Here is a 57671-nt window from a genome sequence, read left to right as displayed (position 1 = left end):
CCGCCCGACGGTGAACAGTTCGGCCCGGTCGCGTTCCTGATCGACTGCGCCGACGTCACGTCCGCGGTGCAGCACGCGACGGCGAGCATCCGCAGCCACGGCGCCATCAGTTCGTACTTCTACTGCACCGACGACGCCGTCGTCGACACGGTCGCCGACGCCTACGCCGACGCCGGGGCCTCCCTGTCCGCGAACCTCGTGTCCTCGATGCCGATGCAGTTCGCCGCCGCCTACAGCGACTACCACGTCACCGGCCTCAACCCGGCAGGCAACGCAACCCTGACGGACGAATCCTTCGTCGCCGGACGCTTCCGGATCGTGCAGGACCGCCGCCAGATCGAAGGGAAGTGACCATGTCCCAGTTCTCGTCCCGCGTCTACGTCTACGACGCCGTCCGCACTCCGAAGGCCCGCGTCCGGCGTCAGGGCGGCACGCTCGCCGACGTTCCCTCGCACGAACTGCTCGCTCAACTGCTCACCGCACTACAGGAGCGCGGGCTCCCCACCGATGCGGTCGACGACGTCATCGTCGGGACCAGTACTGCCTTCGGAGAACAGGGCGGAAACGTCGCCCGTGCCGGTGTGCTGTGGGCGGGCTGGCCGGACCACGTCGGCGCCGGGGTGGTCTCGCGACTGTGCTGTTCCGGGCTGGAGGCGATCGAGTCCGCCACGGCGAAGGTGGCCTCCGGCATCGCCGACATCGTCGCGGCGGGCGGTGTCGAGTCGATGTCACGGGTCCCGATGCTCGCGGACCGGCCGGCGTTCACCGCCGACGAGGAACTCGGCGACCGCACCGGCTACGTCACCATCGGCGTCTCCGCCGACCTCCTGGCAGCGCAATACGGCTTGACCCGAACCGATCTCGACGCGTACGCGGTCACCTCACACCAGCGCGCCGCCGCCGCGCAGCCGTCCGCGTCGATGATCCCGGTCCACGTCGACGGCACCACCGTCCTCGCGTCGGACGAGGGAGCCCGCCCGGGTACCACCCTCGAATCGCTCGCCGAGCTCGCCCCGCTCTTCGGCGAGGATCCGTCGTGGGACAGGGTGGCGACGCGTCTGCCCACCATCGAGCGTCCGGACGGCGGACTGCACACCGCGGCCACCGCCCCGCAGATGGCGGACGGCGCTTCGATGGCGGTCTTCGGTTCGTCCGCCGCGCGCAACGTGATCGGCCGTGAGCCGATCGCCGAGGTCGTGGGCGTTGCGCAGACGGCCGTGCGTTCGCCCCTGCTCACCGCGGGAGTCGACGCGTCCAGGCGCGCACTCGCGAACGCGGGAATCACCACCGGGCAGCTCGACGTGATCGAGGCGAACGAATCGTTCGCGGCCTCCGCCCTGGTGATGACCCGCGAGTTGGAGCTCGACCCGAGCAAGGTCAACCCGCTCGGCGGTTCGCTCGCCACCGGCCACCCGCTCGGTGCGAGCGGCGGCGCGCTCCTCGTCAACGCCCTCGATCGACTCTCCCAGGTGGACGGCGAATACGCCCTCGTGACCATCCCGGCGGCGCTCGGGCTCGGCGCCGCCGTGGTCGTCCGCCGACTCCGCTGACCGCACGACCCCACTCCCAGACCGCTGAACGTAAGGACGCCATGACCACCCTCCCGGACGGCCACGCCGCCAACCGTTTACGCCCGTGCCATCCCGACGACCGCGTCGCCGAGTTCCTCGAACACCAGTGGTGGTCGCCGCTGACCGTGCTGGACCTCCTCGACAACCAGGTCCGGACCAGGGGCGACGCCCCGGCGATCACCGATCCGCCGAACCTGCCCGCACTGTGCGGGCGCGAGCCGGAGGCGTTCACGTGGCGGGAACTCGACGCCCGCGTGGACGAGCTCGCCGCCACTCTCCACGCATCGGGAATCGGCCCGGGCGACGTCGTGGCGGTGCTCCTGCCGAACTCGGCCGCACTGAGCGCAACCTACTTCGCGTTGTGGCGTCTGGGTGCGATCGCGTCCCCGATGCCGGCCTCGTACCGACGGCACGAACTGACTCGCATCGTCGAATCCTCCTCGGCCGTCGCGGTTGTCACCGTCAACTCCCTCGGCGACCGCACACCGTCCGAGGAGGCGCTCGGCCTGATCGGCGAGGTGCCCTCGCTGCGGACCGTGTTCACCTTCGGTGGACCCGCGACGAACGGCGGGGTGCCGCTGGACTCGACGCCCGCCACCGCCGACGAACTCGACACCGTGCGTCGCGCCTACTCCGCCCTGCCCCGCTCGGTGAACGACTGCATCACCGTCTGCTGGACCAGCGGCACCGAGGCCGCACCGAAGGGTGTTCCGCGCTGCCACGGTGACTGGATGGCGGTCGGGCAGGCCGTGCAGGACGGCCTGGAGACCGACGAGACGTCCGTCATGCTCAACCCGTTCCCGATGGTCAACATGGCCGGGTTCGCGACATCGCTGCTGCCGTGGCTGCTCGGCGGCGGGCACCTGATCCACCACCATCCGCTGGACATGGCTGTCTACCTCGATCAGCTCCAGCGCCATCGGGTCACCCACACGAGCATGCCGCCCGCGATTCTCACGATGCTGTTGCAACGCGAGGACATTCGGAACGCGCACGACCTGTCCGCGCTGCGCCGGGTGGGTTCGGGCGGTGCGCCGTTGCCTCCCGGCGTGGTGCGCGACTGGCAGTACTCGCTCGGCGTCGAGGTGCTCAACTTCTTCGGCTCCAACGAGGGAGTGTGTCTGCTCGGCGCGCCGTCGGACACTCCCGACCCGTTGGTGCGCGCCGAGTACCTGCCGAACTACGGCGCACGCACCCGGTCGTGGGCGACCTCCGTTGCCGAACGTACCTCTGTTCGTCTGGTGGACCTGGCCACCGGCCTGGAGGTCACCGAGGTCGGCGGACGCGGCGAACTCCGCCTCAAGGGGCCGACGATCTTCGCCGGCTACCTGGAGGGGACGGCGGAGTCCAGCTCGTTCGACGAGGACGGATACCTGTGCAGCGGAGACATCTTCGAGCTGTGCGGCGATGACGGCGAATACCTCAAGTTCGTCGACCGGAGCAAGGAGATCATCATCCGCGGCGGGATGAACATCGCGCCGGCCGAGATCGAGGGCATCCTCATCGATCACCCGGCCGTCGCCGATGTGGCGGTCGTCGGCTACGACGACGAGATTCTCGGCGAGAAGTGCTGTGCGGTAGTGGTTCCCGCGGAGGGAGGCGACGTCGCACTCGACGACCTCGTCGAGTACCTGCGCGCCAAGGAGGTCGCGTCGTTCAAGCTGCCCGAACGACTCGTCACGGTCGAGAACCTTCCCCGAAACCCGGTCGGCAAGCTGCAGCGTCGCGAGATCCGCGGCGAGGTCGCGAAGGTCGGCTGACCATGGGAACAGTCGATGGCGCCGGACCTCCGGTCGGCAAGCCCCGAGAGACACCCACCGGGTCCGGCGGTCGGCTCGCCGACGAGTTGACCGCGATGTTCGAGGGCCGCTTCCCCGGCCTGATCGGGATGCGCGTCCTGGAGGCGTCGGGGACCGCGGTCACCGGTGAGCTGACGGTTCGCGAGGAGTTGCAGGCTCCGAACGGGTACCTGCACGCGGCCACCGTCGTGGCGCTGGCCGACACGATGTGCGGTGTCGGCGCCCGACTGTCCCTGCCTTCCGGGGCGTCCGGGTTCACGACACTCGAACTCAAGACCAACTATCTCGGCACCGCGCGGTCCGGAACGGTCACCGCGCAGGCCACGCTCGTCCACGGCGGACGCCGCACCCAGGTGTGGGACGCCACCGTGCGCGACGGCGCAGGGACGGCGATCGCACTCTTCCGGTGCACCCAGATGATCCTCTACCCCTCCGCACCGCAACAGAATTCGTCCACTCCACCCAACCTCACCACTTTCGAAGCGGAGTAGTCATGACATCCACTCAGCCCGGTGCGAACAGCGACCTCGTCGCCGTCGCGCGCCCGGTCGACGCCACCGACGAGAATCCCTACACCCTCGGGGTGTTCGCGCCGATCGCCGACGAATTGACCCTGGACGATCTCACCGTCATCGGCGAGATCCCCAAGGACCTCAACGGCGTGTACCTCCGCAACGGCCCGAACCGTCAGTTCGAGGCCCCTGGCCGCTACCACATGTTCGACGGCGACGGCATGATCCACGCGGCCCACTTCGAGAACGGGAAGGTGCGCTACACCAACCGGTACGTGCGAACCAAGGCCTTCCACGAGGAGTCCGAGGCCGGCCGCGCCCTGTGGACGGGACTCATGGAGAACCCCGCGGGCAATCCGTGGGGCAACGGCCACGGCCTCGGGATCAAGGATTCCGCGAACACCGATGTCATCTACCACCGCGGCGAGATCCTGGCGACGTGGTACCTGTGCGGTACTCCGTACAGCGTGGATCCGCTGTCTCTGGAAACGCTGGGCGCACAGGACTTCCTGGGTACCTTCGCCGGCGACATGATGGCCCATCCGAAGGTCGACGAGGCCACCGGTGAACTGATCTGGTTCGACTACGGGCCCGACCAGGATTTCCTGCGCTACGGCATCATCGGCGCCGACGGCACGCAGACACACCTCACACAGATCGACCTGCCGGGTCCTCGACTCCCGCACGACATCGGGATCACCGAGAACTACTCGATCCTCATGGACCTGCCGCTGGTGCAGGACCACGACGCGCGCCGGGCAGGCAAGTACCGGATCTTCTACGACCAGGAACTCCCCGCTCGTTTCGCCGTCGTCCCCCGCCACGGCAACGGCAGCGACGTCCGGTGGTTCGACGTGAAACCCTGCTACATCTACCACGTCGTCAATTCGTGGGAAGAGGGCGACGAGATCGTCATGGACGTGTGCCGGGTCAAGAACCCCCAGCACCAGACGACGTTCGCCTCGCCGCTGTCGAACATGCTCGCGTACATGCGACTCGACGCACAGCTCTACCGGTACCGCCTCAACCTGCGCACCGGCGCGACCATCGAGTCCGCGCTCGACGACGCCAACATCGAGTTCCCGAGCGTGGATTCGCGGATCATGGGTCGCTCGCACCGGTACTCGTACAACATGAGCCTCGCCAACGAGCCGACACTGCTCTTCGACGGCATCGTCCGGTTCGACTCGCAGTCCGGCACGAAGGAAGAGCACAAGTTCGGTTCCGGGCGTTGGGGTTCGGAGGCGCCGTTCGCGCCCCGCGACGGATCCACGGGTGAGACCGACGGCTACCTGGTGTGCTTCGTCAACGACGAGGCCGAGGATCGCGGCGAGATCAACATCTTCGATGCCGCGGATGTCGCCGCCGGACCCGTCGCCCGGGTGCTGCTGCCGCGTCGTGTGCCGTCCGGCTTCCACGCCACGTGGGTGCGCGCAGAGCAGCTGGCCGAAGCCCGCGGCTAGGAACCGAGAGGCTCCCGGGCAATGCGGTCCGAGAACCGTGTCGCCCGGGCGCCTTTCGCGGCGTCTGCCCACCTCCCGAATCCGTCACATCAAGGAGAATCAGATGACGAACCCCGTCTACGTGCTCGGAGGAGCGCAGACAGACTTCGCCAGGAACTGGTCGAAGGAGGGGCTGGGGCTGGTCGACATGATCGCCGAGACCGTGCCTGCCGCCCTCTCGAACGCGCAGGTCGACGATCACGAGGTCGGTGTCGTTCACGTCAGCAACCTCGCCGGCGAACTCTTCGCGGGACAGGCCCAGCTCGGCGGCATGGTCGTTGCGGCCGTGCCCGGACTCGACGGCCTGCCCAGCACGCGACACGAGGCTGCCTGCGCCTCCGGCAGCACGGCGATCCTCGCCGCCTGCGCCGACATCGAGTCCGGCCGCTACGACGTCGCACTGGTGGTCGGCGTCGAGTTGATGCGCAACGTGTCCGCGCAGACGGCCGCGGAGTACCTGGGCACCGCGGCGTGGGCCGGACGGGAGGCGCTCGACGTCACCTACCCGTGGCCCGCGCTCTTCGCCGACATCGCGCAGGAGTACGAGCGGCGTTACGGTCTCGACCACGCACACCTCGGACGTTTCGCGGAGATCGCGTTCGACAACGGATCCCGCAACAGCTGTGCGCAGACCCGGGACTGGGAGTTCCCGGCGGGTTCCTTCGACGAGGACGACGACGTGAACCCCGTCGTGGAGGGGATGCTCCGCAAGACCGACTGCGGTCGGATCACCGACGGTGCCGCGGTCGTGGTCCTGGCCGGTCCGAAGTTCGCGCGGGAATGGGCACAGCGGACCGGCGCCGACCTCGATCAGGAGGCGACCATCGCCGGGTTCGGTCACCGCACCGCGACCCTGCTGCTGGCGGACAAGATCGCACAGAGCGCAGACAGCGACTTCCTGTTCCCGCATCTCCGCGGCGCCGTCGAGGACGCCTATCTGCGCGCAGGGGTCGCCGGGGTGGACGACCTCGACGTTGCCGAGATCCACGACTGCTTCACCATCAACGGTCTGGTGACGCTCGAGCACATCGGGTTGGCAGACCCGGGGAAGGGCGGCGAGGTCGTCATGGACGGCTCCATCGAGCGCGGTGGACGTCTGCCGGTGAACCCCAGCGGCGGACTGATGTCGCACGGACATCCGGTGGGCGCCACCGGCATCCGGATGGTGCTGGATGCCGCACGGCAGGTCACCGGGCGAGCCGGAGACCAGCAGGTCGAGGGCGCCCGGCGCGCCCTCACCGTGAACATCGGTGGTTCGTTCACGACCGCGGTCGCCACGGTGGTCGTCCGAGGTACCCGGTAGCCGCAGATACGGGGTACCCGACCGACCAAGATCGAGGCCTGTGGCCCGGACCCCTCGACCGTGGCCGTCGCCACGGTCGAGGGGTCCGGGCCACGTCGGCGCCGGGGTTCGACCCGACGTCGCCGCCCGCGACGCGCCGCCGGACTACTCGGATGCCACCGACGTCGCCCACCGATAGTCGGCCTTGCCTGCCGGGGTCCGCTTGACCTCGTCCACGACCACGACCGAACGCGGGATCTTGTATCCGGCGAGGGACTTTCGGCAGTGCTCCTGAACCTCGTCGAGGGTGAGCTCGTCGGTCCCGGGGTAGGTCGCGACGACCGCCGCGACCTGCTGGCCCATGCGGGGGTCGGGAATCGGCACGACGAGCGCGTCGGAGATCGACGGGTGCGCGTGCAGTGCGGCCTCGACCTCCTCGGCGAAGACCTTCTCGCCACCGGTGTTGATGCACTGCGAGCCGCGTCCGAGGAACACGATGGTGCCGTCCGCTTCGACTCGGCCCATGTCGCCGAGCACCGAGATCCGGACTCCGTCGGCGCGCGTCGGGAAGGTGCGCGCCGTCTTCTCCTCGTCCTTGTAGTAGCCGAGCGGGATGTTGCCGATCCGGGCGATGTAGCCGATGTCGTCGGAGCCTGCGGGAAGCTGCTCGAACTGCTCGTCGACGACGATCATGTTCGCCGAGGGCGGCATTCGCAGGTTGCCTGCCTCGTCGACGGTGAATGCGCCGTCGTTGCCCGATTCGGACGCACCGAAGTTGTCGCGCAGCAACAGGTCCGGCTTCACCGCGAGCATTCGGTCCCGGACGCTGGTCGACCAGATCGCGCCGCCGGACGTGATCGAGAACAGCGAGCTCATGTCGACGTCGCCCTGGCGGCGTTCCATCTCGTCGACCAGGGGCAGGCCCATGCCGTCACCGACGATGAGGATCACCTGCACCCGGTCCTGCTCGATCGACTCGACGACCTTGGCCGGGTTGAAGTCCCGGCGCAGCACGACCCGCGCGCCGAGCGTGAAGAAGGTGAACAGCGAGTAGAGCGCGGCGCCGTGCATGATCGGTGCCGCGATGAGGAAGGCGAAGTCGGGGAACTCCTTCGCGGCGGCGGCGACCTCGGCGAGGTCCTGTCGCGGCTCGTCGCCGTAGGGGTTGCCGCCGGAGAGCGGCTTGCGGAAGAAGTCGTCCTGGCGCCACATGACGCCCTTCGGGTACCCGGTCGTGCCGCCGGTGTACAGGACGTACAGGTCGTCGCCGGAGCGTGCCTCGAACTCGCGGGTGGCAGGCCGGTTGCGGGTGTCGGCGAAGTCGACGAGGGCGACGCCCCGGCCGGCGGCGGCGCTGCGCAGTTCGTCGGCGACCTCGCCGACCACGAAGACGGTCCGGATCAGCGGGCAGGCCTCGAGCAGCCCCGCGAGGGTCACCTGGTGCTCGGTCAGTTCGACGACGACGGCGACGGAGTCGGAGTTGGTGAAGATGTACTCCAGTTCCGCCTGCGTGTACCGGTAGTTGACGTTGATCGGCACGGCACGGATCTTGATCAAGCCGAGGATGCTCGTGACGTGCTCGAGGCTGTTCTTCAGGAACAGGGCGACGTGGTCGCCGGTGGTGACGCCCGACTCCGCCAGCAGCGACGCCGTCCGGTTCGCCTCGGCGTCCAGCGCGGCGTACGAGAAGTTCTCCCCCTCGTAGCTCAACGCGATGCGATCGGGCACCGCGGAGGCGACCGTTTCGAAGACGTCCGCAAGGTTGAACTGCATCGGATTCCTTTCGTCGGCCCACTCGTACGAGGAGGTCCGTACAACCTAGAACAGGTTCCATCAGCGGACAAGCAAAACGAACCAACTAGTTTGGTTCGTGCGCTGTCGCGCCACCTCACCGACGGCACGAGTCAGTGCCGCGCGCCCGTCAACGGGGGTTGCCCGTGATCAGTGCTCCGACGACGAATGTTCCTGCCCGACACCGGCATCGCCGCCCCGGTCCAGGCCGAGGGCTCCGATGCACATCTGGTCCAGCGTGTCGAGCAGACCTTCCTCGTCCGCTTCGTCGCCTTGAACCAGCCACAGATAGAGGGTGTGGTCGGTCATCGCCGCCAAGGCCCGCGCGGCCATCACCGGGTCGAGGGACGCCTTCGCCTGGCCCTGTTCCTGCCAGCGCGCGATGGCCTTGGACGTCCGCTCGATCAGTTGCCGACGGTGCTCGTGGCGCAGTTCGCGGAACTCGGCGTTGAAGGTCGCGACCTGCTCGACGATGGCCATCAGCTTCGCGTTGCGCCGATACGCCTGGTAGTACAGCCGGTTCGTCGCGACCAGCCTGGCAGCGGGCGACAGGCCGGGGTCGAGGGGTTCACGGCGATGCACGTCGTCGAACAGTCGCGTGCTCAACTCCTTGAACACGTCTTCCTTCGACTCGAAGTAGCGGTAGAAGGTTCCGTACGAGACGGACGCTTCCTGCGCGATCTGCTCCACCCGAGTGTCGAGGAATCCGACCTCCTCGAAGACCGTGCGTGCCGCGTCCAGCAAGCTGTCCCGAGTCTTTCGACCCCGTGCGGTCAGGGCGTCGACGGGCGGCGTCGCGGAGGGCGTACTGGCCGGTGGCTTGCTCACCATGAAAGTGTGAGCCAACTTGACATGACTGTCAAGTCAGGTTGATGCTTCCCGTGAAACACTCGTCCCCTCCAGCCTAGACAACGCTGGAGGGGACGAGGCCGAACGGAAAACTCAGTCGCGCGATGCCGGGAGCAGATGCCGGGGGTTCGCCACGCCCAGTCGCGCGAGCACCGCGGTCGAGATCGGCCGACTCACGGCGGGGTCGGTGTACGCGAGGGAGCCGGCGCGGATCTTCCCCGCCAGCTCGGCTTCGGACCCGCACCCGACGGCCGCGAGCAGATCCCGCAGGTCGCCCGTGCGGTCCTCGGCGCCGAGTTCCCGGCCCGCCATGCCCAGCAGGTTGACGCAGATCCGGAGCAGGTACCGCTCCCGGTCGTGCGCGCCGTCGAGTACGGGCGCGACGTCGTCGCGCAGCGTGCCGGCGACGAGGTCGAGGATCTCCGACAGACTCGGGCGATCGTGCAGCGACGGACCGGGCGTCGTCTCCCCCGGCGGCACTTCGGTGCCGTCGAGCAGTCCCAGGATCAGCAGGAGGTCGTACTCGGACTCGCACACCCGACGCCCGATCGCGGCCAACTCGATCGAGTCCTCGGAACCGCCCAGGTGCCGCTGCGCCTGGAACCGGCTCAGCACCAGCCACCGCAGCGTTCCGTAGGTCTCCCACCAGTGCAGTTCGGCGTCGGACGGCCGGGTTCCCGTGGCACGTTCGTAGCCGTCGAGCAACTGTTCCCTGGTACCGATGCCCGCGACCGGCGGCTGCGCACCGAACCTCCAGGCACGGACGCAGAGCCAGCCGAGGTCCTCGATCGGATCACCCAGGTGCGCGAGTTCCCAGTCCAGGACTCCGCGAATCCCGGCTCCGTCGACGAGGACGTTGCCGAGCCGGAAGTCTCCGTGCACCAACGAGTCCGGGCGCTTGGCGGGCCGGTTCTCCCTGAGCCATCGAAGCCCGACCTCGACCGCGGGACGGGGATCGTCGAGGTCCCGATACACGGACTCGAGCGCGTCGAGCGGGTCGCCTGCGTCGAGAATTCCGAGGGTGTCGACGTCGGCGCGGTGGATCGACCCCAGTACGAAGCCCATGTCCTCGGCGAGATGCGTTCGTACCTCGGCGAGTTCGGGGTCCCGCTGCAGTTTGCGTGGGATCGACTCGCCCTCGACCATGTCCATCACCAGGTAGGGGGCGTCGATGCCCGGCGCGGTGTCCCCGGACGCGAGCAGCGCGGGCACCGGAACCCCGGCTGCGGCGGCCGCGCGCAGACAGGCCGCCTCGGCCCGCATCCGCTCGGCGTCGCCGTGCCCGGGCGGATCCCGACGCAGCACGACCGCGAGTGACTGCCCGTCCGCGTCGCGGGCCTCCGCTGCCCACACCTGACGACTCGCCCCACCGGTCAGCTGCCGGGGCTCGGAGACGGTCATCGCGGTGCCGCGAGACTCGCTGAGCACCAATCCGATTCCGTCACCGAGGCTGACGGCACCCTCGTTCACAGCCACGGCGCGGCACCCGGGTCACGCAGCAGCCGGCGCGCGGTCGACATGCGGTGCACCTCGTCCGGACCGTCGTAGATGCGCGCGTACCGAGCCTGCCGGTACATCCGCTCGAGCGGGGTGTCGGAGGTCAGGCCCAGCGCGCCGTGCACCTGGATGGCGCGGTCGACGACGTCGTGCAGCATCCGCGCGCCCCAGAACTTCACCAGCCCGATCTGGATGCGGGCGTCCGCGCCGGAATCCATCGTGCGAGCGGCATCGAGGGTCATCAGCCGGGCCGCATGGATCTGCGCCGCGGATTCCGCGATGTACCGGTGGATCTCGCCCTTCTCGGCGAGCAGGGACCCGTGGACGTACCGGGTGTTCGCGCGCTCGCACATCAGCTCGTACGCGCGCTGAGCCTGACCGAGCCAGCGCATGCCGTGGAAGATGCGGCCCGGCCCGAGCCGGTCCTGCGCGACGACGAAGCCCTTGCCACGCTCGCCGAGAAGGTTCGCGGCAGGCACCCGGACATCGGTGAGGAGGACCTCGTAGTGGTCGCTGGGGTCGTGACCCATGGTCGGAATCGACCGGACGATCTCGAAACCGGGCGTGTCGGTCGGCACGATGATCGCGCTGATCCGGGAGTGCCGCGGCGTCGACTCGGGCTCGGTGCGGGCGAACACCGTGCAGTAGCCTGCGTCGGCGACACCCGTGGTGAACCACTTGTGCCCGTTGATGACCCAGGTGTCACCGTCGAGTTCCGCGCGGGTCTCGATGAGCGTGGGATCGGAGCCCGCCGCGTCCGGCTCGGTCAGACCGACGGAGGGCAGGAACTCGCCCGAGAGGATCGGCGGGATCCAACGCCGCTTCTGCTCATCGGTGCCGTGCTTGTGCAGCATGATGGTGTCCTGCATGGACACCGAACCGACTGCCAGCTGGCCGAATTCGGATCGGCCGATGACCTCGTTGAGGTAGACGAAGTCCAGGAACGGCACTCCGCCGCCACCCACGTCGGCGGGGTGCCCGAGCGCCCACAGTCCGAGTTCCTTCGCCCGCGAGCGCAGCTGTCCGAGCAGTTCGTGGGCGGCCGCGTCCTCCTTCGCGAGGACGGGCTCCGCCGGAATCACCTCGTCGTCGATGAACGCGCGCATCCGGGCGCACAGGTCGGCGATGGCGCCTTCGGGGTGGTTCACGGTCATGGGTGCCTCCTTGTGGCAGCAAGTTGCAGGGGCCGGGTGGCGGCCGAGTCGACGTACTCGTCGATGCGGGCGATCACCCCGTTCTCGACGCGCACGAACAGGCTCGCAGGCACCTCGATCGGGCCGTGGCCCGGAAGGCTCGCGCGCAGGACGTGCTGTTGCGCGAATCCGTCGGGGAGCAGGTGACGCCGGATGTCCTCGTATCGGAAGTCCTCGAGGGTTCGACCGAGCCAGCGGAGGGTGCGGAGGTTCTCCGCGACCGTCTGCTCCCGCCCGTCGTCGTTGTGCCAGATGCGCGCGTCCGGCGAGTACAGCTCGGTGAGGGCCGCCTCGTCACCGCTGCACACGGCAGCGAAGAAGCGATCTGCGAGGTCGCCGAAGCCGGTATTGACAGATGACGTGGTCACAGTGAGACTATCCAAGAACATGACATGACTGTCAAGTCACGTAATGGCCCCTCACTCGGGCAGTCGTTCCACGAAAGGTTCGCCATGAACACCACCAACCCGAAGTTCGAGTTCCGCGGCATCAACCACCTCGCGCTCGTGTGCTCGGACATGCAGCGCACCATCGACTTCTACTCGGGCACCCTCGGAATGCCGCTGGTCAAGACCCTCGACCTGCCCGACAACCTCGGCCAGCACTTCTTCTTCGACTGCGGCGGCGGAAACACGTTGGCGTTCTTCTGGCTGGCCGACGCACCGGACGGGGTTCCCGGAATCTCCGCGCCCGCGGGACTGCCCGGCCGCGAGGAGCTCACCAGCGCGGTCGGCTCGATGAATCACGTCGCGCTTGCCGTCCCGCCGGAGAAGTTCGACGAGTACCGCAAGGCGCTCAAGGCCGAGGGCGTACCGCTGAGCATCGTCCTCAACCACGACGACAGCCCGGAGGGTGCGTCACGGGAGGTTCACGCAGGCACCTTCGTCCGGTCGTTCTACTTCCAGGACCCCGACGGCGTCCTTCTGGAATTCGCCTGCTGGACACGCGAGTTCACCGACGCCGATGTGTCGCACCAGCCGAAGACCGCCGCCGACCGCAACGTTCCCAGCGCTTCCTGACAGCCCGAAAGGACCAGCAATGCCCCGACTTCGTGAGGTCCCCCGTGCCGAGGTGACCGACGAGAAGATCCTCTTCTTCTACGACCGGCTCTTCGGCCCCGACAAGGACCCCGCCGTCGATCACGGCACCATCCACGCCACCCCCGGCGACTGGTGGACGGTGTTCGCCCAGTCCTCCGACGTGTTCCGCCACGCCGTACGAGGATTCGCCCTCTACCGCAACGCCGACCTCGACCCGCTTCTGCGCGAACTCGGCCAGGGCCGCGCGGGGTACGCGCGCGGTAGCCAGTTCGTCTTCTCCCAGCACTGCAAGCAGATGCGTTCGCTCGGCATGAGCGAGGAGAAGATCGCCGCCGTCCCGCACTGGCAGGTCAGCGACCAGTTCTCGGAACTCGAACGCGCCGTCCTCGCCTACACGGACGGACTCGTCTACGACGGCGGCCGCGTTCCCGACGCGGTGTTCTCCGTCCTGCAGGCGAACCTGTCGGACAAGCAGATCATGGAACTGACGTACATCACGTGCATGTACGACATGCACGCCACCATCTGCCGCGCACTGAAGCTCGAGTTCGACGATCGCCCCGAACTCATCGAAGAGGTCCAGGTCCCCGAGGGCGTCGTCGTCGCCGACCTGTCCGCGGACCTGTCCGGCGAGTAGCGGTCGTGTTTCCTGGCACCCACAGCGTCGTCACCCCGGACAAGGCCGCTGTCGTCATGGCATCGACCGGGGCGACCATCACCTACGCCGAGTTGGAGGAACGATCCGCGCGTTTCGCGCGCTGGCTGTTCGAGGCCGGACTGCGGCGCGGTGACCACATTGCCGTGCTGTGCGACAACGATCCGACGCTCTTCGAATTGTACTGGGGCGCCATGCGTTGCGGCCTCTACGTCACGACCGCCAACCATCACGGCACCGTCGACGACATCGCCTACGTGGTTGCAGACTCCGACGCGAAGGTGCTCGTGGTGTCGGCGGCGTTGACCGAGCTCGCCGCCGACCTGGCCGGGCACCTCCCCGCGGACTGCCTGCGGCTGGCCTTCGGTGGCCCGGTCAGCGGATACGACTCCTACGCGGACGCGGTGGGCTCGGTGTCGGCGGAGCCGCTGCCGGATCAGCCTGCCGGGGCGGACATGGTGTACTCGTCCGGGACCACTGGCCGACCGAAGGGCATCAAGTCACCGCTCCCCGACCGGCAGATTCACGAGGCGCCCGGACTCCCGGCCACCCCCATCGTCGAGAAGTACTACGGATTCGACGTCGACACCGTCTACCTCTCACCGGCACCGATCTACCACGCCGCGCCGCTGCGTTACAGCACGGCGACCCAGTCGCTCGGCGGCACCGTGGTGCTGATGGACCGGTTCGACGCGGGCGACGCCCTCGCGGCGATCGAGCGGTACTCGGTAACGCACTCGCAGTGGGTGCCCACCCACTTCATCCGGATGCTCAAGCTGCCGGAGGAGGAGCGTGGCCGGTACGACCTGAGTTCACTGCGGGTCGCCGTCCACGCCGCTGCTCCCTGCCCGGTCGAGGTCAAGGAAGCGATGCTCGACTGGTGGGGTGACGTGCTCTACGAGTACTACAGCTGCTCGGAGACCAATGGCTCCACACTGATCGACAGCGCAGAGTGGCGTCGCAAGCCGGGTAGCGTCGGCCGCAGCGCACAGGGCATCGCCCACATCTGCGGGGACGACGGCAGCGAGCTGGGGCCGGGTGAGGTCGGGCTGCTCTACTTCGAACGCGACGACTGGAGCTTCGAGTACCACAATGATCCCGTCAAGACCGCCGACACCCGGCATCCCGACCGTCCGACATGGACGACGGTCGGCGACGTCGGCTACCTCGATGAGGACGGCTACCTGTTCCTCACCGACCGGGCGACGTTCATGATCATCTCGGGTGGCGTCAACATCTACCCGCAACAGATCGAGAACTGTCTCAGCGTGCACCCCGCGATCCTGGACGTCGCGGTGATCGGCGTCCCTGATCCGGAGATGGGGCAGTCCGTGCACGCGGTCGTGCAACTGGTCCCGGGCACCGATCCGTCGGACGACCTCGCACAGGACATCATCGACTTCGCGCGTAGTCGACTCGCCCGCTACACGTGCCCGCGGTCGGTGCAGTTCGTCGACGCACTCCCCCGCACCGAGACCGGCAAGCTGGCCAAGCACCGGCTGTAACGCCGGCCGCACGCGAGAACGAACCCCGGTCGCGCCGATCCCCCAGTCCTCTGGAGGATCGGCGCGGCCGCTGTCTAATAGGGGGCCCAACAAGAACGACCAAGGTCTCCCGTCGTGACATCACGACGGGAGACCTTGGTGGCGGGTCGATCAGGACGCGGCGACCATCTCCCGAGGGTCCCCTTCCGCTGCGGAAGAGATCCGGGAATCCTTGCGCCGACCGGGGATTCGGGCAATGACTGGACCGAGACCCCACCGGACGAGGCTGATCAGCCCGTACGGAAGCACGAAGATGAACAGGATCAGCGCGGCGCCGTAGGTGATCCCTGCCGCCGACTGGTTGATGTCGGCCGTGAACTGCGGCACGTACACCACGAAGAAGGCACCGAACACGACACCGGGCACGGTGCCGAGGCCGCCGACGACGATCAGGGTGATGAACGCGATCGCCAGCGGAAGGCCGAACGCCTCCGGACCCACGTACTGGACCACGAGGCTGTAGAGCACACCGCCGACACCCGCGAGCGCCGCACTGAGAGCGAACACCGTCGTCTTCGTGCGGGTGGCGGGGACACCGAGCGTGGTCGCGACCGCCTCGTAGTCGCGAATCGCGATGAGCGAACGCCCGATTCGCCCGGTCGAGAGCCGGCGCACCACCACGTACCCCACGACGGCGGTCGCCAGGCACAGGTAGTACACCCACTGGTCACGCTCGAGCCCGGTGAACTCCGGTGCCTGCGCACCGGTGACGTTGATACCGGCCTGCCCGTCGGTGACGTGCTCGAACCGTTTGATCACCGCGGGCGTCACGAGCGCGAGACCCAGTGTGGCGAGCGCCAACTGGAGTCCGTGGAGTCGCAGCGCGGGCAGTCCGAACAGGTAGCCGACGCCGTAACAGACGACGAAGGCGATCGGGAACAGCAGCAGGTAGGGCACGCCGTGGTTCTCGATCAGCACGGCACTCAGGTAGGCCCCGACCGCGAAGAAGAAGCCGTGCCCGAGCGAGATCTGCCCGGTGTTGCCGGTCAGCAGGTTCAACCCGAGCCCGACGACGACGTACACGAGCACCATGGACCGGTCGAAGTTGACGTACGGCGCGGACACCAGTGGCGCCGCCGCCGCGACGAGCAGCACGACGGCCACCGCGGTCCGGGACAGCCAGCGCGGCGCGTCGAGCTCCGCGCGGGGTTGGCGCAGCAGTTCCAGGATTCTCATACCCTCACGACCTTTCGTGCACCGAAGAGGCCCTCGGGCTTGAAGAGCAGGACGCCGAGGATCAGGGCCAGCGCCACCGCCTGTTTGAAGTCGTGCCCGATCCACGAGATGTACGTGCCCGCCAGGTTTTCCGCGATGCCGACGATCAGACCACCGATGAGTGCCCCGACCGGGCTGTCCAGCCCGCCGAGCACTGCCGCCGCGAACGCGTAGATCAGCGACGCGACGAGCATGTTCGGCTGGAGGAGCAGCTGCGGAGCCGCGAGCGATGCCGCGAGTGCCCCGATCGCGGCGGCCAGTCCCCACCCGATGGTGAGCATCCGTCCGACCGGGATACCGATCAGCTGTGCCGAGTCCGGATTGCCCGCCGCCGCTCGCATCGCGAGTCCGGTCCTGGTCCGTTGGAACAGCCAGAAGAGCAGGACCGCGACGACCACGACCGCGGCCACGATCACCAGTGACTGTCGGGAGATCGCCACCGGTCCGAGGGTGACGACGGATCCCGACACCGCGGTCGGGAAGGGCTTGCTCTGCACGCCCCAGATCCATCCGGCCGCACTGTTGAGCACGAGCATCAGGCCGAGTGTGATGATGACCAGCGGCATGTGGTTCGGGGACGACGCCAACGGTCGGATCAGCACGCGTTCGGTCACCGCACCACCGGCGAACGCCACGACCATCGCACCGAGGATGGCGAGGTACAGCGGCGCACCCCACTGGTGGAACTGCCACGCGAAGAACGCCGAGAACATCGCCATCTCGCCCTGGGCGAAGTTCACGATCCCGGACGCCCGGTAGACGAGGACGATGCTCAGCGCGAACGCGCCGTACAGCGCACCCCAGGTCAGCCCGTCCACCAACTGTTGAAGAAATACCTGCATTGCCTGACTCCTGTGCTCAGTATCCGAGGTAGGCGCGTCGCACCGACTCGTCGTGTGCGAGGTCGACCGCGGGACGCTGGGACACGATCCGGCCCGAGTCGACGAGCACCGCCGACGTACCGATCTCGAGGGCCAGATGCGCGTTCTGCTCGACGACGAGAATCGTTGTCCCGGTGTCCTCTTTGATGCGGCCGAGCGCGGCGAACACCTCCTGGGTGATGCGCGGCGCGAGCCCGAGGGACGGCTCGTCGAGCAGGAGCAGTCGCGGCTGGGCAACGAGTGCGCGGGCGATCGCGAGCATCTGCTGTTCGCCGCCGCTGAGTCCCGACGCCAACTGGCGTCGACGTTCCCGTAGCCGCGGGAAGAAGTCGTACCACTGCTCGACCGCCCGCCCGGTGGCCGCGGACGTGGTGGCGTAGCCACCGATCAGCAGGTTCTCCTCCACGGTGAGATCCCCGAACGTGCCACGCCCCTGAGGGACGTGCGCCACCCCGAGGCGAGCGATCCGGTCGGTGCGCATTCCGGCGATGTCACGGCCGTCGAACGTGATCCGCCCGCTCGTCCGCACCATCCCGCAGATCGACCGCAGGATCGTCGTCTTGCCCGCGCCGTTCGCGCCGAGGACCACGGTCACCTCGCCTTCGGGCACCTGGAAGTCGATGCCGTGCAGCACTTCCGCGCTGCCATAGCGGGCGTGAACCCCCTCGAGTGTCAGCAGGTTCATGCGGCACCTCCCAGGTACGCCTCGACGACCTCCGGATGGACCGCGACCTCGGCGGGAACACCCTCGGTCACCTTCTCGCCGAAGTTCAGGACGACGACCCGGTCGGAAATCGACATCACCATCGCCATGTGGTGCTCGACCAGCAGGACCGAGAACCCGCGCTCGTCGCGTAGTCGCCGGACGGTCTCCGCGAGTTCGAGAACCTCCTCGTGGATCAACCCGTTCGCCGGCTCGTCGAGCATCAGCAGACGCGGACGCTGCATCAGTGCCCGCGCCAACTCGATTCGCTTGAGGGTCCCGTAGGGCAGGGTGCCCGCGGGTTCGCGTCCCACCGACGCGAGATTCATCGAGTCGAGCAGCGCCCAGGCGTCCTCACGCTCCTGCCGTTCCTCCCGCGAGGTCCGGGGCAGGCCGAGGGCACTGCCCAGGAACCCCGACCGTGTGCGCGAGTACGCGCCGGTGAGCACGTTGTCGACCACCGTCATCGTGGGGAACAGGCCGATGTTCTGGAAGGTCCGGGCGATTCCGACATCGGCGACACCGTCCGCCGACAGGGCCAGAAGATCGATGTCCCCGAAGGTGATCCGCCCCGAGTCCGGCTGATACAGCCTGCTGATGCAGTTGAACATCGTCGTCTTGCCCGCGCCGTTCGGTCCGATCAGCCCAACGATCTGCCCGGGCTCGATCGCGAACGACGGCCCGTTCAGCGCGACGACGCCACCGAACCGGAGCGTGACGTCCTCCACCCGCAGGGTGGGTACCTCACCGGCACCGGCCGCGCTCGTGTCCCGCACCGCACTCACCCCTCGGTGCTGCGGTTGACCACAGCGTCGTAGTGCCAGCTGCCGCCGCGGAAGGTCATCGGTGCCATCGACGTGATCGCGTACGGGTAGTCCGGGGTGGTGTCGAACGTGACGCCCTCGATGGAGAGGTCCGTGGTCACGTCGTGCATGTTCCGGACCGAGTCGAGGAGGTCGGCGCGGGTGCAGCCCTTCATCTGTTCGAGCGCGGTGACCAGCAACTGCGCGGTGTTGTAGCCCGTCGCCGCGATGGTGTCGGTGGTCTTGACGGTGCCTGCGTTCCGGTCGGCGAACGCGCGCCACTCCTGCACACCGGGCTGACCGTCGTGGTCCCGGCTGCTGACGTCGTAGATCCAGTAGAAGGAGTGGACACCCTCGGCGGCCTCGAGTCCGGCCGGGGCGAGCACGAAGTTCGTGTCCGTGGCGCCCGAGTAGATGTACGTGTCCGGCTTCCAACTCAATTCGTGAGCCTTCTTGAGGGACTGCGTCACGAAGCTCGCGGTCGCGAAGTTGACGAACACGTCGGCACCGGAGTTCGCGAGGTTGACGATCTGCGAGTCCACCGACGGCGTGGTCTGCTCGTACGACTGCTGTGCGACGATCTGCGTCCCGCTTCCCTCGAGCGCGGACTTCAGCGCGTCGAGGCTGCCGTTGCCGAGGCTGTCGTTCGGGTACAGCACGGCGATCTTCGCCTGCGGATGGTCGCGGAGGATCTGCTTCGCCCGCTCCGACACCTCCCATCCGGTCTGCGGATTCACCGCGCCTGCGACGATCGGGCGCTTGTCGATGGTGGCGAGCAGTTCGTCGGTGCCGGTCATCGGGAAGACGAGCGGCACCTCCTTCTGCGCCAGGTAGTCGACGACCGCGAGGGTCGAGGCGGTACCGACCAGGTTCTGGATCGCGAAGACCTGCTCCTGCTCCACCAGCGAGCGAACATTGCCGACCGTGCGGGCGGGGTCGTATCCGTCGTCCAGCGCGGTGTACGAGATCTTGCGAGTCTTGCCGTCCCCCATGGCAACCCCGCCTGCCGCGTTGATCTCCTCGAACAGCGCGGTCGCCGCGGCGGCCTGCGGCCCCGCCACCGACTGCATGAGGCTGGTGCCGAACCGGATCTCGGAGTCGGTGATACCGGGATCGCAGTCGCCTGCGGCCGTCGCGCTCTCGCGGCCGGAGCAGGCGGTCAGGGTTGCGGTGGCGCACAGGGCGGTCAGGCCAACGGCGATGGTGCGTTTCATGGTCGCTCCGTTTGTCGAGGGGGTGGCCCGGAGGTGGTGGGTGTCGACTCCGGGAAGGGTGTTGCCGGTTGCCGCGGCGGCGCCGCAGCAGAGGTGAGGGTGATGTGACAGTCATGTCACCAATCGCCCAAATTGTGATCGCCGACACGGGTCGTGTCAACCCCTTCCCGGCCTTAGGGTTGCTCCAGACACGTTCCACCCCAATGGAATACGACGCACGACAGAGGAAGTCATCGGACAACGCAAGCAGGCCCCACACCGTTTCGTGTGGGGCCGCATTGCGCCGATACCGGTCGGCGTGGCAGATCCCGGGCGCCCGTCAGCGGCGCCCGGGACCGGATGTCAGCTGTTGTCCTGCATGGCAATTCCGGAGGACTGCAGGTCGGCCCAGCGGGCCTCGTCGACGCCCGCCAGTGCGGTCAGGACTTCGCGGGTGTGCTCACCGAGACCCGGACCGGGAACCGGTTGCGCCGGCGTGGACCGGGAGAACTTGGGCACGACGCCTGCGGCGGGCACGGCAACACCGAACTGGTTGACCAAGCGCACCACCATGTCCCGCGCCGCATAGTGCGGATCGGCCAACATGTCCGGGGCGGTGTAGATCCGGCCGGCAGGAACGCCGCCGTCCTCCATCGTCTTCAGCAGCTGGTCGGCGGTCATCGTCGACGTCCAGGCACCGATGATCGCGTCGATCTCGGCCATGTTGTCGCCACGTGGCCCGTGTTCGGCGAACCTTGGATCCTCGGCCAGTTCCGCTCGACCCATGGCAGTGCAGAGCCGACGGAAGACGGTGTCGGCGTTCGCGGCGATGATCACCTCAGCTCCGTCCGACGTGGGATAGACGTTCGAGGGCGCCACCCGAGGCAGCACGGATCCCGTTCGCCCGCGGGTGATTCCACCGATTTCGTGGTCCGCCATGGTCGATTCCATGAGCGCGGCCACCGCCTCGTAGATCGCGACGTCCACCTCCTGACCGCGGCCGCTGACAGACCGTTCGTGGACCGCGGCGAGGGTGCCGATCACGGCGAACAGGGCCGCCAGCGAGTCACCGAGGCTGATGCCGGTGCGGGTCGGAGGCAGTTCCGGGTTGCCCGTCGTGTGCCGAATGCCGCCCATCGCCTCGCCGACACTGCCGAATCCGGCGTCCGTCGATCGCGGCCCGTCCTGACCGAACCCGGAGACGTGGACGACGATGATTCGCGGATTGATCTCGGAGAGCGCCGCGTAGTCCAGCCCCCACTTGGCGAGCGTGCCTGGCCGGAAGTTCTCGAGGACGATGTCGGCCTCGGCGACGAGCTTGCGAATCAGGTCCCGGCCGTCGGACTGCCGCAGGTCGATGGCGACCGACTTCTTGTTCCGCGCGATGGACGGCCACCACAGGCTCTCGCCGTCGACCGTCACGCCCCACCGACGCATCGAATCACCGGCCCCCGGCGCTTCGACCTTGAGGACCTCGGCTCCGTAGTCGCCGAGCAACTGTCCGGCGAAGGGACCGGCGATGAAGCTTCCCAGTTCGAGTACACGCAGGCCACTCAGAGGACCAAGAGTCGCAGTCATGTGTTCGATTGTACACAATCTGCGTTCAATGTCACCAAATGAAGCGGATACTCCCCTAATCTGTATACAAATAGGGGCGGTCGGTCGGGATAGGCTTGCCGCGACGCGATCACTTGACACAACGAAGAGGAACCGTGGCAACCACACCGCAGGCACCGGGACAGGCGGCCTACGCGCACATTCGCCGGGAAATCGTCGAAGGGCGGTACCGGCCGGGTCAGCGTCTGATCGAACAACGGATCGCCGAACAGTTCTCGCTGTCCCGCACACCCGTCCGTGAGGCGCTGCGACGGCTCGAGGCCGAAGGACTCGTTCTCAGCGAACCCAACCGGGGAGCCGTCGTGCGCACCTTGTCGACGGCCGACGTCTCGGACCTGTACGGCCTCCGCGCGCGACTCGAGGCATACGCGGCCGAGCTGGCGGCGGAGCGCATCGATGCCACCAACCTCGACGAACTCGATGCGGGCATCGACGCGTTCGCACTCGCCCTGTCCGCGCCGTCGCTGGACGCGGTGGACCGGGTCCGAGCGGTCGACACCGCGAACAGCCGGATCCACGGGGCGATCATGGCCGCGGCAAAGCACGAACGCCTGAGCCGACTCCTCGAACGCACCACCGACGTCCCCCTCGTCTTCCAGGCGTTCCGGCAGTACGACCGGGCCCAGACCGAGCGGTCACACCTGTTCCACCAGCTCATCCGGGACGCGATCGTCGGCGGCGACGGTGGCCGGGCATCGGCCCTCATGCACGAGCACGTCCTCCAGGGTCGCGACGTACTGCTCGCCCACCTCGCCGCCACCAACAGCGGTGAGGTGGCCGACCTGTTCGAGGGGTCAGCCCGGGAAGGCGCCGGCGCGGGCAAGCTGTCCGGGAACCGTCGCGCCGAGAACCCCGCCGAGCCAGTCTGAGGCGTCGATCAGGTCGGGAAGCCGCGCACCCGAATCGATTCCGCTTCGATCCAGGAGATAGACGAGGTCTTCCGTCGCGATGTTGCCGGTGGCGTCCGGAGCGAAGGGGCACCCGCCGATCCCGCCGATCGAGGAGTCCAGCACCGTCACCCCCGCGTCGAGTGCCGCGATCGCGTTGGCGTAGCCGGTGTTACGAGTGTTGTGGAAGTGGCAACGCAGCCGGACGTCGGGAGCGACCGCCGCGGTCCCCGCGACCAGGCGGGTGACCTGAGCGGGCACCCCGACCCCGATGGTGTCGGCCAACGCGATCTCGTCCACACCGAACTCGGCCACCTGCGCTGCCAGCGCGAGGACCGCCGACTCCGGAACCTCACCCTCGAACGGGCACCCGAATGCGGTGGCGATGGTGACCGACACCGCGATCCCGGCCGCCCGCGCGTCACCGACGAGATCGCGCACCGTGTCGACCGAGTCGGCGACCGACATGCGCTGGTTGCGCGCACTGAACGTCTCGGACGCCACGACGACGCAGTTCACCTCGTCGACGCCCGCCGCAACCGCGCGATCGAACCCGCGACGGTTGAGGACGAGGCCGCTGTAGGAGACGTCGGCGCGGCGCGGCACTCCTGCCATGACGGCCTCGGCATCGGCCATCTGCGGTACCGCGGCCGGGTGCACGAAGCTGGTCGCCTCGATACGACGCAGACCGGACGCGATCGCACGCTCGATCAGCGCGATCTTGTCCGAGGTCGACACGTGCACCTTCTCGTTCTGCAGCCCGTCACGAGGGCTCACCTCGACGATCTCCACGGCCAACACCTTCCGTCGCAGCTTCGCTTGCAGCCATCCATCAGGACGCCTCAACATTGTATACAAACAAAGTAGCCTCGCGAAGGTATGCGATCCTGACGCACCGCCGACTCGACTCCCGCTGCTCACCGCCCCGTACTGCCGATTGCGTGCGGAGATCCAGGATGCCTCGCACCCGTGCGCACACTCGTTCCACGCCCGGGACGACCGGGTCGTTGTCGACAACCCCTTGTGACCTGCCGCACTGTCGCGCTAGATTGTGTGCAATCCTTAGTCGACCCGGCCTCGTTTCCCTTGGAGCCCACATGCTGTACAGCGACCTTCTGCGGCGGAACGCCGCCCGCTTCCCCCATCGGACCGCGCTCGCCATGGACGACGGTTCCGACGCGCGGACCTACGCCGAACTCCACCAGCGCGCGATGCGCCTGGCCAACGGCCTGAGCGGGCTGGCCTCCCCCGGGGACCGCGTCGCCCTGCTGTCCGAGAACAACCTCGAGTACGTCGAGGCCTACTACGGCGTTCCCTCTGCCGGCATGGTGCTGACCCTGCTCAACTACCGACTCCACCCCAAGGAGTGGGTCTGGATCCTCAACGACTCCGGCGCACGCGTGCTGATGGTCGAGGCCAAGTACCTCGAGGCCATCGCCGACCACCGATCCGAGCTCACCAGCGTCGAGCACATCATCGTGATCGGCGAGGCCGCAACGGGATTCACCGCATACGAGAACGTCCTGACGTCCGCGGCGACGACCACCCCGCAACTGAAGATCAGCGACGACGACGACGCGTGGATCCTGTACACCAGCGGAACGACGGGCAAGCCCAAGGGCGCCCGGCTGAGCCATCGCAACCTCAACACAGCACTGATCCAGTCGGCGATCGAGTACGACCCGACGCCGGACACCTGCTTCCTCAACGCCATGCCGCTGTGCCACATCGCCGGCTACCTGACGCCGCTGCACCAGTTCCACGGCGGCTCGGTGCTGATGATGTCGGGCTGGGATCCGGAGCGGTGGATGCAGTTGGTGCAGGACAACCGCGTGACCAGTGGCGGCTTCGCCCCGACCATGATGCAGATGCTGCTCGCGCACCCGAAGATCAACGACTACGACCTCAGCAGCCTGGAGTGGATGGGCTACGGAGCCTCGAAGATCCCCGCCGACGTACTGCGCCAGACCATCGAGCGGTTCGGTCCGGTCGTCTACGCCGGTATGGGCATGACGGAACTGGGCGGCAACATGCTTACCCTGGACAAGGCGGCCCACGTCCGAGCGGCTCAGGGCGAGGAGCACCTGCTCGACGCCGTCGGCAAGCCGATGTCGCTGGTCGACGTCCGCGTGGTCGACCCGTCCGGAAACGAGTGCACCACAGGCGAAATCGGTGAGATCGTGGTCCAAGGCGACCAGGTCACGAAGGGCTACTTCGGCAACCCCGCCGCGGACGCGGAGGCCTTCGAGGGCGGCTGGTTCCACACCGGGGACCTCGCGCGCCAGGACGAGGAGGGATTCCTCTACATCGTCGACCGCGCCAAGGACATGATCATCACCGGCGGCGAGAACGTGTACTCCAGCGAGGTCGAGAACGCGATCTACACGCACCCCGACGTTCTCGGTGCCGCCGTCATCGGAACACCCGACGAGAAGTGGGGCGAACTCGTCACCGCGGTCGTGGTGCGCAAGCCGGGCACGCAGCTGACGGCCGACGAGGTCGTCGGCAGCTGCAAGGCGCAACTCGCCGCGTTCAAGCAGCCCCGCAAGGTCATCTTCATCGACGAGATGCCCCAGACCGTCAGCGGCAAGATCCGCAAGAACGTCCTGCGCGATCAGTTCACCACCAACTGACGCCCCTTCAACGACCCACGAACACAGGAGAACCCGATGTCATTCACCGTCCTCACCACCGGGCTGAAGTTCCCTGAAGGCCCGGTGTCACTGCCGAACGGCGATGTGCTTGTCGTCGAGATCCATCGGGGCACGCTCACCCGCGTGACCCCCGACGGCACCACCACGGTCGTCGCGGAGGTCGGCGGTGGCCCCAACGGCGCTGCGATCGGCCCCGACGGACGCTGCTACATCGCGAACAGCGGCGGAATGATTGCCACCGAGGCGTACGGCTACGTCTTCTCCGGGGGCACTCCGGCGGACTACACCAGCGGCAGCATCCAGGCCGTCGACCTCGAGACCGGCGAGGTCGAAACGCTGTACACCGAGTGCGACGGAACCCCCCTGCGCGGCCCCAACGACATCGTCTTCGACGCGCACGGTGGCTTCTACTTCACCGACCACGGCAAGAGCAACGAGAAGACGACCGACCACGGCCGCCTCTTCTACGGCACCGTCGACGGCTCGTCGATCCGTCAGATCGCATCGGACATGAACGGCCCCAACGGAGTCGGGATCTCCCCTGACGGCACCCGGCTCTACGTCAGCGAGACCTTCACCGCCCGCGTCTGGTGGTGGGAGATCACCGGGCCCGGTGAGATCGTGGGCGGTTTGACGCTCGCAGGCTCGGGCGGCGGCAACTTCCTCTACGGGTCGCCCGACTTCCGCTACTTCGATTCGCTCGGCGTCGAGGCCAACGGCAACATCTGCGTTGCGTCGCTGGCCACGCCCGGTATCTGCGTGATCAGCCCGGAGGGCACACTGGTCGAGATCGTCGCCATCGACACCGATGGCGACCCCGGCATCACGAACATCTGCTGGGGTGGACCGGACATGCGCACGGCGTACATCACGGCGTCGAGCACCGGCAAGGTCCTCCGATTCGACTGGCCCCGAGCAGGTCTGGTACTCAACAACCAGGCGGTCCCGGTCTGACCCGATCGGTGCGCCCTGCGCAGCGTCCAGCAGCCCGATACGCTCGTCGGAGCCGGTAGCGACGGCACGGAGATCGTCGACACCGTCGTCGACGACGGTGGCACCGGCTCCGCGAGGGGAGCACTGCACATGCAGATCGATCTCACCGGGCGCACCGCGTTGGTCACCGGATCGACCCAGGGCATCGGCCTCGCCATCGCCGTAGGTCTCGCCCGCTCGGGTGCCCGTGTCGTGGTCAACGGTCGAGGCGCAGACCGCGTCGAGGAGGCAGCCCGAGCGGTGCGGGCCGAATCCGACGGAGCCGACGTCCTCGGCGCCGTCGGCGACCTGTCCACAGAGGCGGGCACCGCGGCCGTCCTGAACGCAGTGCCCGCCGTCGACATCCTCGTCAACAACCTCGGCATCTTCGGCTCCGCTCCCCCGCTGGAGATCGACGATGCCGAGTGGCGCCGCTACTTCGAGGTCAACGTCCTCTCCGCCATCCGTCTCATCCGCGCCTACCTGCCCGGCATGACCGACCGCCGCTGGGGTCGCGTCCTCAACCTGGCCAGCGACTCGGCCGTCGTCATACCGACGGAGATGATCCACTACGGCATGACGAAGACGTCACTGCTCGCCGTCAGCCGCGGCTTCGCGAAGGCCGCTGCCGGCACCGGAGTCACCGTGAACTCTGTGATCGCCGGGCCGACACACACCGGTGGTGTCGAGGAGTTCGTCCGCGAACTGGTCGGCGACGAATTGCCCTGGGACGAAGCGCAACACGAGTTCATGGTGACGTACCGACCCCAGTCACTACTACAGCGTCTCATCGAGCCCGAGGAGATCGCGAACCTCGTCGTGTACCTCGCCTCTCCCCTCGCGTCGGCCACCACCGGCGGTGCGGTCCGGGTCGACGGCGGCTACGTCGATTCGATACTGCCCTGAGCTGTGGGCGGTACCGATTCGAGGATTTCTGCGGCCCTCGCCGGCGGACCGCTAGCGTGTGCCCATGCGCACGGGTGTGGGGGATCACCGGAAGCTCGTCATGCTCGGTTCGATCATGGTGGTGGTCGCGGCGCTCGGGGTGCTCGTGACCGTCCACCGCCAGGACGACTCCCCGGCCGGCGGCGAACCATCCGCCGAGGCCGACCGCCACGTCGTGACCACCTCGCTCGAGACCGCGCCGAAGCCCGCGTGGACCCTCGACGTCGGACGCCTCACCGACAATCCCGGTGACGTCCTCCTGCCGATGCCGTACCAGCTCGAGTCCTACTACGGCTACGGCGGGATTCTCGATGCCGGCGACCTCATGATCGCTGCCGCCGCTCACCCCCTTCCCGAAGTCGCGGGGCAGTCCGGTCGCCCCGTCGGTGACGTGACCCTCGTCGGGATTCGTCCCGCCGATGGGTCGCCGGCATGGAAGACACGGATCGGAAGGGTGACTCAGTGCAGTCCCGAGGTCGAGGCCGCGGTCCTCGCGTGCTGGGAGAGGCGTCGGATAGCGTTCGTCGACACCACATCCGGAACGCTCCTGGCCGAACTCGGCACCGACTTCGACGTCAACGGCGCGCAGATCAGCGGAAGCACCGTGTACGTGTCGGGGTCCGGAACGGACGGCGGGACCCAGGTGCCGGTTCTCACCAGCGGAACCGTCACCGATCTCACCGCGAACTTCCGACGCACCTTCGGCACCCTCGACGGCAGCGCGTCCGTCCATACGGTGCCGGACAGCAATGCCGTCATCGCTCTGGTGCGCGGCCCGGGCGATCCGCAGTACGTGTACACCGTCTTCGATCTCGACTCCGGGGCCACGCGGTTCACGTTCGAGGGCGACTCGCTTCAACCGGTTGGGGACGGCCTGTTCCTCGTCAGCCGCGGCTCGAGGTCGGGAACGGTCGGAACTCAGGACCTCCTCGCTGCGGACGGTTCGACCATCCGCTCGATCCCCATCCCCTCGTACCGCTCACCGACCTTCCCCAGCAAGCCGTCCTCGCCGCCGCCGATGTTTCTCGGCGACGGCGCCTACGATCCCGCGTCGGGTAACGAACTCTGGCGCAGCCCGGCACTCGTGAAGGACGAATCATTCGGCAGGAGCAGTGCTCTGGTGGCAGTGGTCGGAAACACCGCCCTGGTCACCTCGCCGGACTCGAAGACCATCACCGGTCTCGACCTACGCTCGGGCCGGCAGCTGTGGCAGACGCCGTGGGAGGACGCGTACTGGGTGCGCGGCGGAGTCACCGACGGCGAGTACTTCGCGTTCGGCGATTACACCGGCACCCATGCGATCCGGGCGAGCGACGGAGAGATCGTGTGGTCGGTGCCGTGGCCGGGCGACACCGACCCTCGCCAGATCCAGATGTCCAGCGCGGGCGGCAGCCTCATGGTGTCGTGGCTCGATCACGTGGCCGTCTCGAGATAGCCGCCTCGTCTGATCGACGTCGCGGGCGGCGGCGTGCACGTCGGCCGGTGTGCCTGCCGCGGCGTAACGCCCCGAGGAACCAAACCGACTCATCGGTATGGCCACTTCGCGATCGATCAGACTGTCCCTGCTTGCTGTCGCGGCGGGCGCCGCGGTCGCACTGGGGACGGCACCGACCGCCTCGGCGGAGGTTGTCGACCTGACCATCGTCCCCGGCCTCGGCACGGGACCGACCACCCCGTTCGGCGTCGGGTGCACCTACCTGGTGGTGGCACGCACCGAGCGCCTGGTCGAGCCTCGCACCGACATCGTCGACTACACCAACGAGGCGATCATGTCTCCCGAGGAACAGGCCTGGAAGGTCGACCCGTACTTCAGCACGCCGGTGGTCCTCGGGCACAAGGTCGCGCTGTGGACGCCGACGGCGCCGGGTGAGCATTCGCTGATGGCGTATCAGACCTCCGCCGGCGGCCCCGTCCGGACGGTCACCGTCAATCCCGCCACTCCCCTCGGTCCCGTGTGCCTCGTCGCGCCCTGACGAGGCCGGCCTACGGCGGGAGGACCTGGCGCTTTCCACGGTCGGTGCGCATCGCACGTCAGGGCGGCAACATTCGCGGGAGTCGCCGCACCCCACCCAGCAGATCGTTACCGTGCGATTAGTTCGTGCACGATATAGTTCGGGCAGGTCCACCGCCGAGCCGGGAGACTGTTCGTCTACGACCGAGGTGGAGCCCAGTGGCATTCGTGCAGGTACCGGCCCCCGTGGCAGACGAAATCGGACTGTCGGCGGTCGTCGCCGCGCTGCCGCTCGTCTCCATGTTCGTGATGCTGGCGGTACTGAGAATCAAGGCGCACTGGGCCGCCCTGGCGTCGCTGGCCGTCGCCCTCGTGATCGCCATCGGGGTCTACCGAATGCCCGCGGGTCAGGCGCTGAGCGCGGGCGCCGAGGGCGCGAGCTTCGCGTTGCTGTCGATCATGTGGACAGTCGTCAACGCGGTGTGGATCTACAACATGACCGTCGAGAGCGGCCACTTCGACGCGCTGCGGCGCTCGTTCGCAGGCATTTCCGCAGACCGCCGTATCCAGGCGATCATCGTCGCGTTCTGTTTCGGCGCCCTGCTCGAGTCGGTGGCAGGATTCGGCACCCCGATCGTGATCTCGTCGGTCATGTTGGTGGCACTGGGTTTTCGTCCGATGAAGGCGGCGATGGTCGCGCTCGTCGCCAACACGGTCGCGACACCGTTCGGGGTGCTGGGCACGCCGACCCTGACCATGTCGCGGGTGACGGGACTGCCCGTCGACGAGATCGGAGCCGTCGTCGGACGGCAGGTTCCGGTTGTGGCCGTCGTCGTGCCACTCGTGCTGGTGGTCCTGATCGACGGTCGACGCGGACTGCGGGAGACCTGGCCCGCCGCGGTGGTCGCTGGAATCTCCTTCGCGGCAGCCCAGTTCGTGTGCTCGAACTACATCGCGGTCGGACTGGTCGACACGGTCGCCGCAACGGTGAGCGCGCTCGCGCTGGTCGCCCTCCTGCGGGTCTGGACACCCGGCGCCGGGACCCGCGCGGGTGCCGCGGAGTCCGACGGATCCGGGCACGCCGACGAGCCGAACCGCGCCCGCACCGTGCAGGCGTACGCGCCGTACGCGCTGATCGTGGCGGTGTTCGCGGCCGGCCAACTCGGTCCTGTGAAGGCGCTTCTCGCCCGGACAACGCGGGCGTTCGACTGGCCCGGACTCGACGTCGTGACGGCCGCCGGACTCGAACCCACTGCGGTCGCCTTCACCTTCCACACCCTCGCCGCCCCGGGGACGCTGGTCCTGGTCGCAGGCCTGCTGTGCATCCCGATCCTGCGGCCGCCCCCGGCCGACGCGTTCCGCAGTTACGTCGCGGCACTGAACCGTCTGAAGTGGCCGATCGTCACGGTGATGTCGGTGCTCGCCCTTGCGTACGTGATGAGCCTGTCCGGGCAGACGATGACGATCGGACAGTGGATGGCCACGGCAGGCGGCGCGTTCGCGTTGCTGTCCCCCGCCCTGGGATGGCTCGGCGTCGCGGCGACCGGGTCCAACACGTCCTCCAACGCACTGTTCGGGGCCCTTCAGGTGGCGGCCGCCGGTCAGGCCGGATTGGACCCACGAGTGCTGGCTGCCGCGAACATGTCCGGTGGCGCACTGGGAACCGTGCTGTCCCCGCAGAACCTCGCGCTGGTCGCGGCCGTCGGTGGCCTCGCGGGCCGGGAGGGCGCACTGCTGCGCAGGCTGCTGCCGTGGAGCCTGGGCGGCCTGGCGGTGATGTCTGCTCTGATCTGGCTGCAGACCACCGGCGCGGCGGCGTGGATGCTGCCGTGACGCCGAGGACGCCTGATCATCCGACAGCGGTCGGCGCGGACTTGCCCCGGAGGGCGAAACACGCGGTGGCCCGGTCGAATCCGCGAACGGAATCGACCGGACCACCGATGCTCGACGCCGGTTAGCCGCGCGACACGCGCACGATGCCGTTGAGCGTTCCCTGAATCAGGTCACCTTCGGACGTGATCAGGCCGGACATCTGGATGGTGTCGTTGAGGGTGCTGCCCGGCATGTCAGCGGTCGCCATGACCGCACCGGTGACCGGGTTGATCGCGGCGTAGGCGAATCCGTCCACCGCACCGCCCGTACCCTTCCGGAGCACCGTGTAGATGGTGTCGTCGGCGGTCGACAGGTGCGGAACCGCAGAGCTTTTCACGTCGGTGTCCCAGAGCACGGTGCATCCGCCGGAGCCGACCTCGACACGCGTCATCCCGCCGGCGAACGGCGCCGAGGCGGGCACGGACGGTCCGGCGCTCTCCGGGACGGCGGGGTACGGGTAGCCGTACGTGCCGGCGACGATCACCGTCGATCCGATCGCGATCGGCGAGTTCTCGCTGCCCGGTCCACCGTTCGCCAGCACCGGGGTGTGGCACACCTGCTGACCGTCCGACACCCGGTACACCAGCAGCGACACCGTGGTGTCGGCGCTGTCCACGATCGTCACGTACTCGTGCCCGGTCACGGGTCCGAAGTAGGTGGGAGTGGACCCGGTTCCCCAGCTGAGTTGTCCTGGCTTTCGGGCACTTCCGCGGTCGTACGCTGCCCTCCACTGCACCTGCGGCGCCTGACCCGGCGCGGCGGACAGCTCGTACAGGGCGTGCGTGGTCGCCACCGAGGTCCCGGTGGGGGACGTGGAGATGCTGTTCTCGACGCGCTCGCCCGCAGGCAGGTCGACCGTACGCGCAACCCCGGCGGCGTCGACGTACCCGACCCGGCCCGCGCCCGTCGCGAACCACACGTTCCCGGCCCAGTCGGGAGCCAGACCGGTGACACTGTCGTCGGCAGCGATCACACCGGAGAGGTCGACGGACTCGTCGACGGACAGGGACCACCGGCCGCCGTTGTTGTGGTGCCCGACCCGGACGAGCCTGCGCTCCCCGTCGACGGCGACGAGCCTGTTGTCGTTGTCGAGGTAGGCGTACACGCCGCCGAGGAGGCTGCCCTTGGGCAGTTCGAGTTCCGCGAGCGAGGCGCCCGCCGAGTTGCCGCCCGTGGACCCCGCGGCGAGGGAGCCGAGGTCCGACGATCCGAGCCCGCTCGCCGATCCCGACGAACCCGAGCCGTCGGTGTCGATCAGGTGCACGGTCGGATTGCGCCCGATCATGGTGGTGCACAGCGCAACGACGAACGAGTCGGAACCCTGCAGCAGGGTCGGGCAGGCGGAGACGAGGCTCGTCGCCCCGACCGTGACCGCCCCCGTGCCGGGACCGGCGAGGGGTGTGACGTCCGAGGAGCCGGCGTCGCCGTGCATGGTCGATGTCCCGTTCGGGCCCAGGTACGGATTCGGCGGCGCGAGTGGGCCCCACGGTCCCGCCGCGGCGGCGCTACCACTTCCGAGCACGACGGAGAGCGCGATCGCGGTCGCGGCGACACCGGCACGTGCAAACCTGTTCGGTGCGACTCCGTCGTCACCGGAGGTACGACAACATCGCGCCGACGTGGCCCGGGTGGTCCTGGTGTTCTTCACGAAGTCTCGTCTCGTCGTAGGGATACGGTGGGGTTTCGGACCAGTGTCAGGTCCCGTTCAGGGGCGCCGACCGTCGGCGTCGAACAGCTCGTGCTGCAACCGAAGTCAGACGTCCCACTCGACGGACAGCGCGTTCGGGCCGCGTAGCGCGACACCGACCTGGCTGGTCACCTTCGCGTCCGCCTCGGCACCGTCCTGCAGACGCAGCCCGGGCAGGCGTTGGAGGAGTGCCGTCAGTGCCGTCTCGAGTTCGGCGATGGCCAGCCAGTTTCCGGCGCAGCTGTGCGGGCCCCGGCCGAACGAGAGCATCGCCTGCTTGCGCCGGGTGATGTCGAAGTCGTGCGGATCCGGGTACACATCGGGGTCCCGGTTCGCGGCATTGATGGAGAAGACCATCGGTGTCAGCGCCGGGATGTCGATCCCGTTCCAGCTGACCGCCTCCGGGCACGCCCGTGGCAGCAGTCCCACCGGCGGCTCCCAGCGCAGCCCCTCCCACACCGCCCAGATCGCGTGCTCGGCGAGGTCGGACCGCAGAAGTTCCATCTGATCGGGATGGGTGAGCAACGCGGACAGGGTGTTGCCCAGCGCGAGCATCGTGGTGTCCGCACCCGCGGGGAACAGCAGTCGCAGGAACGAGAGCACCTCGTCGTCGGTGAGGGTCTCGCCCTCCTGATTCTCGGTGACCAGGACCGAGATCAGATCGTCGCCGGGGTTGCTGCGACGGTCGGCGATGATCGGCGTGGCGAAGTCGGAGAAGTCCTGCGATGCGCGCATCGCGGCCTCGGGGTCGAACGGGAAGTAGAACAGGTCGTGCGCCCACCGGTGGATGGTCGCCTCGTCCTGCTCCGGAAGGCCCATCAGCCGGCTGATCAGGAGCACCGGGTACCGGGTCGTGAACTCCGCGACGAGATCCACCGAACCCCGATCGGCGAACCGGTCGATGAGTTCGTGTGCGAGCGGTTGAAGGAGCGGTTCGATGAACTCGGCGACCCGCTTGCGCTGGAACGACGGCGACACCAGCGCCCGGTTCTTGCGATGCTCGTCGCCTGCCATGCACTGCAGGGTCTTTCCGAGGACCGGCCCGGTGGTCATCGGGTAGATGGCCGAGGCGGGGAAGACCTCCTCGTCCTTGAATGCGGCGGCAACGAGGTCGTTGGTGAGCAGCAGCACCGCCTTCACCCCCGCGAAGGGCACGACCGCGTGCGACTTGAGCTCACGCAGCCCCTCGAGCACCTCGTGGATGTCGGGGCGATCCTCGAACGCGAAGTCGACTCCCTCGATGTCGACGTCCCCGAGATCGGTGGCCACGGTCATGAAACTCCCCATTCCGATGATGCGAATATTCGTATCGTGTGATACAAGTATTTGAACTACCGCGAGAGTAGGAGCATCCGATGACCGTTGGCAAGAGTGGATCCGTGCCATCTCCCCCAACAGACCGGGTCGTGTCGATCATCGGACTGCTCGCCGCACGCAACACACCCGCGACGTCCGCGGATCTCGCCGACGCCCTCGACCTGAGCAGATCCACCACCGGGTCCATCCTCGCCACCCTCGAGCAGCGAGGCTGGGTGTTGCGCCTGCCGGACCTGCGCTACCAACTCGGCCCGGCACTGGCGACGATCGCGGCGCGGGCGCGCGAGGCGCTCAGCCTGCCGGACAACGCGATGGGCCACCTCGAAGCCCTCGCTTCGCGAGTTCGCTGTGGGGCTGCACTCGGCCTGATCGACGGCACCGAGATGGTGTTCGTCGCGATGACCGACAGGCTCGGGCACATTCCGCGTGGCATCGAAGTGGGGGTCCGTCTGCCGCTGGAGGCGCCGGGCGGCATCTCCGTTGTCGCATCCTCGGGCCGCGCGGTGCAACAGCGATGGCTCGACACCGCACCCCCCGATCGCCGCGACCAGCTCGCACACCTCCTGACGCAGACCGCGTCGACCGGTGTCACGGTCTGGGGCGCCGATGCGGCCGACATCGACCGCATCGACGTGCTGGCCCAGGTGGTCACGCACCTCTCCTCGAATGCGGCCAGTCAGCGACTACGCGACCAGGTGCGGGCGCTCATCGACGACACCAGCGGCTACCCGTACACGGTGGAGGCACTCGAATCGGAGCTACCGCTGCCGATCAGCTACATGACCGCCGCGGTGTTCGACGCCGGAGGAACGCCGCGATGGGAACTGCAGATAGGCCCCCTCCGCTCCGCGGTCAGCCCGGACGAACGACGCACGTACATCGAGGAACTGACCGCAACGGCACGAGCCATGTCGCAGGCCTGACTCACCCGCACACGGATGCTCACACGTCCACCCACCGCGTGCCCGCGGGCGCGAGTTCGGCTGCACCGGAGGTGATTTCGGCTACCGTATCGGCCACGCGCGCGGGGTCCCGGGTGGCCAGGGTGAGGGTGACGACCGAACCGTAGACGGTGTCGACGATGGCGACTCCGCGACCGCGGAGTTCGGCCTCCACCCGGCCGGCGGTGTCGTGACCGACCTCGAGCGCCAGCAGGTCGAGACGTTCCCGGCCGACCAGTCGCGCCGCATCGACCACCGCTGCCACCGCTGCCGAATATGCGCGTACGAGACCGCCCGCGCCGAGTTTGACGCCGCCGAAATAGCGCGTCACCACCACCGCCACGTCGACCAGGTCGCGGGCACGGAGCACCTGCAGCATGGGCACCCCGGCCGTTCCTCCCGGTTCCCCGTCGTCACCAGCGCGTTCGGCCCGCTCCGACGGCTCGTTGCCCGTGATGTACGCCCAACAGTGGTGCCGCGCATCGGGAAATCGCCGTCGCTGCTCGTCCAGAAACTCCTGCGCCTTCACCGGCCCGTCGACGCGACGCAACACCGCGATGAACCGCGAGTGCTTCACCTCGGTCTCCACCTCGACGTCGGCGCCTGCGGGCAGTGTGAACGGCATGCCTCATCCTCCCCCGAGGCGCGGCGGCGTCACCGAGGCGGGACGGGTATCACTCGAAGTAGGACCGATGGTCGCTGTAGGGAACCTGACCGGTGGGACTCGCCCTGACGGCGTCGGCCACCGCCGGAGGAATGGGAGCCCAGTACGCGGGCATCGCGGCGGCAAGGGACGGCTTCAACACGTACAGCAGGGCGAAGTTCACTGTCCACAGCGGCGGCGCCATCGACATGCCGACCGTCGCGCTCACCCCACCCTCGGTGTTGGTGACCAGTTGCGCAGCACCCGAAATCTGCTGCGCAGCAAACCCGTACACGGCCTGCACCGTGTAGGCCGATCGGTAGAGTGCGATCAGGGTGTGGGTCGCACCGTTGTCCCTGAGCCAGGTGCCCACGAATCCTCCGGGCGCGATCAGCGAATTCACCTGCCTCGTCGGCGCGTCCGCGTTGGCCGGACTCTGCAGCAGTCCATCGGTGTTCACGTACAACCCGTAACTGGCCAGGACGGTCGGCGTCGGGCGGCCGCCGACGTCGGACAGGAGGGGACGGCCGTTCGTGTTGGTGAGGATCCGGACGCACGCGTCGATCACCTCCGCGGCATCGCGATCTCCGCCGACTCCCCCGCCCGTGACGAGTTCCCGGTACTGCTGGTCGGTCAGCGCATCGTCCCTGGCGAGCCCGATCCGGGCTGCGATCTCGTCCGCCTTCTGCTCACCGAGCGGCTGATTGAGTTGCCCCGGATCGGTCACCTGGGTCGGCGCCAGCTGCTCGTAGCCGGGCGCCCCGGAGAACGGGACCGCGAAGCCGGTCTCCGGCGGGGGTTCACCGCCCGCCGTCGTGCCCGGCGCCAGGACCAGAAGGCACGCTCCGGCCACAGCCATGATCGAGGAGGCCCCGCGCCGAGTCGCCGGGCGGGCCACGCCAGTTCCGCGCATACGTCAACCTCCCGAACAGGTGGGCGGGTCGGCACGAGGTGCTCAGTCAATCGCCGGAACCGTCGCAGTGTCAAGACTCGCGAACCGGCACCGCTGCATCGGCCACGAAACCGCGCGCGATCGCCTCCGCGTGCGTAGCATTTGACCCAATCTCGTTTCGATTCCCACTGGGAGGCCGACGTGAGCGGACTCGGTATCGATCTCGGAACAGCGAACACGGTCGTCGGGACCCCCGAGGACGGAATCGTTCTGAACGAACCGTCTTTCATGCTGGTTCGCACCAAGGAACCACACCGTGCGCTGGCAATCGGCCAGGAGGCCCGCAGTCTCGTCGGACGCACACCCATAGGCATCACACAGGTGCGCCCGATGCGGGCCGGTGTCATCGTGGACCTGGAATCCGCGAAGGCGTTCGTCTCTGCCGTCATCAAACAGGCCTCGCCGTACGGGCACTTCGGCCGTCGACCCACAGCCGTCATCTCGGTGCCCGAAGGCGCGACACCGCTCGAACGCCGCGCGCTGCTCGAAGTCGGTCACGAAGCCGGCCTGCGGAAGGTCGGATTGATACCCGAACCCGTTGCGGGCGCCGTCGGGTGCGGCATCAATCCGATGGAGCCCCGCGCGCATCTCGTCGTGAACATCGGCGGCGGCACCTCCGAGGTCACCGCCGTCTGCTTCGGTGGCGTGATCTCGCACCGCAGTTGCCGGATCGCCGGTGACGAACTCACCACCGCGCTGCACCACTACCTGCGCGAGGAACACCAGATCATCGTCGGAGACCTCACCGCCGAACGCGCGAAGATGGGCACGCCGGACACCGAGGAGGGTCAGTCCGTCGTGGTGGAGGGCCTCGACGCCGTCACCGGCCGGGCCCGCCTGCTCTCCCTCGACGTCGACGAGATCGTCGAGGCGCTACGACCGACCACGGCAAGCATCGTGCAGACCCTGACGTCCTGCCTGGAAGACCTTCCGCCTCAGGCCATCGGCGACGTGATGTCCGAGGGGGTCCTCGCGATCGGCGGTGGCTCGATGCTCCGTGGGCTGTCGCAACTGCTCGAGGATGCGTTCGGGTTGCCGGTGAAGACCGCGGAACGTCCACTCACGTGTGTGGCCGAAGGTGCGACAGCGTGCCTCGCCCACCCCGAAGTTGTTGCCGCCTACAGCAACAACTGACCTGCCTGCCTCTCCCCCTCACCGCGGCGGTGCCTCTCCCCCCTCACCGCGGCGGTGCCGCGCCCCCTCACCCCGGCGGTGCCGCGGTGGCCGCGGGTGCCGCCGGTGCCGGGGCTCCGAAGTACCGCGCGAGGATCGCCTTCACCACGGGACCCGATGTCGCCGAACCGAACCCGCCGCCCCGCACCATCGCAGTCACGACGATCTCGGGATTCTCGAATGGCGCCACCGCGGAGAACCATGCGTCGAGCCCCTTCCCCGGCGCCGACGGATCCTCCGCCGTCCCGGTCTTGGTGCCGGCGGTCACCGGCAGATCGGCGAGCTGTCCACCCGTACCCACCGTGGCCGAGGCCCGCATCCCGGCCCGGACGGGACCGAGCAGGTCCGCGAAAGGAAGCCGCCGCGGCTGCTCCGTGTCGACGGGGACAACGGTTCCGGCGTCGTAGCCCGCGGCCAGTTGCGGTGTCACCATCGCGCCGGTGCCGACGCCGACCGTCCACCTCGCCACCTGCATCGGCGTGGCGGTCACGGTGCCCTGCCCGATACCCATGAGCAGGGTGGACCCCGGATACCAGGTGGACCCGATCTCGCCGACCGACGCGGGCGTGCCGAGGAACCCGGTGGCCTCGCCGGGCAGATCGATTCCGGATGCCCGACCCACACCGAGCTGATCGGCGACCTCGGCGATCCGCTCGGGCCCGAGAAGTTCTGCCAGCTTGTAGAAGTAGACGTTGTCGGACGTCTGGATGGCCTGCAGCATGTTGTGCGGGCCCATCGGTTGCCAGTTGTTGAACGTGTGGCCGCCGTACGTGTACGAGGCTCCGGTCGCGATGACCTGGTCGGGTGACAGCACGGGGTGGACCATGTCGGCCGACGCGGTGACGATCTTGAAGGTCGAGCCGGGCGGCGCCGCCGTCTGGAATGCGTGGTTGAGCATCCGGCCGGGTCCGGGTCCCCCGGTCTGCGACGCAAGGGCGACAAGGTCGACGGGCGGACCGTAGACGTTGTTGTCGAAACCGGGCACGCTGGCCAGCGCCAGCACCGCGCCGGTGCGCGCGTTCATCACGACCGCGGCACCCAGGTCGCCGCCACTGCTGCGCACCGCCTGCGTCAGCCCGTCCGTCGCCAGGTTCTGCAATCCCATGTCGAGGTGCAGCCGCAGGTCGTGCCCACGGATGGGGTCGACCCGTTCACCCGCGGCAACCGGACGCCCGGACGGGTCGACGTACATGCACTGTTTTCCGTCGCTGCCACGCAGCAGTGCGTCGTACTGCTTCTCGAGGCCCGCCTTGCCGACTCGCGATCCGAGCGCCAGATGGTTCCAACGCTCCATGTCCTCGGGGTCGCCGACACCGACGTAGCCGAGGATCGATGCGAGCGTCGTACCGAACGGGTAGTGCCGCTTTCCGGACGGCGCCACCAGTACGCCCGGTATGTGTGCGTCGATGACGGCCCGCGCCTGATCGGGAGTGGCCCTGCCGAGGACGGCCTGCACCTCCCCCTCACGCAGCTCGTCGAGGGGGGCGTCCACCTCCGCGGGTGGGAGCCCGAGCAGCGCCGCGAGTTGCCCCCGCGCACCGAGGTTCGACTCGTCGAACAGTCGGGCGACGACCGACACCGTGTACTCGGGCACGTTCGTCGCGAGCGGCACTCCGGTCCGGTCGAGAATGAGTCCCCGCTCGGCGGGCAGCCGGATGCACCGTTGCATCTGCTGGTCGCCGAGCGCGCGCAACTCCGGACCGCGTTCGGTCTGCAACTGCCATGCGAACACCGACATCGCGACGAGCGCGGCGGTGACCGCGAGCGACCCGACCGTCATTCCTCGCGGGCGCCCACGGCGCTTGGACGGCGGCGCCCACAACGGTCGCGCGACGCCGTCCCGCCGCACCGCGAGCACCAGCCCGATCGCGACGAACCCGACGATGGCGACCGTGCCGCCGTAGCTGAACAGCGGGATCGGCATTCCGGTGTGTGGCAGCACGGACAGGCTCGCCCCGACCGACAGGATCGCGTGCATCCCGAACAGGACACCGACACCGGCCGCGACGAGTGCGCCCTGCCTCGTCCGGGCGCGCCGGGCGGCGAGCGCCGACCGCCACGCGATCACGAGGGACGCCGCCACGACCGCCAGCCCGGCGATCAGCCCCCACCCGTACACGACGCTCGCGAACGCGAGGTCGTGTTCCGACTCCGGGAGGTACTGCGCGCGCAGGGCGTACATGGGGTCGCGCGCCAGACCCCACAGCCCACCGCTGCCGACCGCGATGTCCGCCTGCAGTGATGCCCAACCCGGACCGCTCGGGTCGGCCTCGCTCGACAGGAACACGTGGATCCGTTCGAGCTGGTACGGGCGTAGGAACAGGACGGCGAGGGGCATGGCGGCGACCCCGAGCGTGAACAGCGGGACCAGGGGAAGCAGTGGGACCCTGGCGAGCACGAGCATCAACGCAGCGGTCGCCGCCATCACCACGGCCGTCGACAGGTCGGGTTGCATCGCCACCAACGCGACCACCGTCGCAGCGATCGCGAGCGTCGCCAGCAGCCGGAGCGTCGAGTAGCCGCGGGCGAGCACCGTCGCCGCCACCAGGACCAACGCGAGTTTCGCGATCTCCGACGGCTGAACGGTGAACAGGCCGAAGTCGAGCCAGCGCTGCGCGCCCTTGACCGAGACCCCCACGAACGGCACGGCCGCCAGCATCACGACGGATGCCCCGAGCATCCACCAACCGAGCCGGCTCAGCTTGTCCACCCGCATCCGGGAGACCACCCACATCGCGCCGACCCCGACGACCGCGAAGCCCAGTTGCCGGACGGCGAACGAGGTGAGCCCGATGGAGACCAGGTTAAGCAGGCCGAGGACGACGAGGACGAGCGCTGCCGTGACGATCCACGGATCGGATTCGCGGTCGTTTCCCCGCATGGAATTCCCCACGCCTCAGCAGGTCGCGTTCTCGGCGGGCACCAACAACGGCTCCGAGGCGGCGGCGGCGGGGGCGCTGGTCTCGGCGACGACCGCAATCGCGGGACCGGCCGGCAGGTCGGTCTTGCCGATGCCGTACACCTGCTCGCGCCCCGGCTCCGTCGGCATCGTGACGTCGGCGCTGGTGCGCACCTCCCCCGAGCAGCGGTCGTGGACGACGAGCTTCCAGGTCACCGTGGAGACCGCCTTGGACGGGTCGTAGTTCACGTCCACCCGCACCAGGCATGGCTGCCCAGCCGTGCACGCCCCTTCGGCGAAGGTCGCGGTGACGGCGGTGATCGGACCGGCACTGCCCGGAGGACCGGACGGGACGGGCGCGGGCGCGACACCGCCCGACGGCGGTGACGGTTCGGGTGGCGGTGACACCGGGTCGATCGCGTTCGGGTCCGGAGGATCGTCCGGACTCAGGACGGCGTTCCAGCCCCGGCCCATTTCGGACCAGACGCGGGGAACGGCCACCGCAGCCCCGGTGAGGATCACGATCGCGAGCAGCGAGAAGATCACGACGCGTCGGGACGGGCGCCTCCGACGCTCGTCCCACACCTTGTGGACGGGCGGAACCCAGCTTTTCGACGCGAGGGATCCGGCGTCGGTGAAGTGCAGGTCCTGCGCGGTCGGCGCCTCGGTGACGAGCCGGCCGTCCGGAAGCGGGTGTCCACTCGCCACCGTCACGAGCTCGCCGATCTGACGACGCCGCCGTTCCTCCGCGTCCGGGTCGAGGTCGGGCGCGACTGCTACCCGAACCTTCCGCACCAGGTCCTGCAGATCCTTTGCCGCCGAAACGGATTCGGTGAGCCTGTCGACGAACTCCGCCTTACGGCAGTTGGTGGCGATGCTCCGGACGACACCCGCGACCGCGTCCGTGACGTCCGGGGCTGGTCCGGTCCGGCGGGTCATCCGCTCGAGTGTCAGCCGACCGGACTCGGCCACCGTGACGGCCGCGCCCCGAACGGAGGACGGCTGCCTGCCGAGTCCACGTGCCGACTCGACCTGATCGATCACGTCCGTCACGAGCAGCGCAGCCTGGGGCGGTGTCAACTGTGCCACCGCGAGGAGGTGGCGCAGCGGAACCGCGCCGTCCCCCATCCTGTCTGCCGTGTGTTCGTGCGGTTCGGGCGCGACCGCATGTGCTCGCCTGCCCGTGTGAAGTCCCGACACTGCTTCGATCATCGCGCTTCCCGAAGACGATGCGCCGCCCGTGCTTCACTACCTGACAGCTGCGGGTGGCCGGCTGACTTGGGCTGTACTTTCTACTGTCGAATTCTCGTGGGTTGGTTGGAACCATTTAACTCCGATCCGGTGCGGGGGGCACCGGAATCTCGACGCTCGAAGGTCTCGCTTCGGTGACTGTCAGTCGGCGTCGTCATCGATCCGTATCCTTTGCGACTCAACACCTCTGACGCACGGCGGCCACGGTGTCATTCGACCGGATCGGCCGGGTAGCTCGGACGGCCGTTCGGCCGATGGACCTGGATCGTGACACCCTTCGAATCGACACTCGACTCGACCAGGTCGAGCGCGATGTCGGGCCCGTTGTCGGGGAACAGTCGGGTGCCCTGGCCGAGGATCACCGGGACGACGATCAGAGTCATCTCGTCGACGAGGTCCCGTGCGAGCAGCCAGCGGACGAGGGTGCCGCTGCCGTGCACCTGCAACTCCCCCTCGGATGTCGCCTTCAGGTCGGCGATCGCCGCGGCAAGGTCACCCGTGAGCAGGGTGGTGTTCTCCCAGCGCACCTCGGTGAGCGTCGTCGAGGCGACGTACTTGGGCGTCTCGTTCAACGTCACACCGATGGGGTGGGCGCGCATCTCCGGGACCGTCCCCCAGTACCCGGCGAAGAGTTCGTAGGTCCGCCGACCGAACAGGAACGCATCGGCCCGCTGGTACGTCGAGGTGATCAGCCCCATGGTCTCCGCGTCGCCCGCCCCGAGTGCCCAGCCGCCGCGTACGAATCCGTTCCGGCGGTCCTCGTCCGAGGCGCCGCCGTTCCCCTGCACCACACCGTCGACGGTCACCTGCGTCATGGTCGTCAACTTCATGTCCGTGCTTCCCCACTCCTGCCGGACGTCCCGATCCGCGGACGAGACCTGCGGCGAGACGTCATCGAGGTCCGTTCGTGTTGAGGAACAACACCGGAGCGTCACGGCTCCATCGGCCGCCCGCGTCGAGGTCGAGCAACGCTGCCATCGCCTTGCCGGTGTACACCGGTTCCAGGGCGAGATTCTCGCGTTCCCGCGCCAGGGCCAGCGCAGCCAGCGCGGCAGGAGTGGGGTGTCCGTAGCCGGGGCCCAACCAATCGCGGGTGACAACCAGCGGGGACGGCTGCGCGTCCGGCAGCGCGGCGCCGCGGTCGGTGAGCAACTTCGCGGTGCGACGCGCGAGCCGCTCGAGGGTGTGCCGGTCCAGACGCAACGTGTCGTTGACGACGACGGCGGTGACCGTGACGTCCGACAACCCGGCCAACCCCAGGCCGAGGGACAGGCCGGCGGCGGTGCCTCCGGAGCCGACGGGAACCACGACGCTGCCCGGCCTGGGCAATGCCCCCTCGCGGATCTGCTCGGCCAGTTCGAATGCTGTCTCGACGTATCCGAGGGCACCGACGGCGTTGGATCCGCCGGGTGGGATGAAGCAGGCACGGCGGTGTCGGGCCAGCAGCCACGGCACTGTGGCGACCGTCCGCACCTTGCTGTGGGTGAAGTACAGCCGCGCGCCACTGTCGCGCAGTCGCTGCAGTTGATCCCGGACGTGATCGTCCATGGGCTGGTCGACCAGCGCCAGCGCGGTGTCCACCCCGTGCTCCCGGCAGTAGCGGGCGGTGGCCAGCCCCCAGTTGGTACCCAATCCTCCGACGGTGATCACCGTCCTGCGATCGCGGCGCAGGACGTCGGCCAGCAGCCATTCCAGTTTCCGAACCTTGTTTCCGCCCCAGCCGCCGTCTCCGTACGCACCGTCGTCCTTGAGCCAGACCGAACCGGACGCCGTGGGCAGGTGGGTCAGTTCACGCACCGGACTCGGTCCCGTACCCAGGGGCAATCGGGGAAGACTCGCCTTCAGAGTGGGAAAGCGTCGATGCAGGTGCGTCTCGGTCATGGGTCCATGATGGGCCCCGACACATTCCCGGGGGTGTTTTGTCGCCCTCGAAGCCTTCTACTGAACAAAGTCCACGTGGTCAGGGAGCGGTATCCGGTTTACCTCGTGCCATCACGGAGATCCACCACTCGTCGAGCGGACTGGGATCGGGCCAGCGGATCGGTTCGTCGGTCGAGGGTGTGGGCTCACGGTCCACTCCGGAGGTCCGCTGCAGCGGCTGACGGCCTGCTTTGACGCGATGCACAGTTCGGGGCTCCCCTCGCGCAGGTGGGCCCGCCCAACACGAGCGCCACCACCGATCACGGTAGGAGCATGCCCCGCAGCGTCCATGTTCACACCTGTGGCGCGTCGCATTTCGGTTCGAGAACGATTACTCAGCAGTCGAACACCGACCAGCAGATGTCGTTGCGCAACCGCTGGTCATCGAGAACCAGCTCGCGGATCGTGTCCGGCAGTTGGTCTCGCTGCCATCGGCATTCGCGCCGCCCCGCAGCTTCGGCCTCGGCGGCAGGCGCAGCCGCTCGTGCGGCCTTGATCGCGTAGGCGGCCGCACCGAGGTCGTGAGCGGCGACGTGCGCGACGGCCCCCGCCTGCCCTGCCGCGTAGGCGGCATGACGGGCCGCTCCTCGCAGGTCTCGAGCGGCCCCCATCGCGTGGCCTCCTGCCGCACGTGCCTGCATCATCGGGACCTCCCCACGCACCCACGCGCGGGCATGCTCGATCGCCTCCCGCGGCCGCGGGTCGTCAGGCCGCTCCGACTCGAAGAGGGGCAGGACGTGTTCCGCGCACGACGCCGCCCACAGTGCGAGCAGGTGGTGATCCTCGTCGGTGAGGGTTCCGCCGCGGCGGATCGTGATGAAGCGCGGATCTCGAACCTTGGGGAGTATCACCGTTGGCGTGCCTTCCGTCGGCCGTCGTTCACCCACCGCCGACGCGGTGCAGCGTCGCGACGTCGTCGCGAGCGAAGGCGTCCCGCAACTGTGCCAGAGCGACGTCGTCGGGCCTGATGATCGACTGCCCGCCGAAGGTGGTGTCGATGCCGGAGGTGGGGATGGTGACGTAGTGGTGTTGGCCGCGGGCACCGTAGAGGCGGTAGCCGAGTGACATCGCCGTCCGCCAGTCGAGCTCACTGTCCACCGTCACGTACGGGGCGAGTTCGTCGACGACGGTGTCGAGGTGCGAGGGGTCGGTCACGGCGTCGCCGGAGAAGACGCGGTCGGTGATGCCGCGGGCGACCGCCTGCTGATTCTTCACTCGCGCGAAGTCCGCGTCCGGGAATGCCTCCTGCTCACGTACGAAACGCATCGCCTCCGCGCCGTCGAGATGATTGGCGCCGCGCACGAACTCGAACCCTGCGCTCGTGAAGGCGCGGTCGCTGCGGACGTCGATTCCGTTCACCGCGTCGACAACCGAGGCGAGGCCTGCGAGGTCGACGATCGCGAGGTGGTCGATTCTGGCGCGCAACAGGTTCTCGACGGTCTCGACGGCCAGGGGCGCTCCGCCGAGTTCGACTGCCGCGTCGATCTTGTCGAATCCGTGGCCGGGGATGGGCACCCACAGGTTCCGCATGATCGACACCACATGGACGGTCGACCGATCGGCGGGCAGGTGCACAAGCATCATGGAGTCCGTCTGGCCGGCCTGCGGCGCGAGCGGTGTCCCGCCTGCCGCACACGCCTTGTCGACACCGATCAACAGGATGTTCGTCGCCTGCGTCTGCGCCGGACGTCGCTCCTCGTCGGGGAACGCATCCTGCGTGGACGTGATACCACTGCTGTACGAGTGGGCCACGCGAATCGTCAGGTAGCCCGCGTACCCGAACACGCCCACGGCGACGACCGCGCCGGAGAACAGGACCGCGCCGACCCCTCGGGCCGCGCGGCTCCGCATGCGCGCCGACCCCACGCTGTTTCGGGGTGCGTCGTGATCCGTGTCGTCCTCGTCCATCTCGTCCTGCCGTCGGAGCGTGAAGTGTCCGAGCCTGTATCGCGGATCAGCAGGATTCTGCTACGCGAGTCTAACGACCATAATCGAACTCACAGTGGACGGCGACGCGAAGTGCTCAGCGCGGCTGCTTCAGACCCGCCAACCTGCTCTCGATCGGCGCGCGCCACTCCTCCAGATCCTCAGGACCGTTCTCCGCCCACAGCTCGAACAGTTCGGAGGTGTCGGCGTCCGCGATGGTGCGTTCGAGCGTGACGACGATCCACGCGCGCTGCTCCGGTGTCAGCGACGCGGCGTAGCGGGCCGCGTCGATGCCGTCGAGAGGTCCTGGCGCCGGAAGCAGTCCATCGGCCACGGCGACGACCTCCGCGAGTGCGATCGCGGCCTGCGCGTCGTCGGCCTCGAGATAGTCCCCGCCGACATGACCTGCGTAGTCGTCGATGTCGAACTCGCCTGCGCGAAGCGCTGCGAGCAGATCACACGCGCCGTCGTTCTCGAACGGCCCCGAACCCCAAGTTCCCATGCCCACGACGATACGAGCGAGTACCGACACAGCCGGAATCTCCACGCTCCGGAGCCTGCGCACACCCGTCACGCTCCCGGCGCTTTCCGCGCATCCGGGCTCCTGGGTGTGGCCGCGCTCCGGATCAGGACGGCACGACGAGAGTGGTCGCCGCCCACGAGGTGAGCAACTTGAGACCGTCGTCGGACGGCGACCCGGGCACCGCCGTGTACACATTGAGTTGCAGGCCGGAATCCACGGGCAGCAGCAGCGCCTCGTAGTCGAGTTCGAGGCGACCCACCGCCGGGTGGTGGAACACCTTCGTGCCCGTGCGGTGCAGGCGGACGTCGTGGGACGCCCACATGCGACGGAAATCCTCACTACGCGTCGACAACTCGCCGACAAGGGCGATCAGTTCCCGGTCGTGTGGGTTCCGTCCCGCCTCCGACCGCAGGATCGAGACGGCATCGTGCGCGGCCTTCTCCCAGCGGTCGCCCCAGAACCGTTGCGCCGCCCCGGTGTCGAGGAAGTGGAATCTGGCGGAGTTCACCGGCTGCTTCGCCACCCGCTCGGGTGAGTCGTACATCGGCGCATACAGTGCGCGGCCGAGCAGATTCGCGCCCAGCACGTCCAACCGGCCGTTGCGCACCAGAGCGGGCACCGTCTCCATCGAGTCGAGGATGCGCTGTACCACCGGACGCAGCCTGCCCGGCGCCGTCCGCCGGGCCCGCGACCGAGCGGCACCCGACGCGTTCGCGGACCGGGACAGGTCGAACAGGTGGCTGCGTTCCGCGTCGTCGAGTTGCAGTGCCTCTGCCAGCGACTCGAGCACCCCGTCGGACACCCCGCGAAGATTGCCGCGTTCGAGACGCGTGTAGTAGTCGACGCTCACTCCCGCGAGCATCGCCACCTCCTCGCGGCGCAGTCCCGGCACCCGACGATTGCCGCCGTACGCGGGCAGTCCCGCCTTGTCGGGGGTGATCCGGGCACGCCGCGACGCGAGGAACTCGGCCGTTTCCGCCTTCAGATCCATGCCCTCGACGGTACGACCGGAACACCCGTCGTGGGAGGTACCGCCAGTACCCGGCACGCCCGGAACTCTCGGCGGCGTGGATGCAGGACGCCTACCTGCTCACGATCGGGGCGGCCTGCTGATCGACCCAGGCGCTCGGACATTCCCGCCAACGGGGTAACACCAGGCCCTCCCTGAATCCTCGACTCCTTCCTACCGTGAAAGCCATGACCGTGAATCCCGTTCCTACCCTCACCCTGAACAACGGCGTCACGCTGCCCGCGCTCGGCTTCGGGGTCTTCCAGACGCCACCGGACGAGACGATCGCAGCCGTGGAAGCGGCCCTGCGCACCGGCTACCGGCACATCGACACCGCTGCCGCGTACGGCAACGAGCGCGAGGTCGGTGAGGCGATCCGCCGCTCGGGCATCGACCGCGCGGACATCTTCGTCGAGACGAAGGTGTGGATCAGCGACTACGGCTACGACGCCACGCTGCACGCCTTCGACAAGTCGGCGGGAAAGCTGGGCCTCGACCAGCTCGACATGCTGATCCTGCATCAGCCGCTGCCCACCCGTTTCGACCTGACGCAGGACGCGTACCGGGCGCTCGAGACACTGCTCGCCGACGGGAAGGTCCGCTCGATCGGCGTCAGCAACTTCATGCCCGACCACCTCGATCGGCTCACCGCATCGGCGAACGTGGTGCCCGCCGTCAACCAGATCGAGATGCACCCGTACTTCCGGCAGCCGGCTGTGCTCGCCGCTGACGCGGTGCACGGCATCCTCACCCAGGCCTGGTCGCCGATCGGCGGGATCACCTTCTACCGCGACGGCCGCAACACCAGCACCCTCGACGATCCGACGCTCCGCGCGATCGGCGAGAAGCACGGCAAGTCCGCAGCCCAGGTGATGCTCCGATGGCACCTGCAGCAGGGCCGGTCAGCCATCCCCAAGTCTGTTACACCGCACCGCATCTCGGAGAACTTCGCCGTCACCGACTTCGCCCTCACCGACAGCGAGCTCGCGGCGATCGACGCCCTCGACACCGGAATCCGCGGCGGCCCCGAACCCGCCTCGCTGACCCTCGAGAAGTTCGGCATCGCCATCCCCGAAGCCTGACCCACTTCACGAACAGGAATCCGTCATCATGCGAGCAACATTCATGTACGGCCCCGGCGACGTCCGGGTCCAGGACGTGCCAACCCCGACGATCCACGAACCGACCGACGCCGTCGTCCGAATCACCCTGGCCTGCGTGTGCGGGTCCGACCTGCACCCGTACCACTCGATGACGCCGAGCGAGCGCGGTTCCGCGATGGGCCACGAGTTCATCGGTGTGGTCGAGGACGTCGGTTCCGCGGTGACCACACTGAAGCCGGGCGACCTCGTCATCTCCCCGTTCGCCTACTCCGACAACACCTGCCCCTATTGCCTGGACGGCTTTCACACCTCGTGCCGGCACGGCGGCTTCTACGGTTCGAACGGGGTCGGCGGCGCCCAGGCCGAACTGGTCCGCGTCCCGCAGGCCGCGGGCACTCTGGTGAGGATTCCGTCCGACGTCGACGAGAAGTTGCTGCCGTCCCTGCTCACCCTGTCCGACGTCTACCTCACCGGGTATCACGCCGCACACATGGGACGCGTGGCACCGGGTAGGACCGTGACCGTGATCGGTGACGGTGCCGTCGGACTGTCCGCCGTCATTGCCGCGAAACAGCTGGGCGCCGAACGGATCATCCTGATGGGACGGCACACCGTCCGCACCGATCTCGGCCGCGACTTCGGCGCCACCGACGTGGTCGCCGACCGCGGTGCCGACGGCATCGCGCAGGTCCTCGATCTCACCGGCGGCGAGGGATCGCACATCGTTCTCGAGGCGGTCGGCCACATGCCCGCGTACGAACAGGCCTACGGCATCGTCCGGCCCGGCGGCGTCATCTCCCGGGTCGGGGTCCCCCAGTACGAGTCCGCCCCAGTCGGATTCGGGTCGCTGTTCGGCAAGAACATCACCCTGACCGGCGGACCCGCCCCGGTCCGCGCGTACATCGAGGCTGCGATTCCCCAGGTGCTCGGCGGGGAGATCGAGCCGGGTCGCGTCTTCGATGCCGAGACCTCGCTCGACGATGTTGCCGAGGCATACCGGCTCATGGACTCCCGCGAAGCACTCAAGGTGCTGGTCCGGCCGTAGGTCCGCTCATGCACGGGTGCGGTGCGAGGCCCGAGGTCGACGACCTCGGGCCCCGTACCGCAGGCGCGCCGTCAGGCCAGGAACGCGTCGATCTGGTTGATCGCCAGCGTGGCCCCCTCGACCACACCCATGTCCAGCACCGTCTGCAGCCCTTCGGCGGAGGCGTAGGTGCTCACGTACGTGGCCCGGGTTCCGGTCTCGGTTGCCGCGAAGGAGTAGACGTTCTTCGACACCGGCAGTTCGGGATTCGGGTTGAACTCCTCGTCGGCGAAGCCGTCCTCGAACGCGAAGCCGGTCGGCTCGTCGACGGCCGTGATCTGCCAGTAGCCGGCGTACTTCTCGCCCTCCGGACCGGTCATGAAGTACGTGACGCGGCCACCGGGCGTGAGGTCGTGGTCCACGAAGGTCGCCGGGAAGGTCGGTGGCCCCCACACCTTTTCCAGTTGACGCGGGTCGGCGTAGATCTGCCAGACTCGCTCCACCGGAGCTGCGAACTCGGCGGTGATGGTCAGGGTCAGGTTGTCGAGGTCGGGCTTGACGTCGATAACAGGCATCGTTCAGTCCTCCTGCGTTGATCCGGATACGACGGGTGAATCGAATGCGATGAGTTCGTCGATACGGGCGATGCGACCGCGCCACACCTGTTCGAACTCGGCGAGCATGGACGCCACCGACCGCACGGCCGCGACGTCGCCACTGGCCAACTGCTCCCGGCCGTTTCGCCGTTTGGTGAGCAATCCGGCCTTCTCCAGTACGGAGACGTGTTTCTGCACTGCAGCGAAGCTCATGTCGTACTGCTGCGCGAGCGACGACACCGAGTGCTCTCCGGCGAGGACACGGCGCATGATGTCGCGTCGGGTCCGGTCGGCGAGCGCGTGGAACAGGGCGTCTGCCCGGTCCTCGTCATCTCCACTCACCCTCCCAACATACAACCGATTGGTTGTATGTCAAGAGCTGAGTGGAGCACCGACCGTCCAGCGCCACCCGTCCTCCAGAATGGGCCGGTGACCAACCTCGACGAAGTTGCCCCCGACGTCTTCCGCATCCTCGGCACACACGTGAACATGGTGCTCCTCCGGGACGGCGACGCACTGACGCTGATCGACGGCGGCTATCCCGGTGACGTCGGTGCCGCGGAGTCCGCGATCCGCTCACTCGGGCGCCGCCCCGAGGACGTCCGCGGCATGCTGCTCACCCACGCCCACATCGACCACATGGGCACCATCGTCGACTTCCACCGGCGCTACGGCATTCCCGTGTTCACCGATCCGGTCGAGGTCGCGCACCTGCGCCGCGACTACCTCGAGCAGGCGACCGCGAAGGACTTCGTTCCGATGCTGCACCGCCACGGTGTGGCGCGGTGGCTGGCGAGCATTGCCCGGGCCGGAGCCACGAAGCAGCTCTCCGTCAGCGACGGCCTGGCGTTTCCGGCAGCGGGAGCCCTCGACCTGCCGGGCGCGCCAGTCCCCGTCGCCACCCACGGCCACACGTCCGGACACACGGCCTACCACCTGCCGCAGCACGGCGTCATCGTCACCGGCGACGCCCTGGTCACCGCCCATCCCCTGTCGAAAGTGTCCGGCCCGCAACTACTCCCATCCGTGTTCGACCACGGTCACGGCGACACGGCGGCCGCGCTCGACCACTTGGCGGCCCTCGACGCCGACACGATCCTTCCCGGGCACGGACCCACACTGGCGATGCCCATCGCGGAGGCCGTCGCGGAGGCGCGGGCCCGCTGACCGACCGTGACGACAGTGGCCCCGACGGTGAATCCGGCGGGGCCACTTCGCACCTGCTCACATGCCGTAATCGGCTCCGTACCCACCCGTTTCAGTGCTGATCTCGGTGTGGGAGTAGCCCCCGTCGGTGTGAAGTTCGCTCTCGGCGGCGTAGTCGACGCCCACCCCGGCATCGAATGCGGGAAGGCCGCCGTCCGGGTTTCCGTACACGTCGAAGTCGAACTCCGCGCCCGCCACGACGCTGCCACCACCGGCGATGCCCGCATCGACGGAATCGATGGTCACCTCCGTCGTACCCGCTTCGGAGGACAGGTCGACCGAGTCGAAGCTTCCGCCCGCCTGGAACTCACCCGCGGCCGACACCTGCCCGCCACCGTCGACACTCAACTGCGGCACACCACCCGGCGCACTGAACTCCACCTCGATACCCGCACCGGCCGACGTGCCCGCCGCCGCATCGAAGCCGACGGTCACGGACTCGGTGGACACATTCACGGTGGCGGCGGGGTCGCTCAGCACGTCCGAGAGGTCGATGCCGAGGTCCGTGAGTGCGTTGTTCTCCGTCATTCCAGTTCCTTTCCGAATCGGGACCGAATGTCCCGGCGTGCCTTCCCGGATAGGTAGATGCGGGCCGCCGCAGGAAAGTTCCCGAGCGTCCGAGAACGACTCCCCCGCCGACCGTTCTGTAACGAATTCCGGTTCCGCACCGACAGTCTGGTGTGGAGCAGGGCTCCATTTTCGCGTCGTCGATCAAGGGGAGGATTCATGGGTAACCGGAGGATTCGTCGTACAGGCGCTGCAGTTCTCGGGGCGGCAGCCCTCAGCACGTCGGTCATGGTCGGGGGCGGTGCGGTCGCGAACGCGGAACCGTCCACGACGACCATGACCTGTTCGAGCAACAACCCGCTGTTCTGGGCGCCGCCGTTCACCTGGACCGTCACCGCGTCCTCGGGCGCGTCGCTTCGTCCCGGCGGTGCCGCACTCGAGCCGTCACTGCTCCTCAGCGGCGGCAACGAACTGCCCGCACCCCCGGCCGGGCTGATCCCGAGCATCGGGCCCAACTGGTACGGCAACCGCGTACTCGTCGACTGGACGAACCGCGACACCAAGGAGTCGGGTCACAGCGTCAGCGACGAATCCGCCTGGCTGCAGAAGCCGAGCATCCCGATCAACCGGACGTGGACCGGCACCGGCGTCGTCGACTTCACCGTCACCGTTCAGACCGGTGGCGCCTGGTGGTTCGTGAACCCGCAGAACGCGGTCTGCAAGGGCACCGTCAGCATCCTGCCCGCGTAGAACCTCCTCGGCTCACCGGGTCGGTGTCGGCATCGGCGGCGGTGAGCCGAGGGGCAGGCCCTCGTACACCTGATCGAGGACGACGGGCAGCAACGCGTTCGCCGTGGTTGCACCGTCAGGTGACAGTGTGAGGTTCGTCCAGATCACGATCGTGACGTCGTTGTCGGGGTCGTGGCCGATGAACGAATTGAATCCCGGCAGTTCACCGCCGTGGTAGTACATCGCGACCCCCGGCCCGAACTGCTGATAGCTGATGCCGTATCCGTACTGCTGGCCGTCCGGGGTGTCGGGATCTTCGGCCCGCCTGCTGTCGTACCACTGCTGCTGCATGTCGGCGTCGAACACCTCTCCCGAGACCAGCGCGTCGATCCACGTCGCCAGGTCGTTCGCGGTGGAGATCGCGCCGCCCGCCGCGGTCGCGTAGGACGGGTTCTGGTGGGTGTAATCGAGAGGCGCGACGGTCCCCGCGCGGGCCGCTGCCGCCAGGTCGTCCGGATACGGTTCGTCGACCAGCGCGTACTTCGATTCGCCGTACATGTATCCGTGCGATAGCGGGCGCGGGATCGACACGTCGTCGGCGGCAGGCAGCGAAGTCTCGTTCAGTCCGAACGGCCGGAACAGGCGCTCCGCGAACTGCTCCGCGAGCGGACGCCCGCCGACCTTCTCCGCGACGAGACCCAGCAGCGCGTAGTTGGTGTTGTTGTACTCGTACTCGGCGCCGGGCGGGAAGTTCGGTGGCTGCGCGAAGGCGATATCGAGCACCTCCTGTGGCGTCCACGCCTTCGCCGGGTCGGCGTCGATCGTGGCGGCCAGCTCCGGCGCCTCGGTGTAGTTGTACAGGCCACTTCGCATGTCCAAAAGCTGTGCGATGGTGATGTTCTCACCGTTCGGTACGCCGGGAACGAACTCTGAAACCGGGTCGTCGAACGCGAGCAGTCCGTCCTGAACCAACAGCATGATCAACGCCGACGTCAGCGTCTTGGTGTTCGACGCGATCCGGAAGTGGGTGCCGGCGTCGGGTTCGAATCCCGTCCCCAGTTCGGTGGTGCCCACGGCCGCGTCCACCGTGCCCTGTGGAGTACGTACCCGCACGAAGGCTCCGGGCACCCGCATCTGCATTGCCGCCACGTCGACCGCGGCCTGCAACGCGTCCTGGTCCACGGACTTGACCACGCCCGAGGCCGTCGACGGGGCGGTCTCCTCCGACGGCTCGGTGGTCGTCGAGCACCCCGTGACCAGAACGAAGGCCGTGACGCACATGGTCGCGAAACGAAGAACCGTCATCGAGCATCACCGCCGTGGTAGCCGGAGCCCTACATGGTCGATCCCATCCTAGGACCCGGCCGAGCAGGCGGTCACCGCTTCATGAACCCGACCAGGTTGTCCCGCGGCCTTGCGGACGAGCACCATTTCGAGAGTCGTGGTGTCCGCTACCGAGTGACCGGGGCGTCGTCGTGCGTCGGTGCGACCAGGTCCTCCTCGGCCAACGCCTGCTGGAAGTAGGTTTCGAGCGCCCACCGCAGTGCACTACGTGAGCGGTGGGTGGCGTTCTCGTAGCCGACGAGCAGGTACATCGCGACGGTCGCGTATCGGTCGGCACGTTCCCGATCGCCGATGGCGTCGAAGTAGGCGTCCGAGATGAACCGCCTGCGCTCCTCGTCCGCATCGATCTGGATGGCCCGAACGGCGGGGTCGTGGGACGCCCAGACGCGGATCGCGGCCTCCGATTCGTGCGGCAGCGCAAGCGCGACGTCGATGAGGAAGCGCAGGCGTTGCACCGGGTCGGTGACGTCACGGGCACTGCTGATGAACCGGTCGCTCTTCTCCTCGCGCCAGTAGCGGATCAGCGCCGACGTGTAGTCGCCCCATTTCGGAAACGCGTGGTAGAAGGACCCGGTCGTGGCACCTACCGCCTCGCACACCGTTGCGAGCTTCAGGCCCGCGTGCCCATGGTTCGCCAGCACGCGAAGTCCCGCCTCGAGGTAGCGCAGTTGCGCACCTCGTGTCGGCGTCCGCTTCCTGTCCTCGTCCACCACGGCCACGCTCCCTTCTGTCGACGTTCCGCCTGGTACAGCCTGCGGAACCTGAACCAGTGTGACCCCTTGCACAAAACAATAACTCGACTTACGCTCACTGAACGAACGCTAAAGGAGAGTCGACGTGAGCAAGCGAAACCCGAATATCGGCCTCGATCCCGAGACGCGATACGTGGAGATCTACCGAAACCTCTCGACCTACGAGTTCCCCTGGGACATCAACCAGTCCCTGAGCTTCGCCCTCTTCCGCACGTACGCCGTCCCCAGCATCGGCAAACTGCTCGACGAGACCGGCGCCTTCACGAACGACACCCAGAAGCGCTACGACGACACCTCGATCCTGCTCGAACTGCCCCTCCTCGACGGCTTCGACAGCAAGAACGGCAAAGCCGCGTTGCGCCGCATCAACCAGATGCACCACATGTACGACATCTCCAACGCCGACTTCCTGTACGTCCTGTCGACCTTCGTCGTCGTACCTGCGCGCTGGATCGAGAAGTTCGGATGGCGCCAACTCACCGCTGCCGAACTCCGAGCCTCGGTCCGCTATTACCAGACCCTCGGCAAGCACATGGGCATCAAGGACATCCCCGACACCTTCGAGGACTTCGCGACCTTCATGGACGCCTATGAGGCCGAGCACTTCGCCTTCGACCCGGGTGCCCGTCGCGTGGCAGACTCCACCCTCGACCTTCTCGCGTCGTTCTACCCGAGTTTCGCGAAGCCGGTCATCGACGTCTTCAGCCGTTCGCTCATGGACCAGTCGCTGCTCGCCGCGTTCCGCTACCGAGACCCCGGAACGTTCGCGCGACGCGCCTCCGAGGGCGCGCTCAAGATCCGCGCTCGGATCGTCGCCGTCCTGCCCTCGCGGCGCACGCCTCTCCACGTCCACGACATGCCTCGAATCAAGAGCTACCCCAACGGGTTCGACATCCCGAAGATGGGAACCTTCACCCCGGGCTGCCCCGTGCGCCACACCGCCGCCGACTCGGCCGGCGCGGACGAGCCCGCACCGGAAAGCAGCCCCGCGAACTGATCCCACTTCCGGGCGGGGCGCCCCCTCCGCCCCGCCCGGAATCCAATCCGAAAGGCAACAGACGTGCCCTCACATGTCTCCGACCAACCGCACCTCGCCAGGCGCAATCACTGGATGAACCAGGTGCAGCGGCATGCCACAGCACTCGGCAACCGCTCCGCCATCAGATTCACCGGGACGACCACCACCTGGTCCGAACTGAATGACCGTGTCCACGCCCTCGCCTCCGCGTTCGCGGCACGGGGCGTCGGGTTCGGCGACCGGGTTGCGCTGGTCACCGGCAACCGACCCGAGTTCATCGAGACGGTCCTCGCCGCCAACCTTCTCGGCGCCATCGCCGTACCGATCAATTTCCGGCTCACCGGCCCCGAAGCCGGCTACATCCTGAACGACTGCGACGCCAAGATCGTCGTCGTGGACGACATCGGACTCCCGATCGTCACCGCCGCGCTGCCCAAGCTGACGAATCCACCCCGGGTCGCCGTCGTCGCTCCCGACCCGGCGGGTTACGAGCTGTACGCCGATCTGCTCGCTGCCGAGGCGTCGACGGCCGAACTGCCGGATGTGCCCGAGGATTCTCCCGCGCTGATCATGTACACCTCCGGAACGACCGGGAGGCCGAAGGGCGCGGTCCTCACCCACCTGAACCTGCAGTCGCAGGGGACCACCGTGATGCGCGCCTTCCAGTACGTGGACGAGGACGAGGTCAACCTCGTCGCGTCACCGCTGTTCCACATCGGCGCGGTCGGCTCGGTCATCCCCACGATCTACGTCGGCGGCACGCTGGTCATCCACCCGACCCGCGCATTCGTCGCGACCGAGATTCTCGACACGATCGAGTCCGAGGGCGTCACCAGCATCTTCCTCGTGCCCACGCAGTGGCAGGCCGTGTGCGCGGAACCGACTGTGCCGCAGCGGGATCTCGCCCGGTTGCGCATCCTCGGCTGGGGTGCCGCCCCCGCATCCGACACGCTTTTGCGGACCATGTCGGACACCTTCCCCGGCGCAATGAGCATCGCGCTGTTCGGGCAGACGGAGATGTCCCCGGTGACGTGCGTCCTGCACGGCGGGGACGCCCTCCGCAAGCTCGGGTCGGTCGGCCGTCCCATCGCGTCGGTGTCGGCACGGGTCGTGACGCCGGACATGCGGGACGTGGCACCCGGCGAGGTCGGCGAGATCGTCTACCGCGGACCGGGAATGATGCTCGGCTACTGGAACAAGCCGGAGGCCACCGCCGATGCGTTCCACGGCGGCTGGTTTCATTCCGGCGACCTCGTCCGCGTCGACGAGGACGGCTTCGTGTACGTCGTCGACCGCGCGAAGGACATGATCATCTCCGGCGGCGAGAACATCTACTGCTCCGAGGTGGAGAACGTGCTGGCCGGTCACCCCGACATCGTCGAGGTCAGCATCGTGGGCCGTTCCCACCCGGTGTGGGGCGAGACGCCCGTCGCGTATGTGGCGCTGCGTGATTCCGCCGTTCTCGACATCGAGTCGCTGCGCGAGTGGGCGTCGAGCTCCCTCGCCCGCTACAAGCTGCCGACCGTACTGGTACTGATCGACACCCTGCCTCGCAACGCGTCCGGCAAGGTACTCAAGAACGTCCTGCGCGAGCAGGTTCAGCCGGCGTGACGCCGGTCCGGCCGGTCAGTGCGCCATCCGCCTGACCGGCCGGCCGTCGCGGTACCGTTCCGACTCCGACGTTCCACCCCAGATCCCGTACTGCTCACCGATGTCCACGGCGTGCTGCCGACACTGCTCGATGACCGGGCACTGCGCGCACAGCGCCTTCGCGGTGCGAATGCGCCACGCTCGAGTCGGGCCACGTTCGCCTTCCGGATGGAAGAACATCGCGCTGTCCATGCCGCGGCATCGCGCCCGTAGCTGCCATTCCCAGGACTCCGCCGTTGCGGTGGGAAGTGTTGCTGCCGAACCGATTCGAGCCATCGCCATAGGTAGACGGTCCTTCCGTGTCGAACGACGGGGCAATCAGGCGAGTGCGCGCAGCCGCGGCGCCAAATCCCGCTCGAACAACTCCAGAAAACGCCGCTGATCATGACCCGGCGCATGAAACACCAAATGATTCAACCCAGCATCCACATACGCCTTGACCTGCTCCACCGCATCATCCGGATCCGACGCCACAATCCACCGCTTCGCCACCTGCTCGATCGGCAACGCATCCGCCGCCGCCTCCATCTCGATCGGATCCTCGATCGAATGCTTCTGCTCCGGCGAAAGCGA

The 57671-nt window shown here is 68.1% G+C and carries 54 protein-coding genes and 1 pseudogene (1 of these 55 running past the window's edge); 24 read left to right on the top strand and 31 right to left on the bottom strand.

The annotated features are described in order from the left end of the window. From FFS72_RS04405 to FFS72_RS04380, 6 genes are all read left to right on the top strand, one after another. Window positions 1–351, top strand: the 3' portion of a protein-coding gene (locus tag FFS72_RS04405; protein ID WP_137872815.1) for an aldehyde dehydrogenase family protein. 1311 nt of this gene lie to the left of the window's left edge; 351 of the gene's 1662 nt are visible here — the last part of the coding sequence; its start codon lies off the left edge, out of view; its stop codon occupies window positions 349–351. A 2-nt stretch (window positions 352–353) separates the two neighbouring features. Beyond that, complete coding sequence (locus tag FFS72_RS04400) at window positions 354–1550, top strand: thiolase family protein (protein ID WP_137872814.1); 1197 nt, start codon at window positions 354–356, stop codon at window positions 1548–1550. A gap of 41 nt (window positions 1551–1591) precedes the next feature. Continuing rightward, window positions 1592–3331: a class I adenylate-forming enzyme family protein gene (locus tag FFS72_RS04395; RefSeq protein WP_137872813.1), complete on the top strand. Its 1740-nt coding sequence runs from the start codon at window positions 1592–1594 to the stop codon at window positions 3329–3331. A 2-nt stretch (window positions 3332–3333) separates the two neighbouring features. After that, a complete protein-coding gene (locus FFS72_RS04390; RefSeq protein ID WP_137872812.1) occupies window positions 3334–3861 on the top strand; it encodes a PaaI family thioesterase in 528 nt (175 codons plus the stop codon). 2 nt (window positions 3862–3863) lie between these two features. Continuing rightward, window positions 3864–5345, top strand: a complete 1482-nt coding sequence (locus FFS72_RS04385) for a carotenoid oxygenase family protein (RefSeq protein ID WP_137872811.1) — start codon at window positions 3864–3866, stop codon at window positions 5343–5345. A gap of 103 nt (window positions 5346–5448) precedes the next feature. Further along, window positions 5449–6687, top strand: a complete 1239-nt coding sequence (locus FFS72_RS04380; protein ID WP_137872810.1) for an acetyl-CoA acetyltransferase — start codon at window positions 5449–5451, stop codon at window positions 6685–6687. A 144-nt stretch (window positions 6688–6831) separates the two neighbouring features. Here the strand turns inward: FFS72_RS04380 and FFS72_RS04375 are convergent, their stop codons facing one another. From FFS72_RS04375 to FFS72_RS04355, 5 genes are all read right to left on the bottom strand, one after another. After that, a complete protein-coding gene (locus tag FFS72_RS04375) occupies window positions 6832–8439 on the bottom strand; it encodes an AMP-binding protein (protein WP_137872809.1) in 1608 nt (535 codons plus the stop codon). A 168-nt stretch (window positions 8440–8607) separates the two neighbouring features. Next, window positions 8608–9285, bottom strand: coding sequence for a TetR/AcrR family transcriptional regulator (locus FFS72_RS04370; RefSeq protein WP_502704077.1), 678 nt, complete (start codon window positions 9283–9285; stop codon window positions 8608–8610). A gap of 114 nt (window positions 9286–9399) precedes the next feature. Further along, entirely contained in the window at window positions 9400–10782 is a 1383-nt protein-coding gene (locus FFS72_RS04365) for a phosphotransferase family protein (RefSeq protein ID WP_349303984.1), read from the bottom strand. Beyond that, window positions 10773–11957 (bottom strand): acyl-CoA dehydrogenase family protein, encoded by a 1185-nt coding sequence (locus FFS72_RS04360; protein WP_171018560.1) that lies wholly within the window; start codon window positions 11955–11957, stop codon window positions 10773–10775. The genes FFS72_RS04365 and FFS72_RS04360 overlap by 10 nt, the downstream gene beginning before the upstream one ends. Next, window positions 11954–12364: a nuclear transport factor 2 family protein gene (locus FFS72_RS04355; protein ID WP_249353119.1), complete on the bottom strand. Its 411-nt coding sequence runs from the start codon at window positions 12362–12364 to the stop codon at window positions 11954–11956. The genes FFS72_RS04360 and FFS72_RS04355 overlap by 4 nt, the downstream gene beginning before the upstream one ends. Before the next feature lie 84 nt (window positions 12365–12448). Here FFS72_RS04355 and FFS72_RS04350 point away from each other — a divergent pair, with 84 nt between their 5' ends. From FFS72_RS04350 to FFS72_RS04340, 3 genes are read left to right on the top strand one after another with little or no spacing between them, the layout of a single operon-like run. Further along, window positions 12449–13015 carry a VOC family protein gene (locus tag FFS72_RS04350; RefSeq protein ID WP_137872806.1) on the top strand — a complete coding sequence of 189 codons (567 nt, stop codon included), beginning with the start codon at window positions 12449–12451 and terminating at the stop codon, window positions 13013–13015. Window positions 13016–13034: 19 nt separating this feature from the next. Further along, a complete protein-coding gene (locus FFS72_RS04345) occupies window positions 13035–13673 on the top strand; it encodes a carboxymuconolactone decarboxylase family protein (protein WP_137872805.1) in 639 nt (212 codons plus the stop codon). A gap of 5 nt (window positions 13674–13678) precedes the next feature. Next, window positions 13679–15196 (top strand): acyl-CoA synthetase, encoded by a 1518-nt coding sequence (locus tag FFS72_RS04340; protein ID WP_137872804.1) that lies wholly within the window; start codon window positions 13679–13681, stop codon window positions 15194–15196. Window positions 15197–15346: 150 nt separating this feature from the next. On the opposite strand, the gene FFS72_RS04335 is transcribed toward FFS72_RS04340, so the two are convergent. The 6 genes from FFS72_RS04335 to FFS72_RS04310 all read right to left on the bottom strand — a co-directional run bounded on the left by FFS72_RS04335 (window position 15347) and on the right by FFS72_RS04310 (window position 21608). Then, entirely contained in the window at window positions 15347–16411 is a 1065-nt protein-coding gene (locus FFS72_RS04335) for a branched-chain amino acid ABC transporter permease (protein WP_137872803.1), read from the bottom strand. Then, a complete protein-coding gene (locus FFS72_RS04330; protein WP_050066327.1) occupies window positions 16408–17292 on the bottom strand; it encodes a branched-chain amino acid ABC transporter permease in 885 nt (294 codons plus the stop codon). The genes FFS72_RS04335 and FFS72_RS04330 overlap by 4 nt, the downstream gene beginning before the upstream one ends. A 16-nt stretch (window positions 17293–17308) precedes the next feature. Beyond that, entirely contained in the window at window positions 17309–18016 is a 708-nt protein-coding gene (locus FFS72_RS04325) for an ABC transporter ATP-binding protein (protein ID WP_137872802.1), read from the bottom strand. Continuing rightward, window positions 18013–18810: an ABC transporter ATP-binding protein gene (locus FFS72_RS04320; protein WP_249353118.1), complete on the bottom strand. Its 798-nt coding sequence runs from the start codon at window positions 18808–18810 to the stop codon at window positions 18013–18015. The genes FFS72_RS04325 and FFS72_RS04320 overlap by 4 nt, the downstream gene beginning before the upstream one ends. Window positions 18811–18815: 5 nt before the next feature. Further along, a complete protein-coding gene (locus FFS72_RS04315; protein ID WP_137872800.1) occupies window positions 18816–20051 on the bottom strand; it encodes an ABC transporter substrate-binding protein in 1236 nt (411 codons plus the stop codon). Window positions 20052–20393: 342 nt separating this feature from the next. Continuing rightward, window positions 20394–21608 carry a CaiB/BaiF CoA transferase family protein gene (locus FFS72_RS04310; RefSeq protein WP_137872799.1) on the bottom strand — a complete coding sequence of 405 codons (1215 nt, stop codon included), beginning with the start codon at window positions 21606–21608 and terminating at the stop codon, window positions 20394–20396. 134 nt (window positions 21609–21742) lie between these two features. On the opposite strand from FFS72_RS04310, the gene FFS72_RS04305 reads away from it, so the two are divergent. Continuing rightward, a complete protein-coding gene (locus tag FFS72_RS04305) occupies window positions 21743–22516 on the top strand; it encodes a GntR family transcriptional regulator (protein WP_137872798.1) in 774 nt (257 codons plus the stop codon). On the opposite strand, the gene FFS72_RS04300 is transcribed toward FFS72_RS04305, so the two are convergent. Beyond that, window positions 22442–23335: a hydroxymethylglutaryl-CoA lyase gene (locus FFS72_RS04300; RefSeq protein ID WP_137872797.1), complete on the bottom strand. Its 894-nt coding sequence runs from the start codon at window positions 23333–23335 to the stop codon at window positions 22442–22444. The two genes, FFS72_RS04305 and FFS72_RS04300, sit on opposite strands and share 75 nt — an antisense overlap. 296 nt (window positions 23336–23631) lie before the next feature. Between FFS72_RS04300 and FFS72_RS04295 the strand changes: the two genes are divergently transcribed. The 6 genes from FFS72_RS04295 to FFS72_RS04270 all read left to right on the top strand — a co-directional run bounded on the left by FFS72_RS04295 (window position 23632) and on the right by FFS72_RS04270 (window position 30889). Then, window positions 23632–25167: a class I adenylate-forming enzyme family protein gene (locus FFS72_RS04295; protein ID WP_171018558.1), complete on the top strand. Its 1536-nt coding sequence runs from the start codon at window positions 23632–23634 to the stop codon at window positions 25165–25167. Between the two features lie 36 nt (window positions 25168–25203). Then, window positions 25204–26142: an SMP-30/gluconolactonase/LRE family protein gene (locus FFS72_RS04290; RefSeq protein WP_050066320.1), complete on the top strand. Its 939-nt coding sequence runs from the start codon at window positions 25204–25206 to the stop codon at window positions 26140–26142. 129 nt (window positions 26143–26271) lie between these two features. Beyond that, complete coding sequence (locus tag FFS72_RS04285; RefSeq protein WP_137872795.1) at window positions 26272–27066, top strand: SDR family NAD(P)-dependent oxidoreductase; 795 nt, start codon at window positions 26272–26274, stop codon at window positions 27064–27066. Between the two features lie 64 nt (window positions 27067–27130). Next, window positions 27131–28540 carry an outer membrane protein assembly factor BamB family protein gene (locus FFS72_RS04280; protein WP_137872794.1) on the top strand — a complete coding sequence of 470 codons (1410 nt, stop codon included), beginning with the start codon at window positions 27131–27133 and terminating at the stop codon, window positions 28538–28540. 97 nt (window positions 28541–28637) lie between these two features. Further along, complete coding sequence (locus FFS72_RS04275; protein ID WP_137872793.1) at window positions 28638–29078, top strand: hypothetical protein; 441 nt, start codon at window positions 28638–28640, stop codon at window positions 29076–29078. Window positions 29079–29302: 224 nt separating this feature from the next. Next, complete coding sequence (locus FFS72_RS04270; protein WP_283235401.1) at window positions 29303–30889, top strand: L-lactate permease; 1587 nt, start codon at window positions 29303–29305, stop codon at window positions 30887–30889. Between the two features lie 121 nt (window positions 30890–31010). Here FFS72_RS04270 and FFS72_RS04265 read toward each other — a convergent pair whose 3' ends face one another. After that, window positions 31011–32465: a hypothetical protein gene (locus FFS72_RS04265; protein WP_137872996.1), complete on the bottom strand. Its 1455-nt coding sequence runs from the start codon at window positions 32463–32465 to the stop codon at window positions 31011–31013. Between the two features lie 216 nt (window positions 32466–32681). Beyond that, a complete protein-coding gene (locus tag FFS72_RS04260) occupies window positions 32682–33890 on the bottom strand; it encodes a cytochrome P450 (RefSeq protein WP_137872792.1) in 1209 nt (402 codons plus the stop codon). An 80-nt stretch (window positions 33891–33970) separates the two neighbouring features. Here FFS72_RS04260 and FFS72_RS04255 point away from each other — a divergent pair, with 80 nt between their 5' ends. Further along, window positions 33971–34855, top strand: a complete 885-nt coding sequence (locus FFS72_RS04255) for an IclR family transcriptional regulator (RefSeq protein WP_137872791.1) — start codon at window positions 33971–33973, stop codon at window positions 34853–34855. 19 nt (window positions 34856–34874) lie between these two features. On the opposite strand, the gene FFS72_RS04250 is transcribed toward FFS72_RS04255, so the two are convergent. Both FFS72_RS04250 and FFS72_RS04245 read right to left on the bottom strand, forming a co-directional pair. Continuing rightward, window positions 34875–35498: an IMPACT family protein gene (locus tag FFS72_RS04250; RefSeq protein WP_137872790.1), complete on the bottom strand. Its 624-nt coding sequence runs from the start codon at window positions 35496–35498 to the stop codon at window positions 34875–34877. A gap of 49 nt (window positions 35499–35547) precedes the next feature. Then, window positions 35548–36429 carry a hypothetical protein gene (locus FFS72_RS04245; RefSeq protein ID WP_137872789.1) on the bottom strand — a complete coding sequence of 294 codons (882 nt, stop codon included), beginning with the start codon at window positions 36427–36429 and terminating at the stop codon, window positions 35548–35550. A gap of 180 nt (window positions 36430–36609) precedes the next feature. Here FFS72_RS04245 and FFS72_RS04240 point away from each other — a divergent pair, with 180 nt between their 5' ends. Next, complete coding sequence (locus FFS72_RS04240) at window positions 36610–37602, top strand: rod shape-determining protein (protein WP_137872788.1); 993 nt, start codon at window positions 36610–36612, stop codon at window positions 37600–37602. 67 nt (window positions 37603–37669) lie between these two features. On the opposite strand, the gene FFS72_RS04235 is transcribed toward FFS72_RS04240, so the two are convergent. The 8 genes from FFS72_RS04235 to FFS72_RS04200 form a co-directional block, all read right to left on the bottom strand. Next, complete coding sequence (locus FFS72_RS04235; protein WP_137872787.1) at window positions 37670–40522, bottom strand: FtsW/RodA/SpoVE family cell cycle protein; 2853 nt, start codon at window positions 40520–40522, stop codon at window positions 37670–37672. 15 nt (window positions 40523–40537) lie between these two features. Continuing rightward, a complete protein-coding gene (locus FFS72_RS04230; protein WP_137872786.1) occupies window positions 40538–41752 on the bottom strand; it encodes a hypothetical protein in 1215 nt (404 codons plus the stop codon). A 248-nt stretch (window positions 41753–42000) separates the two neighbouring features. After that, window positions 42001–42621 (bottom strand): dihydrofolate reductase family protein, encoded by a 621-nt coding sequence (locus FFS72_RS04225; protein ID WP_137872785.1) that lies wholly within the window; start codon window positions 42619–42621, stop codon window positions 42001–42003. Between the two features lie 61 nt (window positions 42622–42682). Next, the gene (locus FFS72_RS04220; protein ID WP_137872784.1) at window positions 42683–43672 is read right to left on the bottom strand and encodes a 1-aminocyclopropane-1-carboxylate deaminase/D-cysteine desulfhydrase; all 990 of its coding nucleotides are present in this window, start codon (window positions 43670–43672) and stop codon (window positions 42683–42685) included. Between the two features lie 374 nt (window positions 43673–44046). Next, window positions 44047–44562 carry a putative immunity protein gene (locus tag FFS72_RS04215; RefSeq protein ID WP_137872783.1) on the bottom strand — a complete coding sequence of 172 codons (516 nt, stop codon included), beginning with the start codon at window positions 44560–44562 and terminating at the stop codon, window positions 44047–44049. A gap of 28 nt (window positions 44563–44590) precedes the next feature. Next, window positions 44591–45619 (bottom strand): LCP family protein, encoded by a 1029-nt coding sequence (locus tag FFS72_RS04210; RefSeq protein WP_137872782.1) that lies wholly within the window; start codon window positions 45617–45619, stop codon window positions 44591–44593. A 115-nt stretch (window positions 45620–45734) separates the two neighbouring features. After that, on the bottom strand, window positions 45735–46139 hold the full coding sequence (locus tag FFS72_RS04205) for a DUF4259 domain-containing protein (RefSeq protein WP_137872781.1): 405 nt from the start codon (window positions 46137–46139) through the stop codon (window positions 45735–45737). A gap of 124 nt (window positions 46140–46263) precedes the next feature. Beyond that, the gene (locus tag FFS72_RS04200) at window positions 46264–47151 is read right to left on the bottom strand and encodes a helix-turn-helix transcriptional regulator (RefSeq protein WP_137872780.1); all 888 of its coding nucleotides are present in this window, start codon (window positions 47149–47151) and stop codon (window positions 46264–46266) included. A 206-nt stretch (window positions 47152–47357) separates the two neighbouring features. Between FFS72_RS04200 and FFS72_RS04195 the strand changes: the two genes are divergently transcribed. Together FFS72_RS04195 and FFS72_RS04190 are read left to right on the top strand one after the other, a co-directional pair. Beyond that, window positions 47358–48251: an aldo/keto reductase gene (locus FFS72_RS04195; RefSeq protein ID WP_137872779.1), complete on the top strand. Its 894-nt coding sequence runs from the start codon at window positions 47358–47360 to the stop codon at window positions 48249–48251. Window positions 48252–48279: 28 nt separating this feature from the next. Next, the gene (locus FFS72_RS04190; RefSeq protein WP_171018557.1) at window positions 48280–49317 is read left to right on the top strand and encodes an alcohol dehydrogenase catalytic domain-containing protein; all 1038 of its coding nucleotides are present in this window, start codon (window positions 48280–48282) and stop codon (window positions 49315–49317) included. Between the two features lie 71 nt (window positions 49318–49388). Here FFS72_RS04190 and FFS72_RS04185 read toward each other — a convergent pair whose 3' ends face one another. Further along, entirely contained in the window at window positions 49389–49871 is a 483-nt protein-coding gene (locus FFS72_RS04185; protein WP_137872778.1) for an SRPBCC family protein, read from the bottom strand. Window positions 49872–49874: 3 nt separating this feature from the next. After that, the gene (locus tag FFS72_RS04180; RefSeq protein ID WP_050066302.1) at window positions 49875–50234 is read right to left on the bottom strand and encodes an ArsR/SmtB family transcription factor; all 360 of its coding nucleotides are present in this window, start codon (window positions 50232–50234) and stop codon (window positions 49875–49877) included. Between the two features lie 87 nt (window positions 50235–50321). Here FFS72_RS04180 and FFS72_RS04175 point away from each other — a divergent pair, with 87 nt between their 5' ends. Further along, window positions 50322–51059, top strand: coding sequence for an MBL fold metallo-hydrolase (locus tag FFS72_RS04175; protein WP_137872777.1), 738 nt, complete (start codon window positions 50322–50324; stop codon window positions 51057–51059). 57 nt (window positions 51060–51116) lie between these two features. Here FFS72_RS04175 and FFS72_RS04170 read toward each other — a convergent pair whose 3' ends face one another. After that, window positions 51117–51626 carry a hypothetical protein gene (locus FFS72_RS04170; RefSeq protein WP_137872776.1) on the bottom strand — a complete coding sequence of 170 codons (510 nt, stop codon included), beginning with the start codon at window positions 51624–51626 and terminating at the stop codon, window positions 51117–51119. A 198-nt stretch (window positions 51627–51824) separates the two neighbouring features. Between FFS72_RS04170 and FFS72_RS04165 the strand changes: the two genes are divergently transcribed. After that, window positions 51825–52355 (top strand): hypothetical protein, encoded by a 531-nt coding sequence (locus tag FFS72_RS04165; RefSeq protein WP_137872775.1) that lies wholly within the window; start codon window positions 51825–51827, stop codon window positions 52353–52355. A 12-nt stretch (window positions 52356–52367) separates the two neighbouring features. On the opposite strand, the gene FFS72_RS04160 is transcribed toward FFS72_RS04165, so the two are convergent. Together FFS72_RS04160 and FFS72_RS04155 are read right to left on the bottom strand one after the other, a co-directional pair. Next, a complete protein-coding gene (locus FFS72_RS04160; RefSeq protein WP_137872774.1) occupies window positions 52368–53639 on the bottom strand; it encodes a serine hydrolase domain-containing protein in 1272 nt (423 codons plus the stop codon). Between the two features lie 146 nt (window positions 53640–53785). Next, window positions 53786–54388, bottom strand: coding sequence for a TetR/AcrR family transcriptional regulator (locus FFS72_RS04155; RefSeq protein WP_137872773.1), 603 nt, complete (start codon window positions 54386–54388; stop codon window positions 53786–53788). A gap of 127 nt (window positions 54389–54515) precedes the next feature. Here FFS72_RS04155 and FFS72_RS04150 point away from each other — a divergent pair, with 127 nt between their 5' ends. Together FFS72_RS04150 and FFS72_RS04145 are read left to right on the top strand one after the other, a co-directional pair. Next, a complete protein-coding gene (locus tag FFS72_RS04150) occupies window positions 54516–55427 on the top strand; it encodes an oxygenase MpaB family protein (RefSeq protein ID WP_137872772.1) in 912 nt (303 codons plus the stop codon). Window positions 55428–55541: 114 nt separating this feature from the next. Next, complete coding sequence (locus FFS72_RS04145) at window positions 55542–57059, top strand: long-chain-fatty-acid--CoA ligase (RefSeq protein WP_212744322.1); 1518 nt, start codon at window positions 55542–55544, stop codon at window positions 57057–57059. 15 nt (window positions 57060–57074) lie between these two features. Here the strand turns inward: FFS72_RS04145 and FFS72_RS04140 are convergent, their stop codons facing one another. Together FFS72_RS04140 and FFS72_RS04135 are read right to left on the bottom strand one after the other, a co-directional pair. Then, window positions 57075–57380: a WhiB family transcriptional regulator gene (locus tag FFS72_RS04140; RefSeq protein ID WP_137872770.1), complete on the bottom strand. Its 306-nt coding sequence runs from the start codon at window positions 57378–57380 to the stop codon at window positions 57075–57077. Between the two features lie 36 nt (window positions 57381–57416). Further along, a pseudogene (locus tag FFS72_RS04135) lies at window positions 57417–57671 on the bottom strand (glucose-6-phosphate dehydrogenase (coenzyme-F420)); the annotation flags it as partial.

Origin of the sequence: Rhodococcus sp. Q, from assembly GCF_005503035.1 — a bacterium.
Lineage (GTDB): Bacteria > Actinomycetota > Actinomycetes > Mycobacteriales > Mycobacteriaceae > Rhodococcus_G.
The sequence above is the reverse complement of the archived record's forward strand: the minus strand, read 5'-3'. Positions and strand labels throughout refer to the sequence as shown.

Bases quoted from the DNA above. Each gene is read 5' to 3' on its own strand.
- FFS72_RS04400 (WP_137872814.1), top strand. From the start codon at position 354: ATGTCCCAGTTCTCGTCCCGCGTCTACGTCTACGACGCCGTCCGCACT.
- FFS72_RS04395 (WP_137872813.1), top strand. From the start codon at position 1,592: ATGACCACCCTCCCGGACGGCCACGCCGCCAACCGTTTACGCCCGTGC.
- FFS72_RS04390 (WP_137872812.1), top strand. From the start codon at position 3,334: ATGGGAACAGTCGATGGCGCCGGACCTCCGGTCGGCAAGCCCCGAGAG.
- FFS72_RS04385 (WP_137872811.1), top strand. From the start codon at position 3,864: ATGACATCCACTCAGCCCGGTGCGAACAGCGACCTCGTCGCCGTCGCG.
- FFS72_RS04380 (WP_137872810.1), top strand. From the start codon at position 5,449: ATGACGAACCCCGTCTACGTGCTCGGAGGAGCGCAGACAGACTTCGCC.
- FFS72_RS04375 (WP_137872809.1), bottom strand. From the start codon at position 8,439: ATGCAGTTCAACCTTGCGGACGTCTTCGAAACGGTCGCCTCCGCGGTG.
- FFS72_RS04360 (WP_171018560.1), bottom strand. From the start codon at position 11,957: ATGACCGTGAACCACCCCGAAGGCGCCATCGCCGACCTGTGCGCCCGG.
- FFS72_RS04350 (WP_137872806.1), top strand. From the start codon at position 12,449: ATGAACACCACCAACCCGAAGTTCGAGTTCCGCGGCATCAACCACCTC.
- FFS72_RS04345 (WP_137872805.1), top strand. From the start codon at position 13,035: ATGCCCCGACTTCGTGAGGTCCCCCGTGCCGAGGTGACCGACGAGAAG.
- FFS72_RS04335 (WP_137872803.1), bottom strand. From the start codon at position 16,411: ATGAGAATCCTGGAACTGCTGCGCCAACCCCGCGCGGAGCTCGACGCG.
- FFS72_RS04330 (WP_050066327.1), bottom strand. From the start codon at position 17,292: ATGCAGGTATTTCTTCAACAGTTGGTGGACGGGCTGACCTGGGGTGCG.
- FFS72_RS04325 (WP_137872802.1), bottom strand. From the start codon at position 18,016: ATGAACCTGCTGACACTCGAGGGGGTTCACGCCCGCTATGGCAGCGCG.
- FFS72_RS04315 (WP_137872800.1), bottom strand. From the start codon at position 20,051: ATGAAACGCACCATCGCCGTTGGCCTGACCGCCCTGTGCGCCACCGCA.
- FFS72_RS04310 (WP_137872799.1), bottom strand. From the start codon at position 21,608: ATGACTGCGACTCTTGGTCCTCTGAGTGGCCTGCGTGTACTCGAACTG.
- FFS72_RS04295 (WP_171018558.1), top strand. From the start codon at position 23,632: ATGCTGTACAGCGACCTTCTGCGGCGGAACGCCGCCCGCTTCCCCCAT.
- FFS72_RS04290 (WP_050066320.1), top strand. From the start codon at position 25,204: ATGTCATTCACCGTCCTCACCACCGGGCTGAAGTTCCCTGAAGGCCCG.
- FFS72_RS04285 (WP_137872795.1), top strand. From the start codon at position 26,272: ATGCAGATCGATCTCACCGGGCGCACCGCGTTGGTCACCGGATCGACC.
- FFS72_RS04280 (WP_137872794.1), top strand. From the start codon at position 27,131: ATGCGCACGGGTGTGGGGGATCACCGGAAGCTCGTCATGCTCGGTTCG.
- FFS72_RS04275 (WP_137872793.1), top strand. From the start codon at position 28,638: ATGGCCACTTCGCGATCGATCAGACTGTCCCTGCTTGCTGTCGCGGCG.
- FFS72_RS04260 (WP_137872792.1), bottom strand. From the start codon at position 33,890: ATGACCGTGGCCACCGATCTCGGGGACGTCGACATCGAGGGAGTCGAC.
- FFS72_RS04255 (WP_137872791.1), top strand. From the start codon at position 33,971: ATGACCGTTGGCAAGAGTGGATCCGTGCCATCTCCCCCAACAGACCGG.
- FFS72_RS04250 (WP_137872790.1), bottom strand. From the start codon at position 35,498: ATGCCGTTCACACTGCCCGCAGGCGCCGACGTCGAGGTGGAGACCGAG.
- FFS72_RS04245 (WP_137872789.1), bottom strand. From the start codon at position 36,429: ATGCGCGGAACTGGCGTGGCCCGCCCGGCGACTCGGCGCGGGGCCTCC.
- FFS72_RS04235 (WP_137872787.1), bottom strand. From the start codon at position 40,522: ATGCGGGGAAACGACCGCGAATCCGATCCGTGGATCGTCACGGCAGCG.
- FFS72_RS04230 (WP_137872786.1), bottom strand. From the start codon at position 41,752: ATGATCGAAGCAGTGTCGGGACTTCACACGGGCAGGCGAGCACATGCG.
- FFS72_RS04225 (WP_137872785.1), bottom strand. From the start codon at position 42,621: ATGAAGTTGACGACCATGACGCAGGTGACCGTCGACGGTGTGGTGCAG.
- FFS72_RS04220 (WP_137872784.1), bottom strand. From the start codon at position 43,672: ATGACCGAGACGCACCTGCATCGACGCTTTCCCACTCTGAAGGCGAGT.
- FFS72_RS04210 (WP_137872782.1), bottom strand. From the start codon at position 45,619: ATGGACGAGGACGACACGGATCACGACGCACCCCGAAACAGCGTGGGG.
- FFS72_RS04205 (WP_137872781.1), bottom strand. From the start codon at position 46,139: ATGGGAACTTGGGGTTCGGGGCCGTTCGAGAACGACGGCGCGTGTGAT.
- FFS72_RS04200 (WP_137872780.1), bottom strand. From the start codon at position 47,151: ATGGATCTGAAGGCGGAAACGGCCGAGTTCCTCGCGTCGCGGCGTGCC.
- FFS72_RS04195 (WP_137872779.1), top strand. From the start codon at position 47,358: ATGACCGTGAATCCCGTTCCTACCCTCACCCTGAACAACGGCGTCACG.
- FFS72_RS04190 (WP_171018557.1), top strand. From the start codon at position 48,280: ATGCGAGCAACATTCATGTACGGCCCCGGCGACGTCCGGGTCCAGGAC.
- FFS72_RS04185 (WP_137872778.1), bottom strand. From the start codon at position 49,871: ATGCCTGTTATCGACGTCAAGCCCGACCTCGACAACCTGACCCTGACC.
- FFS72_RS04170 (WP_137872776.1), bottom strand. From the start codon at position 51,626: ATGACGGAGAACAACGCACTCACGGACCTCGGCATCGACCTCTCGGAC.
- FFS72_RS04165 (WP_137872775.1), top strand. From the start codon at position 51,825: ATGGGTAACCGGAGGATTCGTCGTACAGGCGCTGCAGTTCTCGGGGCG.
- FFS72_RS04160 (WP_137872774.1), bottom strand. From the start codon at position 53,639: ATGACGGTTCTTCGTTTCGCGACCATGTGCGTCACGGCCTTCGTTCTG.
- FFS72_RS04145 (WP_212744322.1), top strand. From the start codon at position 55,542: ATGAACCAGGTGCAGCGGCATGCCACAGCACTCGGCAACCGCTCCGCC.
- FFS72_RS04140 (WP_137872770.1), bottom strand. From the start codon at position 57,380: ATGGCGATGGCTCGAATCGGTTCGGCAGCAACACTTCCCACCGCAACG.